Origin of the sequence: Sphingobium scionense, from assembly GCF_014197035.1 — a bacterium.
GTDB classification, from domain to species: Bacteria; Pseudomonadota; Alphaproteobacteria; order Sphingomonadales; family Sphingomonadaceae; genus Sphingobium; species Sphingobium scionense.
Window position 1 is genome coordinate 1 of the sequence record NZ_JACIEU010000025.1, and the last position, 57,487, is coordinate 57,487.

Sequence of the window (57,487 nt, forward strand, 5' to 3'; positions counted from 1 at the left end):
CGACCCGACGCCGCATCCGCCAGCCGATCCCGGTCGATCACCACAGACCCATAGGCCGGCGTCCCCGGCGGCAGGGCGAGGCCCGTGCCGGTCACGATGATCGACGCGGCCTGGTCCGCCGTCACATCGGGTGTCTGGGCAGCGGCGACGCCGGGCAAGGCGCATAGTATCAACGGCAGGATTTTCATGAAGCGCGTCCCCTTGGTCCGATTTTGCATCGGGGACTAGGAAGTGCGCCCCTTCACTGTCAAGCCGCGACCACCGGCATGCCCGCATGCAACAGCTTGTCGATCGTCAGCGGATAGTCGCGCAACCGGATTCCGGTCGCATTGTAGACCGCATTCGCCACTGCGGCGCCAGCGCCGCATATACCCAGCTCGCCGACGCCCTTGGCCTTCATCGGCGAGCTTTTGTCGTCCAGTTCCTCGATGAACAGCACATCCTGCTCGGGAATATCGGCATGCACCGGCACCAGATACTCGGCCATGTCATGATTGACGAAGAAGCCGAAGCGGGTGTCCACGTCGAGCGCCTCCATCAGCGCCGCGCCCGCGCCCATCGTCATCGCCCCGATCACCTGGTTGCGCGCCGATTTGGGATTGAGGATACGACCGGCGGCAAAGGCGCCGCCCATCCGGCGGATGCGCACCTCGGCCGTGTCGATATCGACCCCGACCTCGCAGAAATGGGCACCGAAGGTCGCCTGGGCATAACGCTTGGCAAGATCACCAAACTCGATCCTGTCCTCGACCCACAGCCCGTCGCGTCCAGCCAGCGCGCCCAAAGGTTGCGACTGGTTGCCCATCTTAACCAGCCCATCCTCGAACCGCGCATCATCGATCGGATAGCCGGCCTTGTCCGCCAGCTTCGCCCGCATCGCCATGGCAGCGGCATAAACGCCCGCGGTCGAGCTGTTGGCACCCCATTGGCCGCCCGACCCGGCCGAAGCCGGAAAGCGGCTGTCTCCCAGTCGCACCGTCACCGCATCCACCTCGACGCCCAGCACCTCTGCGGCCGTCTGTGCCATGATCGTGTAGGTGCCGGTACCAATATCGGTCATATCGGTCTCGACCGTCACCCGTCCCTGCCCGTCGATGCCGATACGTGCGCCCGAATCCGTCGTGATATTGTTGCGGAAGGCGGCGGCCATGCCCATGCCCACCAACCAGCGCCCGTCGCGCACCTGCCCGGGCTTGGGATTACGCTTGGTCCAGCCGAACTGCTGCGCCCCGGCGCGCAGGCATTCCACCAGCTTGCGGCTGGAAAAGGGGCGCTGTGGCCCCGCTTCGGGATCGAACTGGACATCGTTGCGAATGCGCAATTCGACCGGGTCCAGCCCGCAGGCCTCGGCCAGTTCATCCATCGCCACTTCCAGCGCCAGCATGCCGACCGCCTCGCCCGGCGCGCGCATGGCGTTGCCTTCCGGCAGATCGAGTACCGCCAGCCGATGGGCGGTGATCCGGTTTGCGCCGCGATAGAGGAGGCGGGTCTGCTGTGCCGCCGTTTCCGGACCGCCACCGGGCAGGTCGCCCGACCAGACCTCATGTGCGATCGCATCGATCACACCATCCTTGCCCGCCCCTAGCCGGATGCGCTGGATCGTCGCCGGGCGATGGGTGGTGTTGTTGGGAATTTGGGGCCGGGCGATCGCGACCTTGACCGGTCGCCCGATCTGCTTCGCGCCCAGCGCCGCCAGCAGTGCATCCGCGCGCAGGAACAGCTTCGCGCCGAACCCTCCGCCAATATAGGGGGCAACCAGCCGGATATTCTCCTTGGGGATGCCCAGCGTCTTTGCCATCTCGCCCACGCTCCAGGCGATCATCTGGTTGGCGGTCCACAGGGTCAGCTTGTCGCCATTCCAGGCCGCCGTGGTGGCGTGTGGCTCCATCATCGCATGGCTATGGTCGGGCGTGCTGTAGCTCTGGTCGATCTTCACCGCCGCCCGGGCAAAGGCACCATCGAAATCGCCGACCCTGGTGTCGGCCGGCGACCCGAAGCTGGCGGGGGGCATGGTGCCGTGCAGCCGTTCCGCCTTCAGGTCGAACCGGCCCTGTTCGGGTGCATAATCGATCCGCACCAGCTTCGCCGCGTCGCGCGCATTTTCCAGCGTGTCGGCAATCACCAGCGCCAGCGCCTGCTCATAATGCTGGATCGCCGGGCCGCCAAGCAGATGGGCGGTGTTGAACTGGCCTTTGCCCAGCGCGCCGGCATTGGCATGGGTGACGATGCCCAGCACGCCCGGCGCCGCCTCGGCCGTGCGCAGATCCATCGACCGTATCTGCCCCTTGGCGATCGCGCTGCCGACGATCCAGCCATAGGCGGCGTTCGGCGCGACATCGTGCCGTTCATAGGCATAGGGTGCCGTGCCGGTGACCTTGGCGGCGCCGTCGATCCGGTCGTGCGGGATACCGACCACGCGGCCGCGGTCGATCGGGTTTGGGCCGGCTGGCGTGTCGAACTTCATGCCTGTGCCTCCTGCTGACGATAGAGCGACGCCAGCGTCTGACGCAGCAACGCCTTCTTGAAGTCATTATGCGGGGTAGTGCGGGCGCCTGCCAAAGCAGCTTCCGCAACGGCCTTCGCCCCTTGCGATGCGGCCGCGTCGGCGCCGTCCGTCCGCCAGGGTTTGGGCGCGACCCCGCCAAAGGCGAAGCGCGCCTGCCCGTTCTGGCCGAACACCGCCGCCACCGACACCAGTGCGAAGGCATAGGAAGCACGATCGCGCACCTTGCGATAGACATGGATGCCGCCGATCGGTTTGGGCAGCGTTACCGACAGGATCATCTCGCCGGGCTGCAGCGCATTGTCGACCTGGGGCGTATCGCCGGGCAGGCGATGGAAATCAGCGAGCGGGATGGTACGCTTTGCGCCACCCTGTGCCATCGTCTCCACCTGTGCATCCAGCAAGCGCAGCGCCACCGCCATGTCGCTGGGGTTCTGGGCGATGCAGGCGTCGCTGACCCCGACGATCGCCAGGCTTCGGCTCATCCCCTGCATAGCGCCACAACCGCTGCCCGGCCGCCTTTTGTTGCAGGGCATGCGCGTGTCGTAGAAATAGGGACAGCGGGTCCGCTGCAGCAGATTGCCGCCGGTCGTCGCCTTGTTGCGCAACTGGCCCGATGCGCCCGCCACCAGCGCTCGGCTGAGCACCGCATAGTCGCGTCGCACGCGCTGGTCAGCGGCAAGATCGGTATTGCGCACCAGCGCGCCGATCCGTAGCCCGCCCTCCTGCGTCGGCTCGATTTTATCCAGCCCCAGATGATTGACGTCGATCAGATGCGCCGGCGTCTCGATCTGCAGCTTCATGAGATCCAGCAAATTGGTCCCGCCGGCGATGAAGCGGGCGCTCTGGACCGATGCAGCCGCCTTGACCGCCGCTTCCACGCTGCGCGCGCGCTCATAGGTGAAGGCCTTCATGCCTTATCCTCCCCCGCGACGTCGCGCATCGCAGCGATGATGTTGGGATAGGCGGCGCAGCGACAGATATTGCCGCTCATCCGCTCGCGCGCCTCCGCGTCGGACCAGCCGACATGATCCAGGTCCTGCGTCACATGGCTCGGCACGCCGGCCTCGATCTCCTCCAGCACGGCGACCGCCGAACATATCTGTCCAGGCGTACAATAGCCGCACTGATAACCGTCATGGACAATGAAGGCGCGCTGCATCGGGTGCAGCCGCTCGGGCGTGCCCAGCCCCTCGATCGTCGTCACCGTCTCGCCCTCGTGCATCACCGCCAGGGTCAGGCAGCTGTTGATGCGCCGCCCCTCGACGATCACGGTGCAGGCGCCGCACTGACCATGGTCACAGCCCTTCTTGGTGCCTGTCAGGTGCAGATGCTCGCGCAGCGCGTCCAGCAAGGTGGTGCGCGGATCGAGTTGCAGATGCACGTCGCGCCCGTTCACCTTCATATCGAGTGCCATCATGCGACTGCCCTCCTGTGCCGATACGGATCGGGCGGGGGGGGCAGCCTGTGTCAGGCCGGGCACCACAGCGGTCGCCGCGGCGCTGCCCTGCAGAATGTGGCGACGCGTAAAACCATCGGACGTCATGGATGACCCTCCTCCTGATCCGCATGTCATACGAAGGGCGACGGCAATCGATCCCCGCATGACGCAGAAATGCCGGACCGGAGAAGAGTGACAGATCGCAGGGGTAGGTCAAGCGGGACATGATTCGACGAATCGTTTCCCGCATATCCGCAGCATCAAACCAGGCCGCGCACCGCATGATTTTATCGACATGGCCAAAACCCCCGGAAAACGGGGGATTTTCTCCCCTTCCGAAAAGTTTTTCATTTTTCTGCAAATCAGCCCTTGCCGACTTTGGAAACCACTGCTAGTTCGCCGCCACCCGCCGAGAGGGACACACTCTCCCGGCCGCCAAGAGCGGGCGTAGCTCAGGGGTAGAGCACAACCTTGCCAAGGTTGGGGTCGAGGGTTCGAATCCCTTCGCCCGCTCCAGAATTCTTCCTAGCGAAGAACAGAAAAGCGCATCATGGATGCGCGACTGTCTCTCAAAGAGGGCAATGTCCACGAAACATCCAGGCAGAAGCAGGGCATCATGCCCCGCATATCATTCCTGCCTTTTGACTCGAAAGCCGCTCTCCCATCCAATGGAAGAGGAAGGGAAGCACAGCGGGTCCACCGCGCTCCCCTTTGTCATCAGTGCGCGGCGTGCTTCTTGGGCAACAGCGGGTTGATCGTCTGGATGCTGCCATCGGCATTGTAGCGCAGCTCCGTCACCTTGACGTTGCGCAGGCGGGTCTGCCCCGACAACTGGCTGTCGGCGTAGAAGAGCCAGGACTTGCCGCCCCACTCGATGATCGAATGATGGGTGGTCCAGCCTTCGACCGGCTCCAGGATGCGGCCCTTGTAGGTGAAGGGGCCATAGGGGGAATCGCCGACGGCATAGACCAGATAATGGGTGTCGCCGGTCGAATAGCTGAAATAATATTTGCCATCATGCTTGTGCATCCATGACGCCTCGAAGAAGCGGCGGTCATGGTCGCCGCCCAGCAGCGGCTTGCCCTTGTCGTCCAGGATCTGGATCTCACGCGGCGTTTCGGCAAATTCCAGCATGTCGCCGTTCAGCCTGGCGACGCGCGGCGCGATCGCCGGCTTGTCATTCTGTTTCAGGTCGGTCTTCGACCCGCTGGCATCATATTTCCCGCCGATGTTGCGCTGCAACTGACCGCCCCAGATGCCGCCGAAATAGATATAGCTCTGCCCGTCGGCATCGGTGAAGACGGCCGGATCGATCGAATAGCTGCCCTTGATCGGCTGCGGCTGCGCCTTGAACGGCCCCATCGGATCCTTCGAGGTCGCCACACCGATGCGGAAGGCGCCTTCCTTGTCCTTGGCCGGGAAGTAGAGATAATAGGTGCCATTCTTGTAGGCCGCGTCGGGCGCCCACATCTGCTTGTCGGCCCAGGGCACATCCTTCACGTCCAGCGCCACCGGCCCGACCGTCACCGGCCCGCCGATCTTGTCCATCGACAGGACATGATAGTCGCGCATTTCGAAATGGCTGCCCAGGTCATCCTCGGGCGTCGGCCCGTCAATGTCATGGCTGGGATAGACATAGATCTTGCCGTTCCACACATGGGCGGACGGATCGGCGGTGTAGATGTCGCTGACCAGCGGCTGGGACAGATATTCGGACGCATCGCGCTTGCCGCTCGCGGCATTGGCGGCCGCCTGTTCAGTGTTCTGATCGGCCTTCTGTTCCGGCGCCTGCTGGCAGGCGGCAAGCGCCAGTCCCAAGGTCAGCGGCCATGCGTGCAGCCACGCCCCGCGCTTGATCGTCATATCATCCTCTCCTTACGATTTGCGCTATTGATAGCGTTATCATAAATCGCGTGCAACGATGGAATGGCACCGCCGCCTCAGCGGTTGAGGCGCTGCATCACCATCGCCCGCAGGCGTCTCGCCTCCAGCGGGGTCAGCGGCGCCAATGGTCCCTGCGCATGATCGGGCAGATGGTCGCGCGCCTCCTCCGTCGGTCCGAACAGATAATGGTCGAACAGCGCGCGCCAGGCCTCGCGTTCGGCTGTCGGTCGCTCACGGATGCTGAGCAGCCCGTGCAGCAGCGTCGCCATCGGCGTGTCGATGAAATCGGGAACGCTGTCCCACCAATAGTTCATCATGATGTTGAAGCCGTCACGCGCCTCGACCTGATGCCACCACAGCGCCGGGTAGAAGAGCGCGTCGCCCGGCTCCAGTTCGGCCACCTCGCCGGCTGCCAGCGCTTGCGCAAAGCGCGGATAGCGCGCCAGGTCGGGCGCAGCCGGATCGACCATGCTGACCACCTGGCCGCCGGGCGTCGGCGACAGCGGGCCGGGATAGAGATTGCCCACCTGATCGGGCGGAAACAAAGTGAATCGTCGCCGCCCGACCAGGCAACAGGCCAGATTGTGCGAGCTGTCATAATGGGTCGCGGCGACCGTGCGGTTGCCGATCCACAGGCTGACGGTCGGCACCGCCGCACCGAACAGGCCGGGCAGGTCATGGTCGGCGCGCAGACCGGGGAAATAGCGGTCGACATCGGTCGATCCGATATAGATGGCCGGCCCCTCGCCGCGCGCATCGGCCCGAATCCTATCGAGATAATGGGGCAGCGGCGCCTGCCCGCGATCGAAATTGAAGCCGGTCAGTTCCGCATTGTAGAAGAAGCGGCCCCCGGCATCCCGTGCCCCGACATAGCCGGTGACCGGCGCGCCGCCATAATCGGCCAGCAGGCGTTCCATCGCCGCCTGCGCCGATAACCGCCCGGCAGCGACCAGCGGCCAGCCATGGACCAGCCCACCGATCACGACCGGCCTCTGCGCCGCCATCAGATCGTCGAGCCAGCCAGGCGTCAGGTCGCTGGCGGCAATCCGCCGGGTCTGGCGCAGCGTCACGCCGCCTGCCGCGCCCGCTTGCGCACGATCAGATCCTCGATATTGGCGAGCGAGGAGCGGATCGCATAGGCCAGTTGCAACAGGCCCGCCTGATGCAGCGCCTGCAGCGTCGGACCATCCAGCGCCTCCAGCCGATCGGCATCGATGGTGAAGCGCCCGGCAATGTCATAGCGCTGACCGTCATCGATCGCGATCTCCAGCGCGACCGGTGCCAGCAGCCCGGCCTGCTCGAACGCGGCGAACATCGGCGCGCTCAGGCCATGGCCTTCATGAATGGTGCGCAGCGCATCGGCGACATGATCCAGATAGGGCGCGTTGCCGCCATGGGGCAGGAACAGCGCTTCGCCTGCCGCGCCGACGCGCGGATCGTTCAGGTCGACATGGATCACCGGATGATCCTCACCGTCGCGCTGCTGCATGCCGATCAGGAAAGGGCCGCGCCGATGGACGGCGGGCACATAGCGTGCGGTCCAGCCTCCGGCGTCGAGAAACAGATTTTCGTCGCGATCGAACCCCAGCAGCGCGGTGAGCTGCCAGGCGCCCTGGCCATCGCGCTGGATCAGGATCGGATATTCCCGCTGGATTGCGTCGATCTCGGTCGGGAAGATCAGGGTCTGGTTGACGGCATCCCCGAAAGCGGCGCCATTGCCCGGTGCGACCCGAAGCGCGGCATGGGTGATGGGATCGAGTATCATCGTGCTGGTCATGGAATATCCGGCGTGCCGCATGAACGGGCGGCCATAGTAGGGCGTCAGCGGCGCAGGAAAAGCCCTTTGCGAGACCCGCCCAGATGCAATTCTGCCCGACGCAATGCTGAAAGTCGGGGCCGCCCGGCAGGACGGCCCCGGCTCACCCCCTTAGAAGCGGAAGCGCCCACCCAACAGGAAGCGACGATCCAGCTCCTGCGCGTACCACAGGTTGCTCTTGTCGCGGCCATAGGTGCGGATGTCGCTCTCGGTCAGGTTGATCGCCTCGAACGAGACGGCAAACTGTTCCGACACATCCCAGCTGATGTTGAGATCGAGCTGGCCGAACGGGCGCACGAACACCGGATTGCGATCACCGCCGCCACGGTTGGACGACTGCAGGAACTTGTCGCGCCAGTTATAGGCGAGACGGGCCGACAGGCCGTTCTTGTCATAGATCAGCGTGGCGTTGGCGGTATCCGACAGGCCGACCAGCGCGAACTGGTCCTCACTCGGATCGGCGCCGACATCGATGCCCACGTCACCCCGGACCAGCGTATAGGCCGCCGACACACCGAAACCGGTATTGCCGAAGAAATGCTGGGCCGCGAGTTCGAAGCCCCAGATCTTGCCCTGCCGGTTGTTGATCGGCTGCGTAACCTCGAAATCATAGAGCGGGTCATTGGCGTCGGCGACCAAATCCACTCGGCGCAAAACCTGATCTGCAAAATCCTGGTCCAGCGCGCCATTGACGACATTCGCCTGGAATTGTTGCGACGCCGCCTGGATATTGCCGCCGGCCTCCTGCAACAATGCCGTCATGGTGAACAGGTTGACGTCGGTTGGATCGTAGCGAAGCCGCTGCAATTCCGCCAAGGCGGTGCCGGAACGCGATCCCGCCGCACCCGAACTGACGTCGCGCAGCCCGAACAGGTTGCGGGTCGTCTGACCGGTGCCGACGAAATTCTGCACCCGCTTTTCGAACACGCCCGCCGAGATGTAGCTCGACGGCTTGTAATACCATTCGAACGACAGATCGAGATTGTCGGAAATCAGCGGCGCCAGACGGGCATTGCCAGTCGACCCGCTGGCGACGCCGCCGAGCGCGATCGGACGCGGCGGCGTGCCGACCGACGTGGCGACGAACAGATTGCCATAATCGGGCCGGGCGATGGTCTTGCTGAACGAGAAGCGACCGATGAAATTCTTCGCCAGCTCGATCTGGAAATCCATTGCCGGCAGGAAGTTGTTGTAACTGCCGCTGTCGGAGATGGGTTCCACCTGGTCGGAGACGGACACGACGAAGTCATTGTCTGCCGTCCAGGTGATGCCGTTGGGTATGGCGATCAGAGACGTCGACTTGACCTTCGTGCGTTCATAGCGTGCGCCTACGACCAGGGTGGCATTGCGGCCGGCCAGTTCGCCCTTCCACGTCAACTGGCCATAAGCAGACCAGATGTCTTCTTTGACGCGATTATCTTCCCGGTTGGTGATGCCCACCGCGTTCCCGCGCGCCGTATAATAGGGCGACAGCGCATTATACAGGTCGACAGCATTGCCCTGGAACGCGACCAGTGTCGCCCCTTGGCCCTTGGCATCGAAATTGTCGAATTTGCAGACGAGGCAATAGGTCTGCAGGACGCCGGGCGCCTGGCTTTCAATGTCACCGACATTACCGATGCCCCAGTCACCCAGTGTCTGCTGCGTCTGGGTGCGGGCCTGCCGCATCTTGGACGTGCGATAATTGCCACCGACATCGAACCGGCTACCCAGATCATCCAGTTCCCAGCCGAGATCGGCCCGGATTTCGTTGAGCCGCTGGCGTTGCGAAGACGATACCGTGCGCCCCATCTGCGATCCGAGGTCGCCAAGATCGAGCTGGCCGTTCCCATTGGGGCCACGGCCCGGCACCGCATCATTGATGACAATCGACTGGACGGGAATGACACCGCTGAAATCCGCCGACTGCGACGCAACGACGGGCGCGCCTAGGCCGACCAGCGTCGAACTGACGCCATTGGGATTGTTCGGGGAGCTCTGCGCCAGGCCGGTATGGCCGTCGATCGACAGGGTGACGCGGTCGTTAATCTCCCACTTCGCGTTCAGGCCATAATCCTGGAGCCGGTTGCGTACCCCGCGATATGCCTGTTCGAAGGCCGCGTCCTTAACGCCCGCAATATTTTCCTGCAGAAATGTGGTGGTCGCAATGACGGGATTGCCGTCGAACTCCACCTGCGCGAACGGACGGTTGAACCAGTTGCCCTGGCTCGCCCGCTGTTCGCTCTGCTTATTCTGCGCAAACAAGGCATCGGCGGTGAACGTCAGCGTCTCGGTCGGACGGAATTGCACGACCGCCGATCCGTTGATGCGCTCACGCGAACCCTGCGAATAAAAATAGCTGCTGTCATTGGGCACCGACACCAGGGTATTCGGGTCGGTCGGCGCGTTTTTGATCTGGGTATTGGCGTTGACAAAGCCATTGGCCGGATCGGCAAACTGGCTGTAGCGGCGGATGTTCCAGCCATTGACCGTCGCGCCGCGACTCGAGAAATTGCGCTTCTGATAGCTGCCGAAGATCGACACGCCGAACACTTCATTCTCGTCGCGCCAGCTCAACAGGCCCGATGCTTCGGGCGTGATCTTGGCCGGATCGCTCAGGCTCTTCTCGACGCTGGTGTCATAGAGCGCCTTGACGCCGATCGTGCCGCTGAAGCCCGCCTCGCGCGCGTCGAGCGGCTTGCGGGTGATGACGTTGATCGATGCACCGATGCCGCCAGACGGGATCGCGGCGCGACCGGTCTTGTAGACTTCCAGCGTGCTGACGCCTTCCGACGCCAGGTTGCCGAAGTCGAAGGAGCGGCTGGTGCCCGACGAATAGTCGGCATTGGAGTCGCCGCCGACGGTGGTGACATTGGCCGAGGGGAGTGCCCGCCCGTTCAGCGTCACCAGGTTGAAGCCACCGCCAAAGCCGCGAACCGTGACCTGCGATCCTTCGCCATTGACGCGGTCGATCGACACGCCGGTGATACGTTGCAGCGATTCCGCCAGGTTCGTGTCTGGGAACTTGCCGATATCTTCGGCCGAAATGGCATCGACGACGCCGCTCGAATTGCGCTTGATGTCGATCGCGCGATCAAGGCTGGCGCGCACGCCGGTGACGATGATGTCGGCTTCGGCATTCTGTACGGCGGCGTCCTGCGCCTGCGCCATCGTTGGTGTAACGCTATACGTTAGCGCTATCAGAGACGCGCAGCGCATGAATCTGGAATATGGTAAACCCATTTCAGAATCCTCCCTTTTTTACAGCTCGCCCACATCGAGCCTTATTGGACGTTCATGCTAGCCTAATGGCCAGCGTTGTCAATTAAGATGCTATGATCGGTTAAAGTCCCTAAGGGTTTGATTTACAGATTTATATTTAACTGAAAATAATAGTTTTTTAGGTTTTATTGTGCATTGCAAAAAATATTCTACCAATGAGCATTTTTTGACTAAGCCAATTCTGCCCGACAATATTGCCGCAGAAATTCCCGGTGGCTGGGCATCTCCGCCACGACCCCGGCAATGTCCTTGCGCATGCGCGCCAGTTCCTCGCGCAGCTGCGGTTCGGGCATCATCGCCGCGACATGATGATAGCCGCGCGGGTGCATGCCTTGCCCCAGCAGCACCGACGACCAGCTGTCGACGCGGAACAGCTCATGCCCCAATTGATAGGCGCGACCATTGTCCTGCCACAGCGCCAGCCTTTCCTTCAGGCTGTCGGGTATCTCCATCGTCCGGCAATGATCCCAGAAGGGGGAATCGTCGCGCTGGGTCACATGATAATGAAGGATGATGAAGTCGCGGATATTCTCGAATTCCAGCCGTGACTTGCGGTTGAAATGGTCGAGCAGCGCGTCGTCGAACCCGTGGAAGGGGAAATCCTCGATCAGCCGCGTCACCGCCGCCATCATCAGGTGGATGCTGGTCGATTCGAGCGGTTCGATGAAGCCGCCGGCCAGCCCCAGGCCAACGCAGTTCTTGTGCCAGGCCCTGGTCCGCGTGCCGGTCTTGAACCGCACCAGCCACGGGTCGACGATCGGCTCCCCCTCAATCTCCGCCAGCAGGCGGGCATGCGCCTCATCGTCGGACATGAAATCGCTGGCGAAGACGAAGCCGTTGCCGTCACGATGTTGCAGCGGAATGCGCCAGCGCCAGCCCGCCTCATGCGCAATCGCCGAGGTATAGGGCTGGGCTGGACCATCGGAGGTGGACTGGACCGCGACCGCGCGGTCGGTGCGGATCCAATGGCCCCAATCCTCGAAGCCGACGCCCAGCGCCTCGCCCAGCAACAGCGATCGAAAGCCGGTGCAATCGATGAACAGGTCACCCTCGATCCGCGTGCCCGATTCCAGCACCAGCGCCGCGATATGGCCGCTCTCTGGCGCCAGTTCGACATTACGGATCTTGCCTTCGACCCGCTTCACCCCCGCCGGCTCGGCCAGGCTGCGCAGGAAGCGGGCATAGCGCGCCGCGTCGATATGATAGGCATAGCTGGGCGCGACCGAGCTGCTGAGCGACATGCGATTGGCCTCGCCCGCGACCCATTCCAGGCAATAGTCACCCAGTTCACCGCCAAAGCCCTGCGCCTTGGCATGTAGCCAGAAATGGTGGAAATCGGCCATCCAGCTCCATTGCAGCCCGATCGTACCGAACGGATGGATATAGCGGTCGCCGACCTGCCCCCAATTCTTGAACTCGATGCCCAGCTTCACCGTCGCCTGCGCCTCGGCCATGAAGCGGTCTTCGCGGATCTTCATCAACTGGTGGAAACCGCGGAAGGTCGGCACGGTGGATTCGCCCACGCCGATGGTGCCGATCGCGTCGGATTCGACCAGTGTGATGTCGATCAGCGGCCCCAGATGGCGGACCAGCGCGGTCGCCGTCACCCAGCCGGCAGTACCGCCGCCGGCGACGACAACCCGCTTCACCACCCGGTCGGACGTCGGAAAATCTGCATGCATGTCGGTCATTCCAGCGGAAGGGAAAACAGGATGTGGCGCCGCATCGGTCAGGCAGCACCGGGCGTGGCGACGGGGCGCGCGGCTGGGTCATCGTCCGGCCCTTCGGCAATCGGGCCACCCAGCCCCTTCCGGCGCGCCAGCCGGTCGATCGCCGGAACCGTCATCATCGTCGTCACGATCGTCATCAGCGCCAGCATCGCGAACAGTTCCGGCCCGATGATGCCGCGCTGCAGGCCGATATTGATGACCAGCAATTCCATCAGTCCGCGCGCATTCATCAGCGCGCCGACGGCGAGCGCAGTGACATTGTCCTGCCCGGTCAGCCGCGCCGCCGCCCAGCAGGCGCCCCCCTTGGCCAGGATCGATGCCGCCAGGATCGCCAGCGCGACCAGCGCCAGCGACAGGTTGCTCACCATCGTCAACTGCGTATTGAGGCCGGAAACGGTAAAGAAGATCGGCACCAGCAGGCCGATGGTCATCGGCTCCAGCCTGCGGGCCAGCCCCTGCGACAGGATGCCGCGCGGCATCGCCACCCCCAGCAGGAAGCCGCCGAACACCGCATGCAGCCCGGCCATGTCCATCGCCCAGGCGCAACCGCCGAACAGCAGCAGCACGATCAGCAGCATGGCCGGCGTGACCCGCCCTTCCCGCTCCGCCCAACGCGCCAGCGGCGCCAGCAGCCGGCTGCCCAGGAACAGCATGACGATCGCGAACAGCCCGCCGCCGCCCAGCGCCCGGACCGCGATCATCCCGTCGGCGCCGATGCAGGCGAGCAGGATCGCCAGGATCGACCAGGCGATCGCATCGTCGATCGCCCCGGCCGACAGTGTCAGCGCGGCGAGCGGCGTGCCGCCCAGCCCTCGTTCGCGGATGATCCGCGCCAGCACGGGAAAGGCGGTAATGGAAATGGCGACGCCGACGAACAGGGTCGCCTCGAACGGCGTGACCGTCGGCCCGAACAACCCCATCCCCGACAGCCAGGGGGTCAGCGCCACCGCGACCAGGAAGGGCGCGATGATGCCGCACAGCGATACCGCAATGGCGCTGCCCGCCTGAAGATGGAAATGCGCGCGGCGAAAGCCGAGGCCGACCAGGAACATGTAGAGGCCGATGCCGGCCTGCGCGACAAATTGCAGCAGCGGCCGGGTCTCGATCGGGAAGAGCAGCGCCTGGGCCTGCGGCGCCAGCCAGCCGAGCAGCGAGGGACCGAGCAGGATGCCCGCGATCATGTCGCCGATCACCCGTGGCTGGCGCAGGAACCGGCCGACCAGCCAGCCGGACAGGCGACAGGCGCCAAGAATGACGACTATCTGCACCGCCAACGCCGCGCCAACATGGACCAGATCCATGCACCCCTCCTTGCCCCTGTCCGGTGCATGGGAATCCCCGTTCCCCGCATCCGACCCGCTGGACAATGGCAGGATGGCGCAGGGGGACAAGTGTTTTTCGCACCCCGCCGCAAAAAATGGGAGCGCTACCCTCGATCGCGCCGGATCGCGGCCAGATCATCGGGCCGGTTGATATTGGGCAGGACCAGCCCCGGCAGCGTCACGGTGCGCGCACCAATCCGCGCCAGCCAGCCCCTGATCGACCGGTTATTGTCCTCCGCCAGATGCGCGTCCAGTTCGGGCGCCAGCGCGGCCGGCCACCAGCCGAGCAGTTGCTGCCCGTCGAGGATCGCCGCCCGCTCGCCGATCAGCAACGCGGGCAGGTCGGCGGGATAGAAGGGCATGTCGCATCCCGTGCTCAGCACCCCGGCAAAGCCATGGGCCTGGGCATGATGCAGCGCGGCGTTGAGGCCGCCCAGCGGCCCCATGTCCGGCCCCGGCCGGTCGGGCAGACAGAGTTGTCCGTCTTCAATCCGGCCACAGATCGCGATCGCCGCGACATGGGGAGAGAGCGCGTCGATCGCATGGTCGATCAGCCGCCGACCGTCGAGCAGCGCCGCCGCCTTGTCGCTGCCGAAGCGGGTCGCGCGTCCGCCCGCCAATATCGCGCCCAACAGCCTGGCCATGCCCGCCCCTCCTGCCGATCCGGTCCCATCCGCTTTGACATTGGCAGGGCATAGGGGCAAGGGTTCGCGCCGATGGCAGGCGCGCCCCGCGCGCCGCCCCTTCCCGGCGAGACCCCGATGCATCTGCATGATTTCGATATAGACCTGTTCCTGCGCGACTATTGGCAGCAAAAGCCGCTGCTGATCCGCAATCCCTGGGCGCAATGGAGCAATCCGCTGGCACCCGAGGAACTGGCAGGCCTGGCCTGCGAGGAAGGCGTCGAGTCGCGGCTGGTGGTGCAGGTGGACGGCGACTGGACAATGGAGCAGGGGCCGCTGGCCGAGGATCGCTTCGCCTCGCTCGGCGCCAGCCCCTGGACCCTGCTGGTGCAGGCGGTCGATCATCAGGTGCCCGATGTCGCGACACTGATCGCCCCGTTCCGCTTCATCCCCGACTGGCGGATCGACGATGTCATGGTCAGCTATGCCAGCGACGGCGGCGGCGTCGGCCCGCATTTCGACCAATATGACGTCTTCCTGATCCAGGGCGCGGGCCGCCGCCGCTGGCGCATCGGCCAGGCGTGCGACGATACCAGCCCGCTGCGCCCGCATGCCGACCTGCGCCTGCTCGCCACCTTCGACGCGACCGACGAATGGGTGCTGGAGCCCGGCGACATCCTCTATGTTCCGCCCGGCATCGCCCATGACGGGGTCGCGGTGGGCGACGACTGCATGACCTATTCGGTCGGTTTCCGTGCGCCGGCGCGCAGCGAACTGATCGAGGGCTGGACCGACCGGCTGCTCGAAGGTCTGGGCGAGGATGACCGCTATGCCGACCCCGCTCTGGCGCGCCAGGCCAATCCCGGCGAGATCGTGCCGGCCGCGCTGGCCCGGTTGCAGGCGATGGTGCTGGAGCAATTGGGCGATCCCGCCGGCTTCGCCCGCTGGTTCGGCGAATATAGCAGCACCCGCAAATATCCCGAGATCGACTGGTCGCCCGAAGCGGCGATCGACCCGGCCGCGATGCAGGCGCTGGTGGCGGAGGGCGCACCCCTGCGCCGCAATCCGGCCAGCCGCTTCGCCTTCGTCCGGGCGGAAGACGCCATATGGCTGTTCGTCGATGGCGCGTCGCATGACTGCACCGGCGCCTGCGCGGCGCTGGCGCAGCAATTGTGCGCGGACGAGGCGCTGGAGATCGACCCAGCGCTGGCCGACGACGATGCCGTGATCGCCCTGCTGGTGCTGCTCCACAATCAGGGCAGCATCGCGTTTGAGGATGATGAGGAGGACGACGCATGGGACGACTGATCCTCCTCAACAAGCCCTATGGCGTGCTGTGCCAGTTCAGCGACGAGCGCACCGGCCCGCCGCGTCCGACCCTGGCCGACTATGTCGACCAGCCCGGCGTCTATCCCGCCGGTCGGCTCGACCTCGACAGCGAGGGGCTGCTGCTGCTGACCGATGATGGCCGGCTGCAGGCGCGCATTGCCGATCCGCGCTTCAAGACGCCCAAAACCTATCTGGTCCAGGTGGAGGGCGACCCGGACGATGCGCCGCTGGCGGCGCTGCGGCGCGGCGTGCAGCTGAAGGACGGCATGACCCTGCCGGCGGAGGTCGAGCGGATCGACGATCCCGCGCTCTGGCCGCGCGACCCGCCAGTGCGGTTCCGCAAGAGCGTGCCCGATTGCTGGCTGCGCCTCACCATCCGCGAAGGGCGCAATCGCCAGGTCCGCCGCATGACCGCGGCGGTCGGCCTGCCGACCCTGCGCCTGGTCCGCTGGCGCATCGGCGACTGGACGATCGACGACATCGCGCCGGGCACCTGGCGGGAAGCGCCGGCGATCCTACGCCAGGGCCGATAGAAGGCGCCCCTCCCGAAGTTCACAGTGTAAACGGGCTTTCGGGGCCTTTTGCACCGGCTTTGCGCCTGCGACGCGCCGGTCATGCACCTGGAACGCCTCCCCTCCAACAGAGGATGGGTCCGCGTGCCGCGCGCCGATCGCCCCCGCCACGCGCCCCTGACGCGACACCCACGCGCCGGTTGCGCACCGGACAGGCGCCGGGACGAGAAGCCGGGCAAATAGGAAAGCGCGCCGCCACAGGCCATCCAGACCCGCCCCGGCGGGCCGGCTTCACGCTCCAGTCCGGTTCAAGCCGACGCGATCAGAATGTCCCCTTGACCATATAGGTGAAGGTCGGCCCGATCAGGCGGTCGCGGCTTTCCGTCGACAGGATCGGCGACGCCCCCCGCACGCCTTCATAGATGGTGCGCTCCCGGCGCGAACGGGCGTTCAGCATGTTGCCGACCGTGAAGCGCATGGTCAGCCCCATCACATTCTTGTTCTCGATAAAGGCCGAGGCGAAGACCGGCCCCTCCCAGATGCGGTCGACCTGGTTGCGGCGATAGCCTGCCTGCTGGTGCATATAGGATGCGGACACGCCCGTCGCCCAACTGGTGGCGGGCACGTCATAGCGGAAATCGCCTTCAAATTCCCAGTCGACAAACTCGCTCCAGTTGCGCGTCTGCCCGGTGAAGGGATCTTTCAGCCCCGACGTCTGGTAGACGATCGAGGTATCGAGCCGCGCCCCCTTCCAGCCGATCGGATCGAGGTTGAGCGTATTGGTGGACACGATCGCCCAGGCCCATGCCTTGTCGATATTGCCCACCGCTTCGCCGGTCGCGCCGACGGGGATGATATCGACCCGGTCCTGCACATCGCGATAGATGAACTCCACCTTGGTCGAGCCCCATCGGCCCAGCCGCTTGTTCATCTCGGCGGTCCATGACCAATCCTGCTGCGGCCGCAGGTCGGCATTGCTGGCATTCTGGTTATTGTCGTCCAGGAAGGCACGCGCCAGAAAATCATAGAAATCGAGCTGCAGCACGCGCCGTTCCAGCTTGGCCGACAGGTCGAAGCTTTTGGTCGGCTTCCATGCCAGCGAGATCGATCCCTTGGGCCGGTCGAACACGCGGGTGATCCCGGCCGGGCCGGTCTGGGCGATCCGGGAATGTTCGGCACCCAGTGCGACCTGCACCGACAGCGACTTTGCCAGCGGGCGCCCGAAGCTCAATATGGCTTCATAACGATCCTCCTTCACCCCGCCGCTCGCCTCGGGGAAAGGCTGCGACGTGAAGCCGCCCTCGGTCGGATCGAACGTGCCGAGCGAGGCGATATTGTCGAGCGAATTATAGGCCGCCTCTGCCGCCAGCTGCCAGTCGCCGCCCAGCATCTTCCAGCTATATTCGCCGCGCGCGATCGTTTCCTCCAGCGTGCCGACCTGCGCATAGCGATCCCCGCTCGCGGCGCGGCCATCCAGCGGCGTGTCGATCACTTCCGAGGAATAGGGTTCATGGCTGCGCCGTTCGAGGCCGATCAGCTTCAGGCGGCCGGGTCCGGCGGCGAATTCGAAATCGCCGCTGAACTGATAATTCCAGCTGTCATTATCCTCGCTGATCCGGCGCAGACGATCGGGATAGACCGGCGAACCGGTCCGTTCGCTGCGTTCCCGATAATGATGCCAGATCTGCTGATAGCTCGCGCCGAAATGGGCGACCGAACTGCCCGGCCCGTCCCAGGTGAACTGCCCCGAAATCTTCGGCGCATCATGGTTCGACGTCCACACATCGTCACGCAGTTCGATCGCATCGCCGTTGCGCCCGCGGATCACCGTCTGGCCACCGGCGGCACTGCGCCGCGCCTCGTCATTGTTCAGCGCCACCTCATATTGCAGCGCCCCCGTGCTGCCGCTGACCGAAACATTGCCCCGCGTATAAAGTTCGTCAGCAAAATGCGCCCGCATCACCGGCCGCCACTCGAACTGGCCCGTCGTGCGGCCAGCCTTGTAGGTCAGATTGGCCACCTGGCCGCTCAGCCCCGGTATATCCAGGCTGGCGCCATCGACAATCTCGATGCGCTCGACATTGGCGGCCGGAATACGGGTGAGCTGGGTTTCCAGATCGTCCGACTTGTTGGATGGGCGCGCGCCGTTGAACAGCACATTGCTGGTCGCCTGACCCAGGCCGCGCCGTTCCTGGCTTTCCTTGATCGCGAAGCCCGGCACCCGCAGCAACATGTCCCAGGCATTGCGCGGGGCAAAGCGCTGGAAATCGGCCGGCGTATAGACGGCGCGTTCAGCCGGTCGGTTGGCGGCCGGATTTTCGACGATGGTCGGCTGCGTTTCGTCGCCGGACGCGGTCACATCCTGCGCGCGAACCGGTGATGACGCCAGCGCCGCCCCGATGGCGACGGCTGTTGCATGAATCTTGATCTGCATTCCCCTCTTCGCGCCGCTGTCTTATGCCGACAGTTGCACGCTCCCCCTGCTGTGCCTGTGCGGACCGGACAGCCGCTCTTGCCTGAGTCAGGCCCGGTCCTGCTCCGCTGCTGCTGGCCGCATTTTCAGCGCGTCGCACCAGCGGATCGACGAACAACATTGCGACGACGACAAATGTAGTTGTGGGCGATCCGTGCAACGACGCGACAGCACTTCACCCCTCCCGTTCGCGCGCCTTGACCTTGCGTATCTCGGCCAGCTGGCCCATCAAAATCGTCAACGCATCGCGCTCCGCCTGCGGCAGATCCTTCATCTCGAAATGGCGGATCAGCACTTCCAGCGCGTCGCCGATCCGGCCGATCTGCCGGCCATAGCTGCCGACCTCGTTCAGCACCGTGCGCTCAATGTCCGGGCGCGCCGTCTGGCCGAGCGCGATATTGATGAGCCCCACCTGACCGCCGCTCTGCGTCCAGGTCAGGGGATTGATCGCCTGCCACAACCGTTCGGGGGCCAATGCTACACTGAAAGGTTCCATGCCGTGCTCCTTGTCGGGGAAGGATGACGGAGGCGAAGCCTGCCATGGCCGCCGCATCGGGGCAAGATGCTGTCCTACAGCAGGCCGTCCTGCTATCCTTGCCACCCAGCCCCCGACTTTTCGATAGGATCGGCGGGGCGCAAGAAAATGTCAGAATGTGCGGGAAATGTGCGAAGTTAAGCGGATCATCTCCAACAAGGGACGCTTTTGCGTGGCCGGCCAAATGCCCGTGCCACTGGATTGCCGCCGGTCATGCGCTAAATAGCAACAAATGCCCCCAGCCACGCCCGATTCCACGCCCCTTCCGCCCGCCTGGGCCACGCTGCGGCGCTTCATCCCCTATCTCTGGCCGGCCGATGCGCCGGCCTTGCGGCGCCGGGTCGCGGTGGCGCTGGTGCTGGTCGCGCTGGCCAAGGTCATCACCCTCGCCATGCCCTTCGCCTACAAGGGCGCGATCGACCGGATGGCGCCGGGGCTGGAACCGGCCGCCGGCCTCGCCATGGCGCTGGTCGTCGCCTATGCCGGCGCGCGCTTTGGCGGCGTGCTGTTCGACAATCTGCGCAACGCCATTTTCGAGAAGGTCGGGCAGGAAGCGGGCCGGCGCCTGGCCGACGATGTCTTCGTCCATCTCCACCGCCTGTCGCTGCGCTTCCATCTCGACCGCCGCACCGGCGCCGTAACCAAGATCGTCGAGCGCGGCACGAAAAGCATCGACACGATGCTTTATTTCCTGCTGTTCAATATCGCGCCGACGGTGCTGGAACTGCTCGCCGTCTGCGCCATCTTCCTGGTCAAGTTCGGCCCCGGCCTGGTCGCCGCGACGCTGGCCATGGTCGCCCTCTATATCTGGTTCACCCGGCTCGTCACCGAATGGCGCAACCAGCTGCGCCGCGACATGGTCGACATGGACACCAGCGCGGTCGCCCATGCCGTCGACAGCCTGCTCAATTTCGAGACGGTGAAATATTTCGGTGCGGAGGAGCGCGAGGCGCGGCGCTACGGCACCGCCATGCGCCGTTATGCCAAGGCGGCGGTGAAGTCGGAAAACAGCCTCGCCTGGCTCAATATCGGCCAGTCGCTCATCACCAACCTGATGATGGGCGGGGCGATGGCCTATACCGTCTGGGGCTGGAGCCGGGGGCAATTTTCTACCGGCGACGTGGTGCTGGTGAACACGCTGTTGTCGCAGCTGTTCCGCCCGCTCGACCTGCTCGGCATGGTCTATCGCACCATCCGCCAGGGCCTGATCGACATGGAGGCGATGTACAAGCTGATCGACACCCAGACTGAAGTTGCCGACGTTCCCGGCGCCCCGGCGCTGCAGGTGGCGGGCGGCGCGGTTCGCTTCGACAGCGTCCGCTTCGGCTATGATCCCGAACGCGAGATCCTCCATGGCGTCAGCTTCGCGGTGCCGGCGGGCAAGACGCTCGCCATCGTCGGCCCATCGGGCGCGGGCAAATCGACCATCGCCCGCATTCTGTTCCGCTTCTACGATATCCAGGGCGGCACCGTGTCGATCGACGGGCAGGATATCGCCGCCGTGACGCAGGCATCGCTGCGCGCCGCGATCGGCATCGTGCCGCAGGACATGGTGCTGTTCAACGATACGGTCGGCTATAATATCGGCTATGGCCGCGAGGGCGCGCGCCAGGAAGAGATCGAGGCGGCGGCCAAGGCGGCATCGATCCACGACTTCATCCTGAGCCTGCCACAGGGCTATGACACCCGCGTCGGCGAGCGCGGCCTCAAGCTGTCGGGCGGCGAGAAGCAGCGCGTCGCCATCGCCCGCACCCTGCTGAAAGACCCGCCGGTGCTGGTGCTGGACGAGGCGACCAGCGCGCTCGACAGCCGCACCGAGACCGAGATCCAGACCGTGCTGCGCGACATCAGCCGCAAGCGCACGACATTGGTGGTGGCCCATCGCCTGTCGACCGTGGTCGATGCCGACGAGATCATCGTGCTGGACGCCGGCCGCATCGTCGAGCGCGGCCGCCATGCCGATCTGGTCCGCGCCGACGGCCTCTACGCCACCATGTGGACCCGCCAGGCGACCGAGCGCGACGACATGCCGCAGGAACCGGGGATCGAGGACATGTTCGAGGTCGCTCCGCAATAGCGGGTCAGCACGCGCTGATCTGGGCCAGCGGATCGAGCCGCGCCTGCCAGCCCAGCCGGTCCAGTTCGGGCGTGTCGGCGACCGCTTCGGGATGGCCCAGGCACAGCAGCGCGACGAAGGCCCAGTCGTCAGGCACCGCCAGCGTCCGCGCGACAAAGGCCGGATCGAGGATCGATACCCAGCCGAGCGCCAGCCCGCGCGCCCGTGCGGCCAGCCACAGCGTATGGATCGCCAGCACCACCGAATAGAGCCGGGTCTGCGGCATGGTCGCCGCGCCCAGCCCCGCGCCGGCCTGTGTCGTATCGTCGCAGAAGACGGCGATGATCTCCGGCGCCTCGCGCAGCCCGTGCAGCTTCAGCGCGCGATAGGCATCATGCCGGGTGGCGTCGGTGATCTGCACGGTGGCCCGTTCCCGCTCGGCATCGACATGATCGGCCAGCGCCGCGCGCAGCGCGGGCGTGCGCACCCGGACAAAGCGCCAGGGCTGGCTGTTGCCGACCGACGGCGCCAGCTGCGCCAGCGTCAGCAGCTCCAGCACCATCGACTCATCCAGCGGATCGGTGCGGAAATGGCGCGCGTCGCGGCGCCAGGTCAGCAGGTCGGTCAGGGTCGCGCAGAAATCGGGGGCGAAGGCCTGCATCAATATTCGATGCCGGCCTGCGCCTTCACCCCGCTGCGGAAGGGATGCTTGATCATCGTCATCTCGGTCACCAGGTCGGCGGCCTCGATCAGCGCCTCGGGCGCGTTGCGGCCGGTGACGACGACATGCTTCATCTCGTCCTTGGCGGTCAGCACCGCCAGCACCTCGTCCAGCGGCAGATAGTCATAGCGCAGCACGATATTGAGTTCATCGGCCAGCACCATCGCATAGTCGGGATCGGCGACCATGCGCTTCACCTCGTCCCACGCCTCGCGCGCCAGCGCGATGTCGCGGCTGCGATCCTGCGTGTTCCAGGTGAAGCCCTCGCCCATCGGCTTGAACTCGATTCTGTCAGGGAAGGCGTCGAACACCGCCTTCTCGCCGGTGGTCATCGCGCCCTTCACGAACTGGACTACGCCGACCTTCTTGCCATGGCCGATCATGCGCACGACCATGCCCAGCGCCGCCGTGGTCTTGCCCTTGCCCTTGCCGGTATGGACGATCAGCAGGCCCTTCTCCTGGGTCTTGGTCGCCATGATCTTGTCATGGGCGGCCTGCTTCTTCTTCATCTTTTCCGCATGCTGTTCGTCGGTGCGTTCGGCCATCGTCACTCTCCTGCAAGCTGGGCGAGCAGCATGCCCGCGCTGTTCGATCTGGGTTTCCACAGGCCGCGCTCCAGCGCCTCGGCCAGCCGCGCGGCGGTCTCGCGCAGGGCGGCGGGATTGGCGTCGGCCATGAAGGCGCGCACCGCCTCATCCTCGATGAAGGCGGCGTGGACGGCGTCGAATTGATGGTCGCGCACCGCATGGGTGGTGGCGGCGAAGGCGAAGAGATAGTCGACCGAGGCGGCGATCTCGAACGCGCCCTTGTAGCCATGGCGCATGACCCCGGCGATCCATTTGGGGTTGGTGACGCGGGCGCGGACGATGCGGCCGATCTCATCCTCCAGCGTGCGGATCACCGGCCGCTCCGGGCGGCTATGGTCATTGTGATAGCTGAGCGGCCTTGTGCCCTTCAGATATTCGATGGCGGCGGCGATGCCGCCTTCGAACTGATAATAATCATCGCTGTCGAGCAGGTCATGCTCGCGATTATCCTGATTCTGGACGACCGCATCGGCCTGGCCCAGGCGGGTGGCGAACAAGGCGCGTTCGCTGTCGCCCTCCACCCCCGCGCCATAGGCATAGCCGCCCCAGTCGAGATAGACTTGCGCCAGATCGGCGCGGCTGTGCCAGATCTTCTCGTCGATCATCGCCTGCAACCCCGCGCCATAGGCGCCGGGCTTCGATCCGAACACACGGGCACCGGCGCGGCGCGCGGCCTCCGCCGCATCGGCACCATCCGCCACCAGCGCCGCCTGTTCGGCGCGATGCCGGGCAGCGGCGGGATTATCCTCGTCCGGCTCGTCGAGCGCCATCACCGCGCGGGCGGCGCTGTCGATCAGGTCGATCTGTTCGGGGAAGGCGTCGCGGAAAAAGCCGGAGACGCGCAATGTCACGTCGACGCGCGGCCGGCCCAGCTCGGCGAGCGTCATCATCTCGAAGCCGACGACCCGCCCCGAACTCCATTCCCAGCGCGGCCGCACCCCCATCAGCGCCAGCGCCTGGGCAATATCGTCGCCGCCGGTGCGCATGTTCGCCGTGCCCCAGGCGGACAAGGCGATGGCGCGGGGATAGTCGCCCTCGCGCTGGAGATAATCGTCGACCAGCAATTGCGCCGATCGCTGGCCCAAGTCCCAAGCGACGGCGGTCGGCACCGCGCGGGTATCGACCGAAAAGAAATTGCGCCCGGTCGGCAGCACATCGGGCCGGCCGCGCGTCGGCGCGCCCGATGGTCCGGGCAGCACGAACCGGCCGTCGAGTCCCGCCAGCAGGGCCGCCGCCTCGCGCGGGCCACAGGCATCGACGCGCGGCGCCAGATCATCGGCGATCGCCGCCAGCACGGCGGCGCTGGCCGGGCCGACCGGCGCCGCGCCATCGACCAGAGCCGCCGCCAACAGTTCCAGCCGCTCGACCATGTCGCCATGGGTACGCCAGGCATCTGTGGATAAGTCCGTCATCGCCGCCGGATGCGGTCCATCCCACGGCGCACCCAGCACGCAATCGAGCGGATCGAAACCCAGCCCCAGATCATCGGCCAGCGCCCGCAGCAATGATGCCTGCCCCGGATGATCGAGGCCACGCGGCGTCCGCGCCAGCGCGATCAGCAGATCGCGCCGCAGTCGCCCCTGCGGCGAGGCGGTAAAGACATGCAGCCCGTCGCGGATCTGCAATTCCTTCAGTTCGCACAGATAATTGTCGATCGCGGCGAGCGCGTCGTCATCATCGCCGGCGGCCCCCGCATCCTTGTCCAACCCCTGGCTGCGGGCGAGGTCGATGATATCGCGGCGCAGCCGGTCGAGCCGGCGCGGGTCCATGCCGGCGGCAAGATAATATTCGTCCACCAGCGCTTCGAGCTGCTTGAGCGGCCCATAGCTTTCCGCCCGCGTCAGCGGCGGGGTCAGATGGTCGATAATGACGGCGCCGATGCGGCGCTTGGCCTGCGTCCCCTCGCCCGGATCATTGACGATGAAGGGATAGAGTTGCGGCACCGGTCCCGCGCAGATTTCGGGGAAGCAATCGGCCGAAAGCGACACCGCCTTGCCCGGCAGCCATTCCAGATTGCCATGCTTGCCGACATGGACCAGCGCCTGCGCGCCGAAATCCTGCGCCAGCCAGACATGGAAGGCGAGATAGGCGTGCGGCGGCGGCAGCGCGGGGTCATGATAGCTGCTCTTGGGATCGATATTATAGCCGCGCGCCGGCTGCACCGCGATCGCGACATGGCCGAAGCGATGGACGGCGAGGCGAAAGGCGCCGTCCCGCACGAAGGGATCGGCCTCGGGCGGTCCCCAGCGACCGACCATGGCCTCACGCGCGCTGTCGGGCAGAGCGGCAAGGGCGGCGCGATAGACATCGAGCGACAGGCTGACCTCGCCCGGCCGGTCGATCGACGCCCGGTCATTGGTGACGCCGCCGGTCATCAGCCGCATCAGCGCGGCGCCCTCGCGCGGGGCGGCGCCGATCGCATAGCCGGCTTCGCCCAGTCGGCACAGGATCGCGGCGGCGCTGGCCGGCGTATCGAGACCCACGCCATTGCCGATCCGGCCGTCGCGATTGGGATAATTGGCGAGCACCAGCGCGACCCGACGCTCGGTCGGCGCGGTGCGGCGCAACGCCGCCCAGTTGCGCGCCAGATCGGCGACGAAGGCGACCCGGTCGGGTGCCACGCGCGGCACGACGATACCGCACTGGGTCCGCGCGTCGAACCGCTCGGCCGCCTTGAAGGCGACGGCGCGGGTGAAGAGGCGGCCGTCCACTTCGGGCAGGGCGACATTCATCGCCAGATCCCGCGGGCCAAGGCCACGGGCGGACCCGCGCCAGCTGCCCTCCTCGACCCCGGCAAAGGCGGTCTGCAGGATCGGGCAGTCGGCCTGTTCCAATATGCCCGGCACGCGCGGCTCGGACGAAGAGGAAGCGGCGAAGCTGGTCGCATTGACGATGATATCGGGCGCGATGTCGGCCAGCAGCCCGCCGAGCCAGTCGCGCACGAACGGCTCGCGCAGCGCGCGGACATGCACGGCGGCGACATTGAAGCCGCGCGCCTGCAAGGCCACCACCATCGCATCGACCGCGCTCAGCGTGCCGGCCACCACCAAAGCGCGATAGAAGATCAGCAGCGCCACCGGCCGCCCCGGGATCCAGGTCGCGCGCAGTTCGGCCACGCCCGGCCGGTCATGGCCGGGCAGATAGATGCCCGCGTCGGCGATCGGCAGCGGATGGTCGGGTTCGCCCGCATCCGCACCGGTCAGCCGGGCGGCGCAGCGCAGGAAGGACAGCGCATTGGCGGTGCCGCCCTGGCGCAGATAGTCGCGCAACTGCTCGCGCATCGCTGCCGGCACGGTGGAGGCCAGATCCAGCGCCGGGTCGCCCTCGCGCCCGTCGGCGATCGCGGCGAAGGCGATGCCCCGTTCGCGCGCGACCTGCGCAATCTCGTCCACGCCATAGGGCCAGTAGCTCTTGCCGCCGAGCAGGATGACGCAGACGAAGCGCGCCTTGGCGATCACCTTCTCGACATAGAGATCGACCGAATAGGGATGCTTGAGCTGCAGCAGATTGGCCAGCCGCACACTCGGCGCATCATCGGGCAGGCGCGCGGCAGCGGCGGCGAAACAGGCGAGATCGCTGTCCGCCACGGTCAGGATGACAATGTCGCCGGGCGGCTGGTCGAGATCGATCGCTTCCTCGCCGTCGCTGATCGTTCCCGGCGTGGCGGACAGGAGATGCATCAGCCGAGCACGGCCTGGATGTCGGCCTCGATCGCGGCGCGGTCCAGCCCCTTCTGGCCGATCACCACCAGCTGGGTGCGGCGCGCTTCTTGCCCCTGCCAGGGGCGGTCGAAGAAATGCTGGATGCGCGGGCCGACCGCCTGCACCACCAGCCGCATCGGCTTGCCCGCGACCGCGACCATGCCCTTGACGCGCAGCACGTCATGGGCGGCGATCAGCGCGGACAGCGCCTGCACCAGCGTATCGGGATCGGCAACCGCATCGCCATTGACGACGAAGCTGTCAAAATCATCATGGTCATGATCTTCGCCCTCCGCCTCATGGTGTGAGGGGCGGGCGTCGAGATCATCCTCCGCCGCCGCGACGATGCCCAGCAGCGCGCCGATGTCGACCGCGCCATGGGCGGCGCGGACGATCTTCACGCCGGGCCGCGTTTCGGCATCGACCTGCGCCTCGACCGCGGCCAGCGTGTCGGCATCGACCAGGTCGCTCTTGTTCAGCACCACCATGTCGGCGCAGGCGAGCTGATCCTCGAACAATTCCTCCAGCGGGCTGTCATGATCCAGATTGGGGTCGGCGGCGCGCGCCGCGGCCAGCGCCGCCTCGTCGGTGGCGAAGCGACCGGCGGCGACCGCATCGGCGTCGATCAGCGCGACGACCCCGTCCACCGTGGCGCGGGTGCGGATGTCGGGCCATTGGAAGGCCTTGACCAGCGGCTTGGGCAAAGCCAGCCCCGACGTCTCGATGATGATATGGTCGGGCGGGCTCGGCCGGTCGAGCAGGGCGGTCATGGTCGGCAGGAAATCGTCGGCCACGGTGCAGCAGATGCAGCCATTGGCCAGCTCGACGATATCCTCTTCCGGGCATGCAGCGTCGTTGCAACCCTTCACCAGCTCGCCGTCGACGCCGACATCGCCAAATTCGTTGATGATGAGGGCGAGGCGGCGCCCCTGCGCATTTTCGAGCAGATGGCGGATCAGCGTGGTCTTGCCCGCGCCCAGGAAGCCGGTGATGACGGTGGTCGGAATCTTGGCAGATGCAGTGTTGGCCATGACAAATACTCGCGCGCCGGAGCAACCGGGGCGGGAGCGAACCGGGCGCGCACGCACGGCCGGCCCGCATCGCGGACGGGCGCTTGTTCGCCCGCAGATGCGTGACCGCGCGGCTCCAGCCGCCAACCTGTCGCTCAGACGGAACACCGTGCCCCGGCCATCCCCTGGACCAAAGCAAGAGCGACCTAAACGCCGGCAGGTCTCCTGGCTTGCGGGTCATAGCGGGAGGAACGGCCTTCCCAGGCCTCGCAGGATTTAGCGTCCGGCCCAGTGGCTGCTGATCCCGCAGCGGGGACAGCTTTGTTCATCACGCTCGCCGCTCACAGTTGCAGGGACAGCTGCGGACTTGGATGCCATGGCATCCGCACCGCCTTCCCATTTTAAGCCCCCGTGGGGGCACCGGCGCGATCATGTCGGGACGATGCGAAGCGCCGTCCCTGGGCCGGTTCCTAGTCGCTTTGGGCAGCGGTGACAATCCAGCCATCGGCGATGGCGAGCGGCCAGGGCGCAACGCGCTGGCCGACACAGGGTCCGCCGACACAGACTCCATCGTCGCGGCGGAACAGCGCGCCGTGCCAGCTACAGCGGATATGACTGCCATCCGGGGTCAGATAATCGTCCAACTGCTGCGCCAGCGGCAGGCCGGCATGGGGGCATTGGTCGACAAAGCCGGCGACATGATCGCCATCCCGCACGGCAAAGCCATGGAAGCGACCGGCGCGCATCTGCAGCACGAAATTGCGCGCCTTGCCGTCGGCGATCTGGTCGATCGGGCAGAGGCGCACGCCCGCTGGCGTCGCGAACAGGCGCGTGTCACTGTCGCTCATGCGTCGGCGTCGGGCTGGCGATCGGGGTGCGCGGCGGCAAAGGCGGGGAGCGCGCATGCCGCCGCGTCCACGGCGCACAGCCGCGGAAAGGGTGTCAGGTCGACGCCGAAGCGCCGGGCATTGTAGAGCTGGGGCACGATATGGCAGTCGGCGAAGCTGGGGCTGTCCCCGAAGGCATGGGTGCCGCCATGGCGCGCGATCAGCATTTCGAGCGCGGCCAGTCCCTCGCCGGTCCAGCGGACGATCCAGGCGCGGACCTGATCCTCATCGGCGCCAAAATCGTGCCGCAGCGCCTGCAACACGCGCAGATTGCCGAGCGGATGAATGTCGCAGGCGATGATGGCGGCCATGGCGCGAACGATCGCCGCATCGCCGGGATCGGCGGGCAGCAAGGGCGGCTGGGGCCAGCGCGCCTCGATCCATTCCAGGATCGCGCTGCTCTGCGTCAGCACGGTGGCGCCCGCGACCAGTGCGGGCACCAGCCCCAGTGGCGCGAGCGCCCGATAGTCGGGCGCGCGCTGCGCGCCGCTGCGCAGGTCATGGGCGACCTGCGCATAGTCGACGCCCTTCAGGGCCAGCGCAATGCGCACGCGATAGCTCGCGCTCGATCGCCAATAGCCGTGAAGGGTGAGGTCGCTCATCGCGCCGGCACGACCGTCGCGCGGCATTCGCCAAAGCCGATCGACACATTGCCGGGGGCCGACGCCGTGGCGCGCAGGGTCACCTCGTCGCCATCTTCCAGGAAGCAGCGCGTCTCGCCCGATGGCAGGCTGATCGGCTCGCGCCCGCCGCTGCTGATCTCCATCAGGCTGCCATAGCCGTCACGGGTCGGGGCCGAGATGGTGCCACTGCCCAGCAGGTCGCCCGGCATCAGGTTGCAGCCATTGGAGGCATGATGGGTGACGATCTGGCTGACGGTCCAGTACATGTTGCTCGCCGGCCCCTGGCTGAGCCGCATCGGCGACAGCTCCGCGTCGCGCATCGCCTGGGTGGAGAGATACACCTCCAAGGTCAGCGCCAACGCGCCATAAGCCTGATCGTCGGCATCGCTGAGGTAAGGCAGCGGCGCGGGATCCCCATCCGGCCGGGCCGGCTGGGCGATGCGGAACGGGGCCATCGCCTCGGGCGTCACCACCCAGGGCGAGATGGTCGAATGGAAATTCTTGGCCAGAAATGGCCCCAGCGGCTGATATTCCCACGCCTGGAAATCGCGCGCCGACCAGTCGTTGAGCAGGCAGAAGCCGGCGACATGATCGGCCGCCTCGCCGATGGGGATCGGGCTGCCCAGATCATTGCCGGCGCCGATCCACACGCCCAGTTCCAGCTCATAGTCGAGCCGGGCGGTCGGGCCGACCAGCGGCACCTCGGCGTCGGGCGGCTTGCGCTGACCACGCGGCCGGACCAGCGGATCGCCGGACGGGCGGATCGAGGACGCCCGGCCATGATAGCCGATCGGCACATATTTATAATTGGGCAGCAGCGGATTGTCGGGCCGGAACTGGCGGCCGATATTGTTGGCGTGATGGATGCCGACATAGAAGTCGCTATAATCGCCGATCCGCGCCGGCAGGTGCAGCGTGCAGTCCGCCGCCCGGTGCAGCAGCGGCTCGACCGCCGGACGATGGGCCGGGTCAGACAGCAGCGCGCTGATCCGGCGGCGCAGGGCGATGCGCTCCGCCACCGGCAGCGCCATCAGCGCATTGAGCTGGCCTTCCAGCAGCGGCGCGCAATCGATCAGCCCGGCGCCGACACAGGCGGCCAGGTCCAATATCGCGTCGCCGATCGCGACACCGGCGCGCGGCGCCTCGTCCGCGGGCGAAAACAGCCCATAAGGCAGATTCTGGATCGGGAAGTCGCCATGATCCTGCGCGCTCGCAACCCAGCTGGTGCGGGCGGGATCATGGGTTTCGTCGGTGTGCCAATAGCTCATGGGGTCTCGTTCATCGGGGGAAGCTGGGCCTTGCGAAAGCCGGACCAGCAATCATCATAATCGGGTTGCAGCAGCGGGCTTTCCATCGCCCAGCGCGTCGGGCGCAGCACCATCCGGCTTTCGAACATGAAGGCCATGGTGTCGGCGATGCGCTGGGGCGCGAGGTCGGCGGCGATCGCCTTGTCATAGCTCGCCCGGTCGGGGCCATGGCCGGCCATGCCATTGTGCAGCGACGCGCCGCCGGGCGCGAAGCCGCCCGCCTTGGCATCATATTCGCCCTGGATCAGGCCCATCAGCTCGCTCATCACATTGCGGTGGAACCAGGGCGGCCGGAATGTGTCCTCCGCCACCATCCAGCGCGGCGGGAAGATGACGAAATCGATATTGGCGGTGCCGGGCGTCTCGCTCGGCGATGTCAGCACCGTGAAGATCGACGGGTCGGGGTGGTCGAAACTGACCGTGTTGATCGTGTTGAACCGGGTGAGGTCATAGCGCAGCGGCGCCAGATTGCCGTGCCAGGCAACGACATCGAACGGGCTGTGATCCAGCATAGTTATCCACAGCCGTCCCATGAATTTCTGTACCAGCGTATAGGGCCGCTCGACATCCTCGAATGCCGCGACCGGCGCCTCGAAATCGCGGGGGTTGGCGAGGCCATTGGCGCCGATCGGGCCGAGATCGGGCAGGCGGAAGGGCGCGCCGTAATTTTCGCAGACATAGCCACGCGCCGCGCCCTCGGTCAGTTCGACCCGGAAGCGCACGCCGCGCGGGATCAGCGCGATCTGCAACGGCGCAACGTCGATCACACCCAGTTCGGTGACGATGCGCAGCGTGCCCTGCTGCGGCACGATCAGCATTTCGCCATCGACACAGACGAAGGCGCGGTCGATCATCGAGGCGGTCGCGGCATAGAGATGCACGGCGCAGCCCTGGCCCGCCGCGACATCGCCATTGCCGGCATAGCTGGTGAGGCCATCGATGAAATCGATATCGCCCGTAGGCAAGGGTAGCGGGTTCCAGCGCAGCCGGTTGGGCGATGGCGGCACGTCGTCGAACGGCGCACTGCGCAGCAAAGTTGCAGCATCATAGGGCACGAACGGCGGATGCGACGCCGCCGGCCGCATGCGATAGAGCCAGCTGCGCCGGTTCTCCGCGCGCGGCGCGGTAAAGGCGGTGCCCGACAGCTGCTCGGCATAAAGGCCATAGGGCACGCGCTGGGGCGAATTGCGCCCCACCGGCAGCGCTCCGGCCACCGCCTCGGTCGAAAAATGATTGCCGAAGCCGCTCATCATCGGGGGCAGCACATCATTCATCGACGGTGATCACGCCGCGACGGATCTGGTCCAGCTCGATCGATTCATAGAGCGCCTGGAAATTGCCATTGCCAAAGCCTTCGTTGCCCTTGCGCTGGATGATCTCGAAGAAGATCGGGCCGAACATCGTCTCGGTAAAGATCTGCAGCAAAATGCCCTCCTCGCCGACATTGCCGTCGATCAGAATGCGGTTGCGCTTCAGTCGTTCCAGATCCTCGCCATGGCCCGGCACGCGCTGGTCGACCAGCTCATAATAGGTCTCGATCGTGTCCTGCAGCCGCACCCCGCGCGCGCGCAGCCGCTCGACCGTGTCATAGATATTGGCGGTGGTGAGCGCGATATGCTGGATGCCCTCGCCATTATAGTCGCGGATGAACTCCTCGATCTGGCTCTTGTCGTCCTGGCTCTCGTTCAGGGGAATGCGGATCGCCTTGTCCGGGGCGATCATTGCCTGGCTGAACAGACCGGTCGCCTTGCCCTTGATATCGAAATATTTCTGCTCCTCGAAGCCGAAGAGGGTGCGGTAGAATTCGCTCCACACCCGCATTTGGCCGCGCTTCACATTGTGAGTCAGATGGTCGAGCAGGTCGAGGCCGACATTGTTGCGCGCCTCCGCCTCCTGCCAGCCGGGAAATTCCGCCCAGTCGGCATAGGGATCGCCATCATCGGCCATGAAATAGAGATAGGAACCGCCAATCCCCTGGATCACGGTGTCATTTTCGTCCGTCGGCTTGCCGCCATGGTCAAGCGCCCAGCGCAGCGCGGCGTCGGGATCGGCAACGCGAAAGGCCATGGCGCTGGCCGAGGGGCCATGTTCGCCGCGAAAGGCGGCAACGCGCCCGGCATCGTCGCGGTTCAGCATCAGGTTGATCCGCCCCTGCTTGTAGCGGGTGATATTCTTGGTCGGGTGCCGGTGGGTCGCGGTGAAGCCCAACTGCTCGAACTGGGCGGCCATCTTCTCGGGCTCGGGCGAGGTGAATTCGACGAACTCGAAGCCGTTGAGGCCCAGCGGGTTAGCGGGATCGATGGTCATGACAGGGTCCTCAGGCAGAAGGCAGATGCGGCGAAAGGCCGGCGACAAAGGCGGGGATGGCGTCGAGCCGCAGCCCGGCGATGTTGATGCGGCCATTGCCGGCCATGTAGATGCCATGGTCGGCGCGCATCGCGGCGACGGCGGCGGCACTGACCGGCAGCATCGCGAACATGCCGCGCTGGCCGGCAATGGCGACAAGCTGCGGATGGGCCGCCACCAGCGCGGCACGCAGCGCATTGATGCGGGTGCGCATCTGGTCCAGCTCAGCCATCCATTCGGCGCGCATCGCCGGGCGTTCCAGGATGGTGCGGACGATCGCCGCGCCATGATCGGGCGGCATCGACCAGATGCCACGCGCCAGCGCGACGATGTTGGAAAAGGCGAGCGTAGTCAGCGCCACATTCGCCCCCTGCACCCACAGCGCGCCCACCCGCTCGCGATAGAGGCCGAAATTCTTGTCGCAGCTATAGGCGACCAGCGCATCGGGCACCGTGGCCAGCATCTGCCGCGTGGCGGCGGCGTCCGCCTCCAGCCCGTCGCCCAACCCCTGATAGGCGAGGTCGATGAACGGGATCAGGCCGCGCGCCGCGCACAGATCGGCGATCGCCGCCCATTGTTCGGCGCTGAAATCGACGCCGGTCGGATTATGGCAGCAGCCATGGAGCAGCAGCACGTCGCCGGCTTGCGCGGCGGCCAGATCGGCCAGCATCGCGTCGAAATCGACCGCGCCCGTGCCGTCCAGGAAACGGTGTGAGGCCAACGTCAGCCCGGCCTCGCGAAAGATCGGCGCATGATTGGGCCAGGTCGGATCGCCGATCCACACGGTGGCGCCGGGCCGGGCGCGGGCAATCAGGTCGGCGCCCAGCCGCAGCGCGCCGGTGCCGCCGGGCGTCTGCACCCCGGCGATCCGATCGGCCCCCGCCAGCGGACCAAAGACGATGCCGGCGAGCAGATCGACAAAGCCCGTGTCGCCCTCCGGCCCCAGATAGGATTTGCTGCCCTGCTCGGCCAGCAGCACCGCTTCGGCCGCCTTCACCGCGCGCATCACCGGGGTCGCGCCCGCTTCGTCGCGATAGACGCCGACGCCCAGGTCAATCTTGTCGGCGCGCGGATCGGCGCGATACTGCGCGATCAGTCCCAGCAGCGCGTCGGGCGCCTGGCGATCGAGCGCACCGAACAGGGACCGGCCGGGCGCCGGGGCAAGAAGGGTCGTGTCTGTCATATAACCTCGGGAGCGCGGGCACGGGCATAGGCCTGGGTGCCCTGTGTGTAGATGATGTCGGTGTCGGCGATCGCGTCGGTCGCAAAATCAGGCTGCCCCGCCAATTGCGCATAGAGCGGGGCGAAGTCGGTCTCGACCGTCTGGCGCAGCAGATCCTCGAAACTGTCGATGACGAAATAGCTCTGCTGATAATCGTCGATGCGATAGCGGGTGCGCATCAGCCGCCTGAGGTCGAAGCCGAGGCGATGGGGCGAGGGATCGTCGAGCGCGAAGACGGATTCGCCATAGGAGGAGACGATGCCCGCGCCATAGAGGCGCAGCCCCTCGGGTCGGCGGATGAGGCCGAACTCGACCGTGTACCAGTAGAGCCGGGCCAGCCGCTCGATCGCGCCCAGATCGGCGGCGCGCAGGCCCCCCTGGCCATAGGCCTGCATATAGTCGGCAAAGACCGGGTTGGCGAGCAGCGGCACATGGCCGAAGACATCGTGGAAAATGTCCGGCTCCTGCAGATAGTCGATCTGGTCGGGGGTGCGGATGAAGCGGCCGGCGACGAAGCGGCGATTGGCCAGATGCTCGAAGAAGACCCGATCCGGCACCAGCCCCGGCACGGCGACCACCTGCCAGCCGGTCGCCCGCATCAGCCGATCGGACAGTTCCTCGAAATTGGGGATGCCGGGGCGGTTGATGCGCAATATGTCGAGCCCGGCCATGAACTCGGGCACCACCCGGTCGGGCAGCATGGCGGACTGGCGCGCGAAGAGCGTGTCCCACATCGCATGTTCAGCCGCGCTGTAGCGGCCCCACGCCTGCGAGATCGTCCAGTCGGCCGCAGCGCCTGCGGGTGGCTCAAGCTCCTCTACCATCACGCCAATCTCTCACAGACCGGGCGTAATTGCCTTTCAATCGGGCAGGATTTACAAAGAATTTTGGAAAGCCAATTCACCGATCGGCGATATCATGAACAAATCCGTCAATCTCGATGCACTCGACCGCCGCATCGTCGCAGAGCTTCAGCGCGACGCCTCGCTCAGCAATGCGGACCTGGCCGAACGGGTCGGCAGCACCGCCCCGTCCTGCTGGCGGCGGATCAGGGCGCTGGAGGAAATGGGCGTGCTCAAGGGCGCGGTGCGCCTCGCCGATGCCGAGAAGCTCGGCCATGCCGTCAACATATTGTGCAGCGTGCGGATGAAGAGCCACACCAGCGAAAGCGTCGACGCCTTCCACGCCTTTGTCGAGGCGCATCCCCAGATCATGGAATGCTACCTCATGTCGGGCGAATGGGATTATCTGATGCGGGTCGTGGCCTCCGACGTCGCCGATTACGAGCATTTCCTGATGCGCAACCTGCTCAAACACCCCTCGGTCGGCGGCGCCTCCTCCCACTTCGCCCTGTCGGTGACCAAATTCACCACCGTCCTGCCGGTGGGGGAGGTCGGGCGCTAGGCAAGGTGCCTAGTTCGACACATCAGGGCATTGGCCCGGGCGCTTTTCTTCCTGGCCGGCCTTGAACCAGCGGGTCGACTGGGCATCGACGGATTCGTCATAATAGCAGATTTCGGCGGTGCCGCTGGCGGGATCGACCAGGGTGAGCCATTGGTGCGGGCCGCAATTATGGGTTTCGCAGGACCAGGCCGCGACCTTGCCATCGACGGTGGCGATCGGCGAGGACGGGCCGCCATCCTCCAGCACCCATGTGCGCACCGCCTTGTCCGCAACCGCCGCCTTCACCGCCGCGACTACGGCGGGATCGTCGTTCCAGCTATGCGCGCCGACCTTGTCGAAGGGATATTTGCCGACATATTTGCCAAAGGCGTCCGCCGCGGGCGCGGCAGCATCGGTCGTGTTGGCATGGGCCATGGCATTTTCGACAGAGTTGACCGCATTGTCGGCGGCATTGTCGGCCGGGCTGCTCTTTTCGCTGCTGCAGGCGGCCAGCGCCGCAGACAGGATGACCGGCAGGGTCAGGACGGTCCAGAGGCGGTGGCGGGTCATCGGCGGTCCTTTGCTGGAGGAGAATGAACCCATGGTGGGGTGGGACGCGACGGGGAGCAAGCGCGATTGCGCGGCGGGCGCGGAAAACGCCGGCTGATCCGTCTGGAGGGGCAGATGCCCCCCCCCTTGCGAAAGGCCCCCTGCCCGATGCGTTTGCCCCCTGCCCTGATCCTGCTCGCCAGCCTGGCCGCTGCGCCGGCCACCGCCCAGACGGCAGCGCCCGCCGACGGTCCGCTGAAAGTCGAAAATTATTATCGCGTCAAATGGGGCGGAATGGGCCAGTTCCTGACCGCCTATCACAAGCAGCATGAGGCGTTGCTGCGCGAGATGATGCGGCAGGGCTATATTACGCAAGTGACGGTCGAGATGCCCTTCACCCATATGGGCGGCGGCACGCGATGGGATGTGCGCACCACCATCGTCTACAAACATGGCGCCGACGGCGTGGGCGCGGGCGAAGCCTATAAGGCCGCGATGGCCGCGGCAAAGGCGCGGATGTTCCCCGACAAGGCGGCGTTCGATGCCGAGGAAGCCAGGCGCATGGCGGTGACCGAGGATCATTGGGACGTGGTGCTGGAACCCGCGCCATAAGGATCGGCAGGCCATTTGGGGGCATCGCTGCGGCGGACCGTGAAGCTGTCGCGATTCATGGGTCAATTGCCCCCTTTTCCTTTGCCCGAAGCCACGCCATGTTGGGGCGGAGTAAAGTGCATCGCGGGAGGCAGGCAAACGCATGTTCGGCGCATTGTGGAATCGAATCTTCGGCAAGACCAACGCCCCCGAGCAAGAAGCAGCCCTTCCCCCCTATGATCCGCTCGCGGCGCTGCGCGACCAGGTGTGGCGCGATGTCGCTGGCGGCTTTCACGACGATGATGCGGTCCTGACCGCCGCGCATGACGCGTTCGAGGAGGAACTGCCCGGCCCGACGCTGCGCCGCGAGGCTTCGGCAGCGCTGCGCCAGGCGCTGGCCGAGCATCGTGCCGCCGAAAAGGCCTGGCCCGACATGACCGATTGTGACCGGCTGGACGCGGCCTTTGCCGCGCTGGAGGCCGAGGGCGTGATCGCGCGGCAGAATTTCACCTGTTGCGGCAATTGCGGCGCGATCGAGATATGGGACGAGATCGAGGAAGCGATATGTGAAGGCCGCCCGGCCGAGGGCTATGCCTTTTTCCACATGCAGGACACCGAAGCGGCGGTCGAGGGCGAAGGACTGTATCTCAACTATGGCGCCTGCGCGGCGGGCGAAGCGGCGGCGCTGGAGATTGGTCGACGGATCGTCGCGCAGCTCGATGCCCATGACCTGGCGGTCGATTGGGACGGCAGCTGGAGCATGCGCATCCAGGTGGTGCTGGACTGGAAAAAGCGCCGCACCCTGCGCATGCTGGAGGCCTGAACCGGCGGCGCCTGCTGCGCGCCGACCGTCACCATATCTCGATGCTCGGGTGGAAACCGCCCTCCTGCCCGCTATGGGTGGCATGCATGTTGATGCGCGCCGGCACGAAACTGGTGCCGCGATATTCGGGTATGATCTCCAGCCGGTCGACCAGTCCTTCACGGGTGAAGCGCTGCAGCGTGCCGGTAATCTGGTCGAGCGCCGCGCCGGCCTCCGGCGGAACATAGCTGATATTCGCCTTGCGCTTCGGCCCGCCCAGACGGATCGGGAAGAGATAGATGCGCACCAGCGCCCCGGTCGCCACCAGTGCCTCCGCCTGATCGCGCGAGGTAACATGGGCAAAATCCGGTTTGGCGGATGCCGGACCCGGCACGCCGACGAAGATCGCGGCGAGCAGCAGCGGCAAGAGCAACGTGAGACGATGAACCATGGACTTCCTCCCCTGAGGATGAATCATGTTCATTATTTGTTCTCATATTTTCGGCGATCCTGCAAGGCAGATCTTGGCGAAAGGCTCAGGGTCACGCCCGAAGTTCACAGCGTTATCGACCTTTTCGGGGGATTTGCGCCGCTTTTGCACCGGTTGCGCGTCACCCAAGCGCCTGTCGTGCATCATAATGCGCCACCGGAGCGACGCATAACGCGCCCATGATGCCCCGGTGACGCGACAGTCACGCACCTGTTCTGCACCGATTTGCCTCAACGACGCGTCGAAGCCTGGGGGCGAAGCTGGGTGGCGATCGGGTCGGCCATCGCCTGGGCATGCAGCGCCAGTGCGTTGCTCCAGTCCCGGTCGAAGGCGGTGCCGGCCAGCCGGCGGCGCAGGCGATGCGCGCTGGAGGGCGACATGCCGACCATGCGCGCGGCCTGGGCCACGCTGCCGCTCTGATAGAGGGCGGTCAGGAAGGTCCGCTGCCGGACCGGGGTCCAGCGGGCGGGGGTGAAGATCGCCGGCGCGGGCTGCGCGGGCGGGCGAGCGGGGAGGTTCTGTGTCATTCCCCAGGGTAGATCAGAGGATCGCCGTGTAGGACAGGGGATATTGGCGCCGGAGTGTCAGGGGGCGAGATGGTGGATATCTTGCAATTTTGTACATAATTTGGTACACAACTTTCATGCAGACCCTCAGCGTTTCCGAAACCCGCGCCAATCTCAAGGCCGTGCTCGACCGTGTCGTTGCCGACAAGGCGCCGATCCAGATCGTGCGGCCCAAGGGCGAAGGCGTGGTGATGATTTCGCAAAGCGAATGGGAAGGCATGCAGGAGACGCTGCACCTGTTGGCATCGCCCGCCAATGCCCAGCATCTGCTGGAGGGCATCGGGCAACTGGATGCCGGGCTCGGCGAGGAGCATGAGCTGATCGCGCCGTGAAGATCGTCTTCGGGGGCCAGGCCTGGCGCGACTATGTCGCCTGGGCAGCGGATGATCCCAAGGTGTTGGCGCGGATCAACGCGCTGATCGAGGAATGCCGCCGCGATCCGTTTCGCGGCACGGGCAAGCCGGAGCCATTGCGGCAGAATCTGGCCGGCTGGTGGTCAAGGCGCATCACCGGCGAGCATCGGCTGGTCTATCGGGTCAGCGGATCAGGCGACACGCAGGCGCTGGAAGTGCTGAGTTGCCGGTATCATTATTGAGAGGGCATCTGAAGAAAGCAGGAACCAGCACGTACACGGGACATGCCATCCGCATCAGGATCAGGATCAGGATCATACCTCCGGCCCATGGCCATAGTGCCGAAATATTGTCATGAGCTGATCCGCACTGATCCCGTTTTCCTGGGCAAGAGCCAGAGGATGATCGTTATCCATGGCCCAGAGAAGCGGGCGCTGCCTGCCGGGGCGAAGTTGAACCCATACGCCCAACGGATCATCCTCGACAAAGTCTGCCATTCGATTGCAGAGCCAACCGCTCCATAATTCCTCCTGCGAGGGGCGCGGCGAATCGAAGGCGTCCACATATTTCTCGAAATTTTGCCGGGACAGGGTCGACCAGCAGCCAAAGCCGAAATCATCGGCCATGCCATGAACGGGAATGGTCATCACGGCCCGAACGAAGAAATGCTCTCCGTTCAGAACGCAAAAATCCTCCGACAGGAAATCCCCGTCCATCCTGAGCGCACCGTTAGCCTCATAATCAGTGGCATGCGGCCAAGGGTCAGGGGCATTTGCGGCAAGATCGAAGGGCCAGCTATGTTCCCGGTCACAATTGACACAGCGCCAACGCCCCTGATGCAACTGTTCGGATGATGAGCGACTAGGCGCAGTCGGGCGCAGCCTATCCCAGAAACGCTGCGCCCAATTCGACATCAATCATGCTCCCTGCCACCGGCGCCCATATAGAGTTCGCTGCCGGTTTCCTTGAAGAGTTTGCTCATCTCTTCCATGCCTTTCAAGGCGGCGGCCTTGCTGGCTTCCGCCACTTCCGCGCCGGTGAGGCCCGCCGCGAGGAAGCCGTCGGCGGGCTGGTTCTTCTTTGCCGCGAAATCCCTCACTTCCTGCGTGATCTTCATCGAGCAGAATTTGGGGCCGCACATCGAGCAGAAATGGGCGCTCTTGGCGCCTTCGGCCGGCAGGGTCTGGTCATGATATTGTTCGGCCGTGTCGGGGTCCAAGGACAGGTTGAACTGGTCGCGCCAGCGGAATTCGAAGCGGGCGCGGCTGAGCGCGTCGTCGCGGACCTTGGCCGCCGGATGCCCCTTGGCGAGGTCGGCGGCGTGGGCGGCGAGCTTGTAGGTGACGACGCCGACCTTCACGTCATCACGGTCGGGCAGGCCCAGATGCTCCTTGGGCGTGACGTAGCAGAGCATCGCCGTGCCATACCAGCCGATCTGCGCCGCACCGATCCCGGAGGTGATATGGTCATAGCCCGGCGCGATGTCGGTGGTGAGCGGCCCCAGTGTGTAGAAGGGCGCTTCGCCGCAGACCTGGAGCTGCTTTTCCATATTCTCCTTGATCTTGTGCATGGGCACATGGCCCGGCCCTTCGATCATCACCTGCACATCCTGTTTCCAGGCGCGGTGGGTCAGTTCGCCCAGCGTATAGAGTTCGGAGAATTGCGCTTCGTCATTGGCGTCGGCGATGGAGCCGGGGCGCAGGCCGTCGCCTAGCGAATAGGCGATGTCATAGGCCTTCATGATCTCCGTGATCTCGTCGAAATGATCGTAGAGGAAGCTCTCCTTGTGGTGCGCAAGGCACCATTTCGCCATGATCGATCCGCCGCGCGAGACGATGCCGGTGACGCGCCTGGCCGCCATCGGGATGTAGGCGAGGCGCACGCCCGCATGGATGGTGAAATAGTCGACGCCCTGTTCGGCCTGTTCGATGAGGGTATCGCGGAAGATATCCCAGGTCAGATCCTCGGCGATGCCGCCGACCTTTTCGAGCGCTTGATAGATGGGGACGGTGCCGATCGGCACCGGCGAGTTGCGGATGATCCATTCGCGCGTGTCGTGGATGTTGCGGCCGGTGGAGAGGTCCATCACCGTGTCCGCACCCCAGCGAATCGACCAGACCAGCTTGTCGACTTCGGAGGCGACGTCGGAGGCGACCGCCGAATTGCCGATATTGGCGTTGATCTTCACCAGGAAGTTGCGGCCGATCGCCATCGGCTCGGATTCCGGGTGGTTGATGTTGCTGGGGATGATGGCGCGGCCGCGCGCGACTTCATCGCGGACGAATTCGGGCGTCACATAGTCGGGGATCGATGCGCCCCAGCTTTCGCCGTCACGGACATATTCGGCGAGGCGGGCGCGGCCGAGATTTTCGCGCTCGGCGACATATTCCATTTCGGGCGTGATGATGCCGCGGCGAGCATAATGCATCTGGGAGACGTTCATGCCGGGCTTAGCGCGCAATGGGCGCTGCACGACATTGGGGAAAGGCTGGACGCCGCCCGAGCGATCGGGGCCTTTCAGGCCATTATCTTCCGGCTTGGTCTCCCGCGCGTCATAGTCCTCGACATCGCCGCGCTCGCGGATCCAGTCACGACGCAGCTGCTGGAGGCCAGCCATGATGTCGATATGGGCATCCGGATCGGTATAGGGGCCGGAGGTGTCGTAGACGCGGACCGGCGGCTCGCCGCTGCCCGGCTCCAGATGAATTTCGCGCATGGCGACCCTGCGCGGGCCGACATGGATTTTCCTGGAACCCCGGATCGGGCCGGTAGTGACGCGCATTTCGGTGCGGGCGGGGACGTCTGCCATATCTTCTCTCTCCTTCAGGCGGAAAGAGAGTGCGGGCGGTGTCACGGGACGAGTGGCACGACGCGCTTCCCTCCCTACGCCAGTGTCAACTGGATCAGGTTCAGCGGGTCGCGGCCACAAAGCCACCTCTCAACCGTCTGCGGACGGTCCCCCGGGGATATGGGCAATGGATAGCGCAAGCGTGGCGACAGGGGAAGCCCTTCGCGACCCGCTTGCCTTGCGCCGGGGCGATGGAGATCATAATTGGAAGCTGATCCAGCAAGAGGCCGATCGTGCAGAACAGCACCCAATCCCATCCTGATTCCGAAAAGACGCGGCGCAAGGCGTTGCGGCACGAGATGCGGATGGTGGCGGTGCGGCCGCGGCGCTGGGGATTGTGGCTGCTCACCCTGGGCGCGCTGCTGCTGATCCTGCCGTCGGCCTTTGGCGTTCACAGCCTGATGGGCTGGTCGCCGATGCTGCTGGGGCTGGTCGCCTGTGCCGCGTCGCTGCCCTTGCTGGTGGCGGGGGCGGTGTTGCGACGACGCTATCTGAAGGGACAGCTCGCGCGGGATTGAGGACAATGAGGGGGGCGCAATGAAGAGGTTTTTGACGATGGTTTCTGCTGCCCTGCTGACCGGCGCTGCTGCGCCCTCCCCCGCTTCTGAACTGGCGGACGATCCGTTCGTCTGGCTGGAGGACTGGACCGGGCCGCGCGCGATGCAGTGGGTGGAGGCGGAGAACAAGGCGACCGTCGCCACGCTGCAGGGCGATCCGCGCTATGCCGGCTATTACCGGGACGCGCTGGCGATCGCATCGGCCAAGGACCGGATCGCGATGCCGATGCTGATCCATGGCCGCATCTATAATTTCTGGCGCGATGCCGACCATCCGCAGGGCGTGTGGCGTTATACCAGCGAAGGTGACTATGCGTCGGCCACGCCCAACTGGACGACCGTGCTGGACCTGGATGCGCTGTCTAGGGCGGAAGGGAAGAAATGGGTGTGGAAGGGCGCGACCATCCTTGACCCCGAGGAGCGGATCGCGCTGCTGGCGCTGTCGGACGGCGGCGAGGATGCGGTGCGGCTGCGCGAGTTCGACCTGGTCGACGGCAGGTTCGTGCCGGGCGGGTTCGACATTCCCAATGCCAAGCAGAATGCCGAATGGCTGGACAAGGATACGTTGCTGCTGTCCCGCGACTGGGGCGCGGATAGCCTGACCAAGTCGGGCTATCCCTTCGTCATCAAGACGCTGAAGCGCGGGCAGAAACTGGACGACGCACAGGAAGTGTTTCGCGGCGCGGCGAGCGACCAACTCATGTCGATGCCCATCCTGCTGAGCGATGGGCAGGGCAATCGGGCGGCCTTCCTGTTTCGCGGCGTCACCTTCTTCGGCAACGAGACCTGGCTGCTGACGGCGCAGGGGACGAAGCGGCTGGCGCTGCCGGCTAGGAGCCAGTTGCAGGGCATGGTCGACGGGCAGGTGCTGATCCAGACCAGCGAGGCGTGGGAAAGCGGCGGCGTGACCGTGCCGGCGGGGGCGCTGGCGAGCGTGGCGCTGAAAGCGTTGCAGGCTGGCAGCGTGCTGACGCCCGAGATAGTGTTCGCGCCGACGCCGCGCCAGTCGATCGACGGGGTGGTGGCGACGCGCAGCCGGGTCGTGCTGAGCCTCAACGACAATGTGCGCGGGCGGGTGCGGGTCTATGCGCGCGGGGCAAAGGGCTGGAGCGCGCAGCCGGTCGACCTGCCCGACAATGCGACGATCAGCACGGTCGCCGCGTCCGACAAGAGCGACCAGGTCTATCTGAGCGTCGCGGGCTTCCTGGCGCCGACGACATTATGGGCGATGGACGCGGCCGACCCGAAACCGGTGCAGGTGAAGGCGATGCCGGCGCGCTTCGATGCGGCGGGTTTGGTGGTCGAGCAATTCGAAGCCAGGTCGAGCGACGGGACCAAGATTCCCTATTTCATCGTCCACAAGAAGGGGATGACGCCCGACGGCAGCACGCCGACGATCATGACCGCCTATGGCGGCTTCGAGGTGCCGATGACGCCCAGCTATGCCGCGATCACCGGCAAGCTGTGGCTGGAGCGGGGCAATAGTTTCGTGCTGGCCAATATCCGCGGCGGCGGCGAGTTCGGCCCGGCCTGGCATGAGGCGGGCCTCAAGACCAGGCGCCAGATCATCTATGATGATTTCGCGGCGGTGGCGCAGGACATCTTCGCGCGCAAGCTGTCGAGCCCGCAGAAGTTCGGCATCTATGGCGGGTCCAATGGCGGGCTGCTGATGGGGGTGGAGTTCAACCAGCATCCCGATCTCTGGAACGGGGTGGTGATCCAGGTGCCGCTGCTCGACATGATCCGATACGAGCAGATCGCGGCCGGCGCGTCCTGGGTCGATGAATATGGCAGCGTGTCGGTGCCGGAGGAAAAGGCGTTTCTCGAAACAATCTCGCCCTATGCCAATATCCGCAAGGGGGTGGCCTATCCCACGCCCTATATCTGGACCACGACCAAGGACGACCGGGTCGGACCGCAGCATGCGCGCAAGTTCGCCGCGCGGCTGAAGGACTATGGCCTGCCCTATCTGTTTTACGAAGATACCGCCGGCGGCCATTCGGGCGACGCCGATATCGAACAGGGCGCGCGGTTGCAGGCGATGCAGATGGTCTATTTCAGCCAAAGGCTGGAGGGGAAATAGGGGATGACGGTGGTGCGTTGAGGCGCTGACGCGAACGGAAATTGCGAGAATCTTTGGCGAAGCGACAGTTTCGCATTGCATTGCAGCAGAGCGTGGTTTCTGATCGCATCATGCTCAAGGCCGCGCTGCACCACCTGACCGCCTATCGCTATAGCCGCCCGATCCGTCTGGGCCCGCAAGTGATAAGATTGCGGCCCGCGCCGCACAGTCGCACCAAGGTGCCCAATTATGCGCTGAAGATCGAGCCGGCGAACCATTTCCTCAACTGGCAGCAGGACCCGCACGGCAACTGGCTGGCGCGGATCGTCTTTCCCGACCCGGTCGATCATTTCAGTATCGAGGTCGACCTGCTGGCCGATCTCGACATCATCAACCCGTTCGACTTCTTCGTCGAACCCTATGCGGAAAATTACCCCTTCAGCTATGACGAGCAGCTGGAGACCGATCTGGCGGCCTATTATGATGTCGAGGCGCAGGGGCCATCGTTCGAGGCGCTGGTCGCGCAGCATGCGTCGTTCGAGGGGCGGACGATCGACTTCCTGGTCGATGTGAACAGCAAGCTGCAGCAGCGTATCGGCTATGTCATCCGCATGGAAACGGGGGTGCAGTCGCCCGAGGAGACGCTGGACATCGGCACCGGATCGTGCCGCGATTCGGCCTGGCTGCTGGTGCAACTGCTGCGCCGGCTGGGCTTTGCCGCGCGCTTCGTGTCGGGCTATTCGATTCAACTTGTCGCGGATGTCGAGCCGATCGAAGGGCCGAAGGGCGTTACCCAGGATGTGGTCGACCTGCATGCCTGGGCCGAAGCCTATGTGCCCGGCGCCGGCTGGATCGCGCTCGACGCGACCAGTGGCATGTTCGCGGGCGAGGGGCATATCCCGCTCTGCGCCACGCCCCATCATCGGTCCGCAGCCCCGATCAGCGGCATGGCCGAACCGGCCGAGGTCGATTTCACCTTCGCCATGAATGTCAGCCGCATTGCCGAGGCGGTGCGGATCACCAAGCCCTTTACCGAGGGGCGCTGGGCATCGCTGATGGCGCTGGGCGAACAGGTGGACGCGGACCTGATCGCGCAGGATGTGCGACTGACCACCGGCGGCGAGCCGACCTTCGTCGCGGTCGACGACCCGCAGGCGGGTGAGTGGAATGGCGACGCAGTCGGGCCAACCAAGGCGGGCTATGCCGACCGGCTGATCCGGCGGCTGCGCGATCGCTTCGCGCCCGGCGCGCTGCTGCATCATGGCCAGGGCAAATGGTATCCGGGCGAAAGCCTGCCGCGCTGGGGCTATTCGATCTATTGGCGGGCGGACGGCGTGCCGATCTGGCGCGATGCCGGGCTGATCGCGGGCGAGCCGGAGGCAGGCGACAAGACCATCAGCGCCGAGGATGCCGGCCGCTTCCTGACCGCCATGGCGGACGGGCTGGGGGTCGAGACGGATTTCGTCCAGCCGGTGTTCGAGGATGCGCTGGCCTGGTCGGTGAAGGAGGCGGAATTGCCCGCCAATACCGAGCCGGGCGACCCCAAGTTCGACAATCCCGAGGAGCGCAGCCGGATGGTGCGCGCGTTCGAGGGCGGCCTTAGCAAGACGGTCGGCTATGTGCTGCCGATCCAGCGCTGGCAGACGCAGGCGAGTGCGCCGCGCTGGCAGAGCGAGGTATGGAAGGTGCGGCGCAAGGCGCTGTTCGCGGTGCCGGGGGATTCGGCGCTGGGCTATCGCCTGCCGCTGGGCACCCTGCCCTATGTGCCGCCGTCCGATTTCCCCTATATCCACCCACAGGATACGAGCGAGCCGCGCGCGCCGCTGGCCGATTATCGTGCCGAGGCGGCAGCCGAAACCAGCGCGCCGGCGGAACGGTTCGAGCGGTCCGAAATCGCCGCCGCCGAGCATCAGGACCGGCAGGAACAGGTCTTCATCGAAGGGGCCGTGCGCACCGCCGTCACGGTCGAGCCGCGCGGCAATTTCCTGTCCGTCTTCGTGCCCCCGGTGAAGACGCTGGACGATTATCTGGAGTTGATTGCGCAGGTCGAGAAGGTGGCCGAGGCGACGCGCATCCCGGTGCGGATCGAGGGCTATGCCCCGCCGTCCGACCCGCGCGTCAACGTGCTGAAGGTGACGCCCGATCCCGGCGTGGTCGAGGTGAATATCCAGCCGGCGAAAAGCTGGGCCGAGACGGTGGCGATTACCCAGGGCGTCTATGAGGATGCCCGCGAAGTGAAGATGACCGCCGACAAGTTCATGGTCGATGGCCGGTCGGTCGGCACCGGCGGCGGCAATCATCTGGTACTGGGCGGGGCGAGCGTGAACGACAGCCCGTTCATCCGCCGGCCGGACCTCTTGAAGAGCTTCGTCCTCTACTGGCAGCGGCACCCGTCGCTCTCCTATCTGTTTTCCGGCCTGTTCATCGGCCCGACCAGCCAGGCGCCGCGCATCGACGAGGCGCGGCACGACAGCCTGTATGAGTTGGAGATCGCGCTGGCGCAGGTGCCCAATCCGGTGCGCGACGGCGCGGACAAGCTGCCGCCGCCCTGGCTGGTCGACCGGCTGTTCCGCAACCTGCTGGTCGACGTGACCGGCAACACCCATCGCACCGAAATCTGCATCGACAAGCTGTTCTCGCCCGACGGGCCGACCGGGCGCCTGGGCCTCGTCGAGTTTCGCGGGTTCGAGATGCCGCCAGACCCGCAGATGAGCCTTGCCCAGCAATTGCTGCTGCGCGCGCTGACCGCCTGGTTCTGGCGCGAGCCGCAGCAGGGCAATCTGGTACGCTGGGGCACGGCGCTGCACGACCGTTTCTTCCTGGGTCATTTCGTCTGGGCCGATTTCCTGGAGGTGCTGAACGACCTGCGCCAGGCGGGCTATGACTTCGACCCCAACTGGTTCGAGGCGCAGCGCCAGTTCCGCTTCCCGGTGCATGGCAGCGTGGAGGCCGGCGGCGTCGGGCTGGAAATCAGCCATGCGCTGGAGCCGTGGAATGTGCTGGGCGAGACCGGCGCGATCGGCGGCACGGTGCGCTATGTCGACAGTTCGACCGAGCGGTTGCAGGTGCGCGTGTCGGACCTGGTCGCCGGGCGCCATATCGTCAGCTGCAACGGTCGGCGGGTGCCGATGACGCCGACCGGCGTGCCGGGCGAGGCGGTGGGCGGCGTGCGTTACAAGGCGTGGGCGCCGGCCAATTGCCTGCACCCCAATCTGCCCGCCAATGCGCCGTTGACCTTCGACATATTCGACAGCTGGAGCGGGCGGTCGCTGGGTGGCTGCGTCTATCATGTCGCCCATCCGGGCGGGCGCAATTATGACGATGTGCCGATCAACAGCTATGAGGCGGAGGCGCGGCGCAAGGCGCGGTTCCAGGATCATGGCCATACGCCCGGCCCCGTCGACATGCCGCCGGCCGAAAGCCCAAGCGAATTTCCGATGACGCTGGACCTTCGGTTCAGGCATCCCGAATATTAGACGATGACCGACTCGCCTGTCCTGCCGGGTCTCGAAGCGTCCGGCTGGGCCGGCGACTATCTGGCGCGCGCGTCGGGCGGCGACCTGTTCGCCGGGGCGCCGGCGGAGATGGCGCCACGCTGGCGGGCGATGCTGGATCGCCTGTCGGAACAGGGACAGGGTGATCCCGCGACGCTGGCCGGCAATGTCGAGCGGCAAGCGCAGGATCTGGGCCTGGCGTTCCGCCTGACCGGTGACGAGCAGGAGCGGCCCTGGCCGCTGAGCCCGATCCCGATGCTGATCGGCGCGGGCGAATGGACCCGGATCGAACAGGGGCTGATGCAGCGGGCCGAGCTGCTGGAGCGGGTGATCAGCGACATCTACAGCACCCAGAGCCTGGTGCGCGAGGGCAAGCTGCCCGCCGCCGTAGTGACCGGCAGCCCGCATTATTGGCGGGTGATGACCGGGGCGGCGCCACCGCGCGGCCATTATCTCCATTTCTATGCCGCCGATCTGGGGCGCGGGCCGGATGGCGAATGGCGGGTGCTGGCCGACCGGGTCCGGACCCCTGTCGGCGTCGGCTATGCGCTGGAAAACAGGCTGGCGCTGTCACGGGCGACCGGCGACCTGCTGGGCGCGATGAACACAAGGCGGCTGGCGCCCTTCTTCGCCGACCTGCGCCGAGGCCTGGCGGTCGATTGCCAGCGCGCCGATCCGCGCATCGGCCTGCTGACGCCGGGCCGGTTCAACCAGAGCTATGCCGAACAGGCGCATCTGGCCCGTTATCTGGGCCTGATGCTGGTCGAGGGCGATGACCTGATCGTCAGCGACGGGCGCCTGTTCGTGCGCACGATCGAGGGGCTGAAGCGGATCGACGGGCTGTGGCGCTGGATGGACAGCCGCTTCCTCGATCCGCTGGCGTTCGACGGGGAATCGCGGATCGGTGTGCCCGACCTGTATGATGCCTGCGCGCGCGGCGGGCTGATGGTCAGTAACTGGCCGGGCGCGGGCGTCATCGAGGCGCGCGCCTTTGCCGCCTTCCTGCCGCAACTGGCCAAGGCCCTGCTGGGCACCGAATTGCTGCTGCCCAATATCGCCACCTGGTGGTGCGGGCAGGAACGCGAACGCGGCCATGTGACCGGCCATCTGGACGAATTGCTGGTGGCATCGGCGTTCGACCGGGATGCGGCGGGGCTTGGCCCGGCGCGGTCGGTGCAGGGATCGACGCTGGACGCGGACCAGCGCGCGACCTTGCTGGAGGCGATGGCGCGGCGGCCGATGGACTATGTCGGGCAGGAAGTGGTGAAGCTGTCCACCACCCCGGCGATCGTCGGCGGACGACTGACTCCCCTGCCCTTCACCCTGCGCGTGTTCGTGGCACGGGACGGCCTCGGCCAATGGCGGATCATGCCGGGCGCGTTCGCGCGGCTGGCCGCCCATGGCGATATTCGTGCCGCTTTGATGGGCGAAGGCGACATGTCGGCCGACATGTGCGTGATCGACAGCCAGCCGGTGCCGCCCGATACGCTGTTGGGCGATGGCGGCGCGCCGGCGATCCGGCGGATCGGCGGGCTGTTGCCGACCAAGGCGGCCGACAATCTCTATTGGCTGGGTCGCTATATCGAGCGGACCGAGATGACGTTGCGGGTGATCCGCGCGGTGGTGGGCGAATCGATCGAGGTCGATATGGGGCCATCGTCGGATTCGCCGACCATGGCGCGGCTTGCGGGGCAGCTTGCCCTGTGGGGCGCCACCGGAAACGCGGCGCAGCCGGTCGGCGCGCTATGCGCGCAGGCGCTGGGCGATGCGCGCCAGCCGGGCAGCGTGCGCGCGCTGATGGGCGTGGTCGCCAATATCGGCGAGGGGCTGCGCGACCGGCTGGCGACCGATTTCTGGCGGCTGGTGCGCCTGCCCCTGCCGGCGTTCGACGGGGCGGTGACCGAGACGCTGCTGGACGCGGCATCGCGCATGATCGAACGGATTTCGGCGCTGTCGGGGCTGGCGGCGGAGAATATGGCGCGCACCGAAGGGTGGCGCTTCCATGACATGGGACGACGGATCGAGCGGGCGATCACCGGATGCCGGCTGACGCTGCTGCTGGGCAGCGATTGGGCATCGGCCGACGACCTGACCGTCCTGCTCGACCTGCATGACAGCCAGATCAGCTATCGCAACCGCTATTTGACCGGCCCGTCGCTGCCGCCGGTGCGCGATCTGGTGGCGCTGGAGCCGCAGAATCCCCGGTCGATCGCCTATCAGTCGCAGCGCATCGCCGAGCATGTCGCTGCCCTGCCGACACTGCGCGGCGATGGGATGCCGGAGGAACCGCAGCGACTGGCCGGCGCGCTGGCGGCGACGCTGGCGCCGCTGACCGGCGACATGCTGACCATGGCGGCGCTGACCGATATCGAAAGCCGGCTGCTCGCCTTGTCCGACGCGATCGGCCAGCGCTATTTCCTGCAGGTCCGCAAGACGGAAAAGGTCGAGGGCGCGGAGCTGCTGTCATGATCTACCATGTCCGTCACAGAAGCATATTGCGCTATGGCGCGCCGGTGCGGGTCGCCCGCTTCAATGTGCGGTTGCGGCCGATGGCCTGGGCCGGGCAATGGACCGCCGACTATGCCTTGAGCGTCGATCCCGCGCCGCTGTCGATCGAGGCGCGGCCGGGCGCCTGGCCGGTGCATGTCGAGCGGCTGGTGATCGACCAGCCATTGCGGCAATTGACGATCGAGAGCCGGTTCCGCGCCGGGGTGGCGGGCGGCGTGCCGATCCTGCCCCAGGCGGACGACCCCAGCATCGCCAGGGTGGCGCGCGCGGCGCTGGCCGATCGCGACATCAGCGCCTCTGCGCCCGCGCAATTCCTCTATGCCTCGCCCCGCGCGCCGATGCTGGACGCGATCGGCAGTTGGGCGGGCGACATGCTGGCACCCGACCGGCCGATCGTCGCGGCTGCATGGGAACTGGCGCAGCGGATCAAGGCGGACTTCGCCTATGATCCCAGCGCCACCGATGCCGGCACGCCGGTGGCGGACGCCTTTGCCGCGCGCCATGGCGTGTGCCAGGACTTCGCTCATGTGATGGTGGTGGCGCTGCGCCTCGCTGGCCTGCCCACCGCCTATGTCAGCGGCTATCTGCGCACCTATCCGCCGCCGGGCATGCCTCGGCTGGTCGGCGCCGACGCCATGCATGCCTGGGTGATGCTGTGGTGCGGGCCGACGCGTGGGTGGATCGGCTTTGACCCCACCAATGGCGTCATCACCGGCGAGGATCATCTGTTCATCGCCATGGGCCGCGACTATGCCGATGTCGCGCCGATGGACGGGCTGTTCGTCGGCGGATCGGGCCAGAGCATCAGCGTCGCCGTCGATGTCGTGCCCGAGGACGAACAGGCAAAAGAGGAAGTCGCATGATCGCCGCCATCATCCTGGTCCTGGCCGGCCTTTACTGCCTGGCGCGCGGCGTCATGGACCTGCGCGCGAAACGCTGGGTCTGGGGCGTGCTCGGGATCGTTGCGGGAATCGCGATCATGGCGGCGCCGATCCCGACGCAGGTGCAGGTGGAACTGCCGGCGGCGCAGGGCCGATAGGGCGCAGCTAAAATCCATCCTCCCCTGCAAGGGGAGGTGGCAGCGCGCAGCGCTGACGGAGGGGTATCCCCCTATCGAGAGCGTGACACCCCTCCACCATTTGCGATGCAAATGGTCCCCCTCCCCTTGCAGGGGAGGATCAGTCAGCGATACGTTTCCTAAATCCGCTCGAACAGCAATTTCATGCCGGTCCTGGGGCGGATGGTCAGGCGGCTGATGGGTTCGGGCTTGAAGCCGGCGGGCATGGTGAGGCGGTAGCGGCGGATGACCGAGGCGATCACGGTCATCACCTCCTGCTGGGCAAAGCCGGCGCCCACGCAGACGCGCGGGCCGCGGCCGAAGGGGAACCAGGCCTGTTTCACCATGTCGGCATTGGCCGGATCATCGAACCGGTCGGGATCGAAGGCGTGCGGGCAGGCCCAATTATCCTTGTTGCGCTGGGTCAGCCAGGGCGCGACGACCAGCATCGATCCTTCTTCCAACTGCTTGTCGCGCATCTCCATCGGGCAGGTGACTTCGCGCGGGAAGAAGGCGACCGGCGGATAGAGGCGCAGCGTTTCGCGGAAGATGTTGCGGACATGGCTCATATCCTTGAGCATCGGCGCGGTCAGCACTGCGTCGCCGGCGATGCCGGCCACTTCGGCGCGCACCCGATCCTGGATATGGGCACATTCGGCGAGCATGTAGAGCGCCCAGGTCATGGTGCTGGCCGAGGTTTCATGCCCGGCGAGGAAGATGGTCGAGACCTGTTCCATCACCTGGTCGCAGGTGAAATGGGCCCCGGTCTGCGCGTCCTGCACCTCGATCAGCGACTGGAGAATGTCGCGATGGGGCGCCTCGCCCCGGCCATGATAGCCCTCGTAGCGGGCCTCGACGATCGGGCGGAACACGTCATGGATGGCGCGGGCCGGGCCTTTCGAGCGCTTCTCGAACCAGCCGGCGGGAATGCCGTAGAGGCGCAGCATCGAGGCCGAATGGGCGAGCCGCTGGAACCGGCCGAAGGCGGTGTGGATGATGTTGGAGCGTTCCTCGTCCAGCGTCTGCGAGAAGAGGGTGCGGAAGATGATGTCGGCCGCGACATGAGTCATCATCGGGTCGATATCGACCGGCTTTGACCGATCGGCGGCGTCGAGCCGGGCGAGCAGATCGTCGGCGGCGGCAACCATCAGCGGCATGGAGCGATTGAGCGCGGTATGGGCGAAGGCGGGATTGACCATCGCCCGCTGTCTCTCCCAATCCTCGCCATTGGCGGAGAAGACCGAATTGCCGATCAGCGGATCAAGATTGCGGACCAGTTCGCTATGCTTGGGAAAGGCGGTGCCGCCCTTGAGGATGCGATCGACCAACGGCAGTTCGTTGGCGATATACATGGTCTGACCCGGCATGCGGATCTCGCCCATCTTCATCGTGTAGCTCTTGTCGAACAGCACATGGATCCAGCTGTGCCAGCCACGCAGAAAGCGTTTGACGAGGCCGCGCTTCGACCTGGGCGGCTCGGGATAGGGGGGCGTGAAGGGCGCGCTCATGGGATCGTCCGGAAGGCGGCGACAGCCTCGTCCACGGTGCGGCGGCCGGCGGTCAGGCTCACGAAATCCAGCGGCGACAGGCGGTCGCCGACCCTGAGATAATCGAAATGCGCCTCATATTTGTTGGACCAGCCCCCGTGATAATTTTCGGCCAAGTAGAAGAGATGGAAACGCGGCGATAGCATGTCCACCCGCGCGGCAAATTGATCGGCGACAAGGCGCAGCGGATTGACGTTGTAATAGGCCGCGCCGTCGGGCGGCGAGCTGATGTCGACATAGCGGAAAGGCTGGTCGGACAGGGCCTTGAGGTCGGCATGATACCAGCGCGCGTCGCGGCGCAGGCCGATGACCGGCACCACCTGCCCCATGCCGACCATGACGAAATGATCGGGCAACGCGCCACCGCGCAGCGCGAGGATGCGGCGCAGCAGGCTCATGCCCAGGATCGTGCCGGCGCTGTGGGTGAGGAGCTGGATCTCGTCCCAGTCGCCGTCCATCTCCGCCGCGATGCGGGCGGCGAACTGGTCGAGCCGGGCATTGAGCTCGTCGCCCGGCCCGTCGGCGGCGAGCGCGCCATGATAGGTCATGAAGCGCAGCAGCCAGGGCACGACCAGCTTGTCGAGGATGCGGCCGGAGAAGACGGCGCTGACGCCGATGCCGACCAGCGCGGCGATCCAGAAGGGCAGCAGCAGCGACAGCAGCAGCCCCGGGACCAGCGCCAGCAACAGCGGAATCAGCAGCGCCAGGATCGGCGGATAGAGGATGGTGATGACCGGGCCGCGCCGCAATTTGCGCATCCGGCCGAACTGCATCAGCCGGGCATGGCCGGCATAGGCGCGGGCAGCGCGCCAGGCGAGGGTGAAGGGATGGCGGATCCAGACCTTCCCGATCAGGTCTTCCCAGCGGAGATATTCATAGTCGGTCTCGACCTCGGCGCTGGCGTTGGTGACAGTCCAGATCGCGCTGTTGGCGGGGCCGGCGCGGCGCGCGCTGACCTCCACCGCTTCGCCGGTCAGCGCGGTGTAGCGGGCCGCCTGATCGCGATAGAGCTGGTGATAGAAACGGACGCCGCGCGGGTCGAAACCACCCAGGTAAAAGACTTTACGCTTGAATTTCTGCACTGCCCCGGTCCTAATCGGGACATGACCACGCCCGAACGCGACTACTGCTATTTCATAGACCATCGCAAATACAACCGGAATGTCGGTTGCAGGAAGCATGACAATATGTACGGCATCAATGGCGGCGGCAGCGAGCGCGACCGCTGGCGCGCCGACATGACCTTCTATCGCCATATGAAGGCCAATGGCGATCCGATGGCGCTGCCCTCGCTGCTCGCCTGCCTGACCTTTGGCTGGTTCTGCTGGAATTATCATCCCGGCAAGGGGCTGTGGCGCGGACAATTGTTGCGCCGCTTCGCAAAGGCGCCCAAGTGAGCGGCATGAGCGATCCCAAGCATGTGAAGGTCGGCCCGGTCACCTTCGGCAACGACCTGCCCTTCGTCCTGATTTCCGGCCCCTGCCAGATCGAAAGCCGCGATCATGCGCTGTTCATGGCCGATGCGCTGGCCAAGTCGGCGACGGATGCGGGCGTGCCCTTCATCTTCAAGAGCAGCTTCGACAAGGCGAACCGCACGTCGGTATCGGGCAAGCGCGGCGTCGGCATCGATGCGGGGCTGGCGATCCTGGCCGAAGTGAAGGCGAAGCTGGGCTGCCCGGTGCTGACCGACATTCACGGCCCCGAACAGGTGGATGCGGCGGCCCAGGCGGTGGATATCCTGCAGATCCCCGCCTTTCTCTGTCGCCAGACCGACCTGCTGATTGCGGCGGGGAAGACCGGCGCGGTGATCAACGTCAAGAAGGGCCAGTTCCTGGCGCCCTGGGACATGGCGGCAGTGGCGCAGAAGGTCGCGTCGACCGGCAATGAGCGCATCCTGCTGACCGAGCGCGGGGCGAGTTTCGGCTACAACACGCTGGTGAGTGACATGCGCGCGCTGCCGGTGATGGCGGAAACCGGCTATCCGGTGGTGTTCGACGCCACCCATTCGGTGCAGCAGCCCGGCGGGCTGGGTTCGGCGTCGGGCGGACAGCGCGACTATGCGCCGCTGCTCGCGCGCAGCGCGGTGGCGGCCGGCGTGGCGGCGATCTTCGCCGAGGCGCATGAAGATCCGGACAATGCGCCCTCGGACGGGCCGGTAATGCTGAAGCTCGACTGGGTCGGGCCGATGCTGAAGCAGTTGAAGGCGATCGATAGGGTGGTGAAGGGGTAGGTTTCCCCCTTCACCCCGAAAAGCGCCTTAGGGTCGGGCCTGGCCGCGACCGCGCACGATCCATTTATAGGTGGTAAGCCCTTCGAGCGCGACCGGGCCGCGGGCGTGGAGGCGGCCGGTCGAGATGCCGATTTCCGCGCCCAAACCGAACTCGCCGCCATCGGCGAACTGGGTCGAGGCGTTCCACATCACGATCGCGCTGTCGACCGCGTTGAGGAAGCGTTCGGCGACCACCGCATCCTCGGTGATGATCGCGTCGGTATGATGGCTGGCATGGGCGGCGATATGGGCGATCGCCTCTTCCACGCCATCGACCAGCCGGATCGAGACGATGGCGTCGAGATATTCGGTGTCCCAATCCTCGTCCGCCGCGGCGATGACGCGATCGTCCATCGCCTGCACCGCGTCATCGCCGCGCACTTCGCACTTGGCGTCGAGCAGCGCCTTCACCAGCGCGGGGGCATGGCCATAGGCGCGGTCGATCAGCACCGTTTCGGTCGAGCCGCAGACGCCGGTCCGGCGCAGCTTGGCATTGAGGACCAGGCTTTCCGCCATGGCGGAATCGGCCACGCCATCGACATAGCTGTGATTGATGCCGTCGAGATGGGCGAGGACGGGCACCCGCGCCTCTTCCTGCACCCGCGCGACCAGGCTCTTGCCGCCGCGCGGCACGATCAGGTCGACGAAATCCGATGCGCGCAGCAGCGCGCCGACCACGGCCCGATCGGTGGTGGGGACGAGCTGCACCGCGTCGGCGGGCAGGCCGGCAGCGGCGATCCCCTCCGCCATTGCGGTGTGGATGGCGCGGTTGCTTTCCTTCGCCTCGCTGCCGCCGCGCAGGATCACGGCATTGCCGGCGCGCAGGCAGAGGGCGGCGGCGTCCGCCGTGACGTTGGGTCGGCTTTCATAGATGATGCCGATGACACCCAGCGGCACCCGCACGCGGCTCAGCTCCAGGCCGTTGGGACGGACGCTGGAATCGATCACGCTGCCGAGCGGGTTTTCGAGCAGGGCGACCTGATCTACCCCATCGGCCATCGCGGCGATCCGGTCGGCATCCAGCCGCAGCCGGTCGAGCAGCGCGGCGGACAGGCCGTTGTCGATGCCATTGTCCATGTCGCGCGCATTGGCGGCGAGGATCGCAGGCGCCTGATCGCGCAAGGCCTGTGCCGCGCGCCGCAGCGCATCGGTCTTTTGCGCGTCCCCGGCTGGCGCGAGCAGGGCGGCAGCGCGGCGCGCGCGCGCGCCCATCTGCGCGATCAGCATTTCGGGGGTCTGCGTCAGGTCGTTCATTGGTAATCTCGCTTCAAATCCGGCAGCGGCTTAGCACGAAAATGTCGCAGGACGGAACCCTGACGAAGCATGAGATGGCGGGGGGAGAGATGCCGGCGGCCGACCCATGGGTCGCATATGGATCGGCCGTCGACGGACAGGATGATCCTGCCTTGCCGAATCACCTAGCCATTCGGCGGCGTCGGCGCATACCCCGATAGGGGTAAATTACGAATTTATCGTAATAAATTATGCCGTTCAGCTGCTCATCATCCCGACGATACGGACCAGCTGCGATTCCCGGCTGCAGCCAGTCTTGTCATAGATGGAGCGCAGTTGGGCTTTGAGCGTCTCGGCGGAAACCCCGCGTCGTTGGGCGATGTCCGCACGGGTGAGGCCCGCAGCCAGATGGATGGCAATGTCCGCTTCGGCCGGGGTCAGGCGGAAGGTCCGCATCAGCAGTCGGACATGGCGTTCGGTCGGTGCGCCGACCCGCGCCACGATGATCGCATGCGGCGCGAAGGGCAGCGACCAGGGGCGGGCAGGCAGCGGGAAGAATTCCAGCATGATGCCGACGCCGCCATCGGCATCGGCAAGCGCCACCGGATCGACCTCGCGCGCCGGCGCGTCTACCACCGCCCGCACGGAACGCAGGATTGCACGCGTCTCGTCGCTCCGCTCGCTCTGCAACCAGCCATCGCCGACCCGCAGCCGGCTAGTGGACAGCAGGGCTTCGGCGCGCGGCGTCATGCCCCCTACCCGTCCGGTAGCATCGAGCAGCCAGCAGGCACGATCCATGGTTTCGAAGGTGCCGGCCAGCAGCGCGAAGCCCTGCTGCTCGATCGCGCGCTGCAGCCGCACCGCGCCACGGGCATGACCGGCAAGATGGGCGAACAGGTCACGCTGGTCCTGATCGGTGCGGCCGTCCTTGCCGCTGCGCAACAGCGCGAAGCCGATCATCATATTGTCGTCGGCAATCAGGCGCGTCTGGCAACCGTGGAAAATGTCATAATCGCTGCACAGATCGAGATAATCGTCCGCGCGCAGCGCCTGGCGCGCGATATCATAATGGGCTTCATGCACGATCGCGGGGCGCCCCGGCAACCGATCGGCCGCAACCCGGAAATTGAGGTCCGGCGCCGCACCGTCTATCATCGATGACTTTTCGATAATGTCCGGCTCAACGTCGCTGATCCAGTTGAAGGCGGCCGCCCCTGGACCGAAGCCGATCAATTGGCCATGGCGCGAACCGGTTGCCTGGGCCATGGCGCGCAGCGCCGCATCCCAGA

General features: G+C 65.8%; 49 protein-coding genes, 1 tRNA gene and 2 riboswitches (1 of these 52 cut by a window edge). Of the genes, 17 read left to right on the forward strand and 33 right to left on the reverse strand.

Going from position 1 to position 57,487, the window contains the following annotated elements:
- The 4 genes from GGQ90_RS22420 to paoA all read right to left on the reverse strand — a co-directional run.
- Positions 1-188: hypothetical protein (locus GGQ90_RS22420; protein ID WP_188084015.1), on the reverse strand; the 188-nt coding region annotated here is incomplete at its 3' end.
- 59 nt (positions 189-247) lie between these two features.
- Positions 248-2,464, reverse strand: a complete 2,217-nt coding sequence (gene paoC / locus GGQ90_RS22425) for an aldehyde oxidoreductase molybdenum-binding subunit PaoC (protein WP_188084016.1) — start codon at positions 2,462-2,464, stop codon at positions 248-250.
- On the reverse strand, positions 2,461-3,417 hold the full coding sequence (locus GGQ90_RS22430; RefSeq protein ID WP_188084017.1) for an FAD binding domain-containing protein: 957 nt from the start codon (positions 3,415-3,417) through the stop codon (positions 2,461-2,463). The genes paoC and GGQ90_RS22430 overlap by 4 nt, the downstream gene beginning before the upstream one ends.
- Positions 3,414-4,049, reverse strand: coding sequence for an aldehyde dehydrogenase iron-sulfur subunit PaoA (paoA, locus tag GGQ90_RS22435; protein ID WP_188084018.1), 636 nt, complete (start codon positions 4,047-4,049; stop codon positions 3,414-3,416). Before paoA ends, GGQ90_RS22430 begins: the two co-directional genes overlap by 4 nt.
- 336 nt (positions 4,050-4,385) lie before the next feature.
- Between paoA and GGQ90_RS22440 the strand changes: the two genes are divergently transcribed.
- Positions 4,386-4,460: transfer RNA gene (locus tag GGQ90_RS22440), tRNA-Gly, on the forward strand.
- Between the two features lie 201 nt (positions 4,461-4,661).
- Here the strand turns inward: GGQ90_RS22440 and GGQ90_RS22445 are convergent.
- The 7 genes from GGQ90_RS22445 to mobA all read right to left on the reverse strand — a co-directional run bounded on the left by GGQ90_RS22445 (position 4,662) and on the right by mobA (position 14,601).
- On the reverse strand, positions 4,662-5,807 hold the full coding sequence (locus GGQ90_RS22445; protein WP_188084019.1) for a glycoside hydrolase family 43 protein: 1,146 nt from the start codon (positions 5,805-5,807) through the stop codon (positions 4,662-4,664).
- Positions 5,808-5,884: 77 nt separating this feature from the next.
- Positions 5,885-6,898, reverse strand: a complete 1,014-nt coding sequence (locus GGQ90_RS22450; RefSeq protein ID WP_188084020.1) for a cupin-like domain-containing protein — start codon at positions 6,896-6,898, stop codon at positions 5,885-5,887.
- Positions 6,895-7,605, reverse strand: a complete 711-nt coding sequence (locus tag GGQ90_RS22455; protein ID WP_188084021.1) for a SapC family protein — start codon at positions 7,603-7,605, stop codon at positions 6,895-6,897. Before GGQ90_RS22455 ends, GGQ90_RS22450 begins: the two co-directional genes overlap by 4 nt.
- Before the next feature lie 150 nt (positions 7,606-7,755).
- On the reverse strand, positions 7,756-10,794 hold the full coding sequence (locus GGQ90_RS22460; protein ID WP_223178400.1) for a TonB-dependent receptor: 3,039 nt from the start codon (positions 10,792-10,794) through the stop codon (positions 7,756-7,758).
- Between the two features lie 281 nt (positions 10,795-11,075).
- Positions 11,076-12,587, reverse strand: coding sequence for a tryptophan halogenase family protein (locus tag GGQ90_RS22465; protein WP_188084022.1), 1,512 nt, complete (start codon positions 12,585-12,587; stop codon positions 11,076-11,078).
- A gap of 47 nt (positions 12,588-12,634) precedes the next feature.
- Entirely contained in the window at positions 12,635-13,936 is a 1,302-nt protein-coding gene (locus tag GGQ90_RS22470; RefSeq protein ID WP_188084023.1) for a cation:proton antiporter, read from the reverse strand.
- A 125-nt stretch (positions 13,937-14,061) separates the two neighbouring features.
- Positions 14,062-14,601, reverse strand: a complete 540-nt coding sequence (gene mobA / locus GGQ90_RS22475; RefSeq protein ID WP_188084024.1) for a molybdenum cofactor guanylyltransferase — start codon at positions 14,599-14,601, stop codon at positions 14,062-14,064.
- 72 nt (positions 14,602-14,673) lie between these two features.
- On the opposite strand from mobA, the gene GGQ90_RS22480 reads away from it, so the two are divergent.
- Positions 14,674-15,888: a cupin domain-containing protein gene (locus GGQ90_RS22480; protein WP_188084025.1), complete on the forward strand. Its 1,215-nt coding sequence runs from the start codon at positions 14,674-14,676 to the stop codon at positions 15,886-15,888.
- On the forward strand, positions 15,876-16,442 hold the full coding sequence (locus GGQ90_RS22485) for a pseudouridine synthase (RefSeq protein ID WP_188084026.1): 567 nt from the start codon (positions 15,876-15,878) through the stop codon (positions 16,440-16,442). Before GGQ90_RS22480 ends, GGQ90_RS22485 begins: the two co-directional genes overlap by 13 nt.
- 301 nt (positions 16,443-16,743) lie before the next feature.
- On the opposite strand, the gene GGQ90_RS22490 is transcribed toward GGQ90_RS22485, so the two are convergent.
- Together GGQ90_RS22490 and GGQ90_RS22495 are read right to left on the reverse strand one after the other, a co-directional pair.
- Positions 16,744-18,855, reverse strand: coding sequence for a TonB-dependent receptor plug domain-containing protein (locus GGQ90_RS22490; protein ID WP_188084027.1), 2,112 nt, complete (start codon positions 18,853-18,855; stop codon positions 16,744-16,746).
- Between the two features lie 214 nt (positions 18,856-19,069).
- Positions 19,070-19,390 carry a hypothetical protein gene (locus GGQ90_RS22495; protein WP_188084028.1) on the reverse strand — a complete coding sequence of 107 codons (321 nt, stop codon included), beginning with the start codon at positions 19,388-19,390 and terminating at the stop codon, positions 19,070-19,072.
- 271 nt (positions 19,391-19,661) lie between these two features.
- On the opposite strand from GGQ90_RS22495, the gene GGQ90_RS22500 reads away from it, so the two are divergent.
- Complete coding sequence (locus tag GGQ90_RS22500; protein WP_188084029.1) at positions 19,662-21,506, forward strand: ABCB family ABC transporter ATP-binding protein/permease; 1,845 nt, start codon at positions 19,662-19,664, stop codon at positions 21,504-21,506.
- Positions 21,507-21,510: 4 nt separating this feature from the next.
- On the opposite strand, the gene bluB is transcribed toward GGQ90_RS22500, so the two are convergent.
- From bluB to phhA, 11 genes are all read right to left on the reverse strand, one after another.
- Entirely contained in the window at positions 21,511-22,146 is a 636-nt protein-coding gene (gene bluB / locus GGQ90_RS22505; RefSeq protein WP_188084030.1) for a 5,6-dimethylbenzimidazole synthase, read from the reverse strand.
- On the reverse strand, positions 22,146-22,751 hold the full coding sequence (cobO, locus tag GGQ90_RS22510) for a cob(I)yrinic acid a,c-diamide adenosyltransferase (protein ID WP_188084031.1): 606 nt from the start codon (positions 22,749-22,751) through the stop codon (positions 22,146-22,148). The genes bluB and cobO overlap by 1 nt, the downstream gene beginning before the upstream one ends.
- 2 nt (positions 22,752-22,753) lie before the next feature.
- Positions 22,754-26,473 (reverse strand): cobaltochelatase subunit CobN, encoded by a 3,720-nt coding sequence (gene cobN, locus GGQ90_RS22515; protein ID WP_188084032.1) that lies wholly within the window; start codon positions 26,471-26,473, stop codon positions 22,754-22,756.
- Positions 26,473-27,525 carry a cobalamin biosynthesis protein CobW gene (gene cobW, locus GGQ90_RS22520; protein WP_188084033.1) on the reverse strand — a complete coding sequence of 351 codons (1,053 nt, stop codon included), beginning with the start codon at positions 27,523-27,525 and terminating at the stop codon, positions 26,473-26,475. Before cobW ends, cobN begins: the two co-directional genes overlap by 1 nt.
- Positions 27,526-27,702: 177 nt before the next feature.
- Positions 27,703-27,944, reverse strand: a riboswitch (cobalamin riboswitch).
- A 30-nt stretch (positions 27,945-27,974) separates the two neighbouring features.
- On the reverse strand, positions 27,975-28,352 hold the full coding sequence (locus tag GGQ90_RS22525) for a Rieske (2Fe-2S) protein (protein ID WP_188084034.1): 378 nt from the start codon (positions 28,350-28,352) through the stop codon (positions 27,975-27,977).
- The gene (gene maiA / locus GGQ90_RS22530) at positions 28,349-28,993 is read right to left on the reverse strand and encodes a maleylacetoacetate isomerase (protein WP_188084067.1); all 645 of its coding nucleotides are present in this window, start codon (positions 28,991-28,993) and stop codon (positions 28,349-28,351) included. The genes GGQ90_RS22525 and maiA overlap by 4 nt, the downstream gene beginning before the upstream one ends.
- On the reverse strand, positions 28,990-30,282 hold the full coding sequence (gene fahA / locus GGQ90_RS22535; protein ID WP_188084035.1) for a fumarylacetoacetase: 1,293 nt from the start codon (positions 30,280-30,282) through the stop codon (positions 28,990-28,992). Before fahA ends, maiA begins: the two co-directional genes overlap by 4 nt.
- Entirely contained in the window at positions 30,279-31,595 is a 1,317-nt protein-coding gene (hmgA, locus tag GGQ90_RS22540) for a homogentisate 1,2-dioxygenase (RefSeq protein WP_188084036.1), read from the reverse strand. The genes fahA and hmgA overlap by 4 nt, the downstream gene beginning before the upstream one ends.
- Complete coding sequence (hppD, locus tag GGQ90_RS22545) at positions 31,588-32,628, reverse strand: 4-hydroxyphenylpyruvate dioxygenase (RefSeq protein ID WP_188084037.1); 1,041 nt, start codon at positions 32,626-32,628, stop codon at positions 31,588-31,590. Before hppD ends, hmgA begins: the two co-directional genes overlap by 8 nt.
- A 10-nt stretch (positions 32,629-32,638) precedes the next feature.
- Positions 32,639-33,850, reverse strand: a complete 1,212-nt coding sequence (locus GGQ90_RS22550; RefSeq protein ID WP_188084038.1) for an amino acid aminotransferase — start codon at positions 33,848-33,850, stop codon at positions 32,639-32,641.
- Positions 33,847-34,713: a phenylalanine 4-monooxygenase gene (gene phhA / locus GGQ90_RS22555; RefSeq protein WP_188084039.1), complete on the reverse strand. Its 867-nt coding sequence runs from the start codon at positions 34,711-34,713 to the stop codon at positions 33,847-33,849. The genes GGQ90_RS22550 and phhA overlap by 4 nt, the downstream gene beginning before the upstream one ends.
- 94 nt (positions 34,714-34,807) lie before the next feature.
- Here phhA and GGQ90_RS22560 point away from each other — a divergent pair, with 94 nt between their 5' ends.
- The gene (locus GGQ90_RS22560; RefSeq protein ID WP_188084040.1) at positions 34,808-35,293 is read left to right on the forward strand and encodes an Lrp/AsnC family transcriptional regulator; all 486 of its coding nucleotides are present in this window, start codon (positions 34,808-34,810) and stop codon (positions 35,291-35,293) included.
- Positions 35,294-35,302: 9 nt separating this feature from the next.
- Here the strand turns inward: GGQ90_RS22560 and GGQ90_RS22565 are convergent, their stop codons facing one another.
- A complete protein-coding gene (locus GGQ90_RS22565) occupies positions 35,303-35,842 on the reverse strand; it encodes a hypothetical protein (protein WP_188084041.1) in 540 nt (179 codons plus the stop codon).
- A 147-nt stretch (positions 35,843-35,989) separates the two neighbouring features.
- Between GGQ90_RS22565 and GGQ90_RS22570 the strand changes: the two genes are divergently transcribed.
- Complete coding sequence (locus GGQ90_RS22570; protein WP_188084042.1) at positions 35,990-36,433, forward strand: hypothetical protein; 444 nt, start codon at positions 35,990-35,992, stop codon at positions 36,431-36,433.
- A 142-nt stretch (positions 36,434-36,575) separates the two neighbouring features.
- Positions 36,576-37,235, forward strand: a complete 660-nt coding sequence (locus GGQ90_RS22575; RefSeq protein WP_188084043.1) for a DUF6891 domain-containing protein — start codon at positions 36,576-36,578, stop codon at positions 37,233-37,235.
- Between the two features lie 28 nt (positions 37,236-37,263).
- On the opposite strand, the gene GGQ90_RS22580 is transcribed toward GGQ90_RS22575, so the two are convergent.
- Both GGQ90_RS22580 and GGQ90_RS22585 read right to left on the reverse strand, forming a co-directional pair.
- On the reverse strand, positions 37,264-37,665 hold the full coding sequence (locus GGQ90_RS22580) for a hypothetical protein (protein WP_188084044.1): 402 nt from the start codon (positions 37,663-37,665) through the stop codon (positions 37,264-37,266).
- A 269-nt stretch (positions 37,666-37,934) separates the two neighbouring features.
- Positions 37,935-38,231: a LysR family transcriptional regulator gene (locus GGQ90_RS22585; RefSeq protein ID WP_188084045.1), complete on the reverse strand. Its 297-nt coding sequence runs from the start codon at positions 38,229-38,231 to the stop codon at positions 37,935-37,937.
- A gap of 116 nt (positions 38,232-38,347) precedes the next feature.
- On the opposite strand from GGQ90_RS22585, the gene GGQ90_RS22590 reads away from it, so the two are divergent.
- Together GGQ90_RS22590 and GGQ90_RS22595 are read left to right on the forward strand one after the other, a co-directional pair.
- Positions 38,348-38,602 (forward strand): type II toxin-antitoxin system Phd/YefM family antitoxin, encoded by a 255-nt coding sequence (locus GGQ90_RS22590; RefSeq protein WP_188084046.1) that lies wholly within the window; start codon positions 38,348-38,350, stop codon positions 38,600-38,602.
- Positions 38,599-38,865, forward strand: a complete 267-nt coding sequence (locus tag GGQ90_RS22595) for a Txe/YoeB family addiction module toxin (protein WP_188084047.1) — start codon at positions 38,599-38,601, stop codon at positions 38,863-38,865. The genes GGQ90_RS22590 and GGQ90_RS22595 overlap by 4 nt, the downstream gene beginning before the upstream one ends.
- 72 nt (positions 38,866-38,937) lie before the next feature.
- Here the strand turns inward: GGQ90_RS22595 and GGQ90_RS22600 are convergent, their stop codons facing one another.
- A complete protein-coding gene (locus GGQ90_RS22600) occupies positions 38,938-39,537 on the reverse strand; it encodes a DUF2199 domain-containing protein (RefSeq protein WP_188084048.1) in 600 nt (199 codons plus the stop codon).
- Positions 39,537-41,432 carry a phosphomethylpyrimidine synthase ThiC gene (thiC, locus tag GGQ90_RS22605; RefSeq protein ID WP_188084049.1) on the reverse strand — a complete coding sequence of 632 codons (1,896 nt, stop codon included), beginning with the start codon at positions 41,430-41,432 and terminating at the stop codon, positions 39,537-39,539. The genes GGQ90_RS22600 and thiC overlap by 1 nt, the downstream gene beginning before the upstream one ends.
- Positions 41,433-41,486: 54 nt before the next feature.
- Positions 41,487-41,596, reverse strand: a riboswitch (TPP riboswitch).
- 174 nt (positions 41,597-41,770) lie between these two features.
- On the opposite strand from thiC, the gene GGQ90_RS22610 reads away from it, so the two are divergent.
- The 6 genes from GGQ90_RS22610 (at position 41,771) to GGQ90_RS22635 (ending at position 51,131) form a co-directional block, all read left to right on the forward strand.
- Positions 41,771-41,989: a hypothetical protein gene (locus tag GGQ90_RS22610; RefSeq protein ID WP_010335479.1), complete on the forward strand. Its 219-nt coding sequence runs from the start codon at positions 41,771-41,773 to the stop codon at positions 41,987-41,989.
- Between the two features lie 19 nt (positions 41,990-42,008).
- A complete protein-coding gene (locus tag GGQ90_RS22615; protein ID WP_188084050.1) occupies positions 42,009-44,111 on the forward strand; it encodes a prolyl oligopeptidase family serine peptidase in 2,103 nt (700 codons plus the stop codon).
- Positions 44,112-44,221: 110 nt separating this feature from the next.
- Positions 44,222-47,566 (forward strand): transglutaminase family protein, encoded by a 3,345-nt coding sequence (locus GGQ90_RS22620; RefSeq protein ID WP_188084068.1) that lies wholly within the window; start codon positions 44,222-44,224, stop codon positions 47,564-47,566.
- Between the two features lie 3 nt (positions 47,567-47,569).
- Entirely contained in the window at positions 47,570-50,053 is a 2,484-nt protein-coding gene (locus GGQ90_RS22625; RefSeq protein WP_188084051.1) for a circularly permuted type 2 ATP-grasp protein, read from the forward strand.
- Positions 50,050-50,955, forward strand: a complete 906-nt coding sequence (locus GGQ90_RS22630) for a transglutaminase family protein (protein ID WP_188084052.1) — start codon at positions 50,050-50,052, stop codon at positions 50,953-50,955. The genes GGQ90_RS22625 and GGQ90_RS22630 overlap by 4 nt, the downstream gene beginning before the upstream one ends.
- Positions 50,952-51,131 carry a hypothetical protein gene (locus tag GGQ90_RS22635; RefSeq protein WP_125985443.1) on the forward strand — a complete coding sequence of 60 codons (180 nt, stop codon included), beginning with the start codon at positions 50,952-50,954 and terminating at the stop codon, positions 51,129-51,131. Before GGQ90_RS22630 ends, GGQ90_RS22635 begins: the two co-directional genes overlap by 4 nt.
- A gap of 158 nt (positions 51,132-51,289) precedes the next feature.
- Here the strand turns inward: GGQ90_RS22635 and GGQ90_RS22640 are convergent, their stop codons facing one another.
- Together GGQ90_RS22640 and GGQ90_RS22645 are read right to left on the reverse strand one after the other, a co-directional pair.
- Positions 51,290-52,657 carry a cytochrome P450 gene (locus GGQ90_RS22640; protein ID WP_188084053.1) on the reverse strand — a complete coding sequence of 456 codons (1,368 nt, stop codon included), beginning with the start codon at positions 52,655-52,657 and terminating at the stop codon, positions 51,290-51,292.
- Complete coding sequence (locus tag GGQ90_RS22645; RefSeq protein ID WP_188084054.1) at positions 52,654-53,778, reverse strand: hypothetical protein; 1,125 nt, start codon at positions 53,776-53,778, stop codon at positions 52,654-52,656. Before GGQ90_RS22645 ends, GGQ90_RS22640 begins: the two co-directional genes overlap by 4 nt.
- Positions 53,779-53,799: 21 nt before the next feature.
- Between GGQ90_RS22645 and GGQ90_RS22650 the strand changes: the two genes are divergently transcribed.
- A complete protein-coding gene (locus tag GGQ90_RS22650) occupies positions 53,800-54,093 on the forward strand; it encodes a hypothetical protein (RefSeq protein ID WP_004209421.1) in 294 nt (97 codons plus the stop codon).
- A gap of 5 nt (positions 54,094-54,098) precedes the next feature.
- Positions 54,099-54,926: a 3-deoxy-8-phosphooctulonate synthase gene (gene kdsA / locus GGQ90_RS22655; RefSeq protein WP_188084055.1), complete on the forward strand. Its 828-nt coding sequence runs from the start codon at positions 54,099-54,101 to the stop codon at positions 54,924-54,926.
- A 27-nt stretch (positions 54,927-54,953) separates the two neighbouring features.
- Here kdsA and GGQ90_RS22660 read toward each other — a convergent pair whose 3' ends face one another.
- Both GGQ90_RS22660 and GGQ90_RS22665 read right to left on the reverse strand, forming a co-directional pair.
- Positions 54,954-56,219 (reverse strand): glutamate-5-semialdehyde dehydrogenase, encoded by a 1,266-nt coding sequence (locus tag GGQ90_RS22660; RefSeq protein ID WP_188084056.1) that lies wholly within the window; start codon positions 56,217-56,219, stop codon positions 54,954-54,956.
- Between the two features lie 237 nt (positions 56,220-56,456).
- A protein-coding gene (locus GGQ90_RS22665; RefSeq protein ID WP_188084057.1) for a helix-turn-helix transcriptional regulator crosses the window boundary here: on the reverse strand, positions 56,457-57,487 show its 3' portion. 70 nt of this gene lie beyond the right edge of the window; only the last 1,031 of its 1,101 coding nucleotides appear in the window; its start codon lies off the right edge, out of view; the stop codon is at positions 56,457-56,459.

Coding starts and splice junctions, on each gene's coding strand:
- GGQ90_RS22615 (WP_188084050.1), top strand. CDS start 42,009: ATGAAGAGGTTTTTGACGATGGTTTCTGCTGCCCTGCTGACCGGCGCT.
- cobO (WP_188084031.1), bottom strand. CDS start 22,751: ATGGCCGAACGCACCGACGAACAGCATGCGGAAAAGATGAAGAAGAAG.
- paoC (WP_188084016.1), bottom strand. CDS start 2,464: ATGAAGTTCGACACGCCAGCCGGCCCAAACCCGATCGACCGCGGCCGC.
- GGQ90_RS22485 (WP_188084026.1), top strand. CDS start 15,876: ATGGGACGACTGATCCTCCTCAACAAGCCCTATGGCGTGCTGTGCCAG.
- maiA (WP_188084067.1), bottom strand. CDS start 28,993: ATGAGCGACCTCACCCTTCACGGCTATTGGCGATCGAGCGCGAGCTAT.
- GGQ90_RS22565 (WP_188084041.1), bottom strand. CDS start 35,842: ATGACCCGCCACCGCCTCTGGACCGTCCTGACCCTGCCGGTCATCCTG.
- paoA (WP_188084018.1), bottom strand. CDS start 4,049: ATGACGTCCGATGGTTTTACGCGTCGCCACATTCTGCAGGGCAGCGCC.
- GGQ90_RS22560 (WP_188084040.1), top strand. CDS start 34,808: ATGAACAAATCCGTCAATCTCGATGCACTCGACCGCCGCATCGTCGCA.
- GGQ90_RS22660 (WP_188084056.1), bottom strand. CDS start 56,219: ATGAACGACCTGACGCAGACCCCCGAAATGCTGATCGCGCAGATGGGC.
- GGQ90_RS22480 (WP_188084025.1), top strand. CDS start 14,674: ATGGCAGGCGCGCCCCGCGCGCCGCCCCTTCCCGGCGAGACCCCGATG.
- GGQ90_RS22570 (WP_188084042.1), top strand. CDS start 35,990: ATGCGTTTGCCCCCTGCCCTGATCCTGCTCGCCAGCCTGGCCGCTGCG.
- GGQ90_RS22650 (WP_004209421.1), top strand. CDS start 53,800: ATGACCACGCCCGAACGCGACTACTGCTATTTCATAGACCATCGCAAA.
- hmgA (WP_188084036.1), bottom strand. CDS start 31,595: ATGAATGATGTGCTGCCCCCGATGATGAGCGGCTTCGGCAATCATTTT.
- GGQ90_RS22630 (WP_188084052.1), top strand. CDS start 50,050: ATGATCTACCATGTCCGTCACAGAAGCATATTGCGCTATGGCGCGCCG.
- hppD (WP_188084037.1), bottom strand. CDS start 32,628: ATGACCATCGATCCCGCTAACCCGCTGGGCCTCAACGGCTTCGAGTTC.
- GGQ90_RS22610 (WP_010335479.1), top strand. CDS start 41,771: ATGCGGATGGTGGCGGTGCGGCCGCGGCGCTGGGGATTGTGGCTGCTC.
- GGQ90_RS22640 (WP_188084053.1), bottom strand. CDS start 52,657: ATGAGCGCGCCCTTCACGCCCCCCTATCCCGAGCCGCCCAGGTCGAAG.
- GGQ90_RS22500 (WP_188084029.1), top strand. CDS start 19,662: ATGCCCCCAGCCACGCCCGATTCCACGCCCCTTCCGCCCGCCTGGGCC.
- GGQ90_RS22600 (WP_188084048.1), bottom strand. CDS start 39,537: ATGTCGAATTGGGCGCAGCGTTTCTGGGATAGGCTGCGCCCGACTGCG.
- kdsA (WP_188084055.1), top strand. CDS start 54,099: ATGAGCGATCCCAAGCATGTGAAGGTCGGCCCGGTCACCTTCGGCAAC.
- phhA (WP_188084039.1), bottom strand. CDS start 34,713: ATGGTAGAGGAGCTTGAGCCACCCGCAGGCGCTGCGGCCGACTGGACG.
- GGQ90_RS22620 (WP_188084068.1), top strand. CDS start 44,222: ATGCTCAAGGCCGCGCTGCACCACCTGACCGCCTATCGCTATAGCCGC.
- GGQ90_RS22525 (WP_188084034.1), bottom strand. CDS start 28,352: ATGAGCGACAGTGACACGCGCCTGTTCGCGACGCCAGCGGGCGTGCGC.
- cobW (WP_188084033.1), bottom strand. CDS start 27,525: ATGGCCAACACTGCATCTGCCAAGATTCCGACCACCGTCATCACCGGC.
- GGQ90_RS22625 (WP_188084051.1), top strand. CDS start 47,570: ATGACCGACTCGCCTGTCCTGCCGGGTCTCGAAGCGTCCGGCTGGGCC.
- GGQ90_RS22465 (WP_188084022.1), bottom strand. CDS start 12,587: ATGCATGCAGATTTTCCGACGTCCGACCGGGTGGTGAAGCGGGTTGTC.
- cobN (WP_188084032.1), bottom strand. CDS start 26,473: ATGCATCTCCTGTCCGCCACGCCGGGAACGATCAGCGACGGCGAGGAA.
- GGQ90_RS22430 (WP_188084017.1), bottom strand. CDS start 3,417: ATGAAGGCCTTCACCTATGAGCGCGCGCGCAGCGTGGAAGCGGCGGTC.
- GGQ90_RS22470 (WP_188084023.1), bottom strand. CDS start 13,936: ATGGATCTGGTCCATGTTGGCGCGGCGTTGGCGGTGCAGATAGTCGTC.
- mobA (WP_188084024.1), bottom strand. CDS start 14,601: ATGGCCAGGCTGTTGGGCGCGATATTGGCGGGCGGACGCGCGACCCGC.
- GGQ90_RS22580 (WP_188084044.1), bottom strand. CDS start 37,665: ATGGTTCATCGTCTCACGTTGCTCTTGCCGCTGCTGCTCGCCGCGATC.
- fahA (WP_188084035.1), bottom strand. CDS start 30,282: ATGAGCTATTGGCACACCGACGAAACCCATGATCCCGCCCGCACCAGC.
- GGQ90_RS22490 (WP_188084027.1), bottom strand. CDS start 18,855: ATGCAGATCAAGATTCATGCAACAGCCGTCGCCATCGGGGCGGCGCTG.
- bluB (WP_188084030.1), bottom strand. CDS start 22,146: ATGCAGGCCTTCGCCCCCGATTTCTGCGCGACCCTGACCGACCTGCTG.
- GGQ90_RS22550 (WP_188084038.1), bottom strand. CDS start 33,850: ATGACAGACACGACCCTTCTTGCCCCGGCGCCCGGCCGGTCCCTGTTC.
- GGQ90_RS22460 (WP_223178400.1), bottom strand. CDS start 10,794: ATGGCGCAGGCGCAGGACGCCGCCGTACAGAATGCCGAAGCCGACATC.
- thiC (WP_188084049.1), bottom strand. CDS start 41,432: ATGGCAGACGTCCCCGCCCGCACCGAAATGCGCGTCACTACCGGCCCG.
- GGQ90_RS22585 (WP_188084045.1), bottom strand. CDS start 38,231: ATGACACAGAACCTCCCCGCTCGCCCGCCCGCGCAGCCCGCGCCGGCG.
- GGQ90_RS22635 (WP_125985443.1), top strand. CDS start 50,952: ATGATCGCCGCCATCATCCTGGTCCTGGCCGGCCTTTACTGCCTGGCG.
- GGQ90_RS22575 (WP_188084043.1), top strand. CDS start 36,576: ATGTTCGGCGCATTGTGGAATCGAATCTTCGGCAAGACCAACGCCCCC.
- GGQ90_RS22495 (WP_188084028.1), bottom strand. CDS start 19,390: ATGGAACCTTTCAGTGTAGCATTGGCCCCCGAACGGTTGTGGCAGGCG.
- GGQ90_RS22445 (WP_188084019.1), bottom strand. CDS start 5,807: ATGACGATCAAGCGCGGGGCGTGGCTGCACGCATGGCCGCTGACCTTG.
- GGQ90_RS22455 (WP_188084021.1), bottom strand. CDS start 7,605: ATGACCAGCACGATGATACTCGATCCCATCACCCATGCCGCGCTTCGG.
- GGQ90_RS22590 (WP_188084046.1), top strand. CDS start 38,348: ATGCAGACCCTCAGCGTTTCCGAAACCCGCGCCAATCTCAAGGCCGTG.